Annotated in this window: 56 protein-coding genes, 2 tRNA genes and 2 pseudogenes (2 of these 60 cut by a window edge); 39 read left to right on the plus strand and 21 right to left on the minus strand. The window is 63.9% G+C overall.

The genetic code is table 11. The features are described 5' to 3' along the window. On the minus strand, positions 1–1773 hold the 5' portion of the coding sequence (locus tag LOY42_RS16430; protein WP_258598452.1) for a polyurethanase. Its footprint begins 78 nt before the window's first position; 1773 of the gene's 1851 nt are visible here — the first part of the coding sequence; the start codon lies at positions 1771–1773; its stop codon lies beyond the left edge, outside the window. Between the two features lie 237 nt (positions 1774–2010). Here LOY42_RS16430 and LOY42_RS16435 point away from each other — a divergent pair, with 237 nt between their 5' ends. The 6 genes from LOY42_RS16435 (at position 2011) to LOY42_RS16460 (ending at position 9889) form a co-directional block, all read left to right on the plus strand. Further along, complete coding sequence (locus LOY42_RS16435) at positions 2011–3957, plus strand: DNA topoisomerase III (protein WP_258598454.1); 1947 nt, start codon at positions 2011–2013, stop codon at positions 3955–3957. A gap of 91 nt (positions 3958–4048) precedes the next feature. After that, entirely contained in the window at positions 4049–5338 is a 1290-nt protein-coding gene (locus tag LOY42_RS16440; protein ID WP_139671883.1) for an FAD-binding oxidoreductase, read from the plus strand. Further along, the gene (locus LOY42_RS16445; RefSeq protein ID WP_139671886.1) at positions 5331–5882 is read left to right on the plus strand and encodes a helix-turn-helix domain-containing protein; all 552 of its coding nucleotides are present in this window, start codon (positions 5331–5333) and stop codon (positions 5880–5882) included. Before LOY42_RS16440 ends, LOY42_RS16445 begins: the two co-directional genes overlap by 8 nt. Before the next feature lie 10 nt (positions 5883–5892). Beyond that, on the plus strand, positions 5893–7245 hold the full coding sequence (locus tag LOY42_RS16450; protein WP_139671889.1) for a glutamine synthetase family protein: 1353 nt from the start codon (positions 5893–5895) through the stop codon (positions 7243–7245). 171 nt (positions 7246–7416) lie between these two features. Next, positions 7417–8190 carry a TSUP family transporter gene (locus LOY42_RS16455; protein WP_102685482.1) on the plus strand — a complete coding sequence of 258 codons (774 nt, stop codon included), beginning with the start codon at positions 7417–7419 and terminating at the stop codon, positions 8188–8190. An 844-nt stretch (positions 8191–9034) separates the two neighbouring features. Then, a complete protein-coding gene (locus LOY42_RS16460; protein WP_258598460.1) occupies positions 9035–9889 on the plus strand; it encodes an RHS repeat-associated core domain-containing protein in 855 nt (284 codons plus the stop codon). 167 nt (positions 9890–10056) lie between these two features. On the opposite strand, the gene nudC is transcribed toward LOY42_RS16460, so the two are convergent. Both nudC and LOY42_RS16470 read right to left on the minus strand, forming a co-directional pair. Next, entirely contained in the window at positions 10057–10887 is an 831-nt protein-coding gene (gene nudC / locus LOY42_RS16465; protein WP_258598462.1) for an NAD(+) diphosphatase, read from the minus strand. A 36-nt stretch (positions 10888–10923) separates the two neighbouring features. Beyond that, positions 10924–11736, minus strand: coding sequence for a crotonase/enoyl-CoA hydratase family protein (locus LOY42_RS16470; RefSeq protein WP_258598464.1), 813 nt, complete (start codon positions 11734–11736; stop codon positions 10924–10926). Positions 11737–11887: 151 nt separating this feature from the next. Here LOY42_RS16470 and nhaB point away from each other — a divergent pair, with 151 nt between their 5' ends. The 5 genes from nhaB (at position 11888) to LOY42_RS16495 (ending at position 15918) form a co-directional block, all read left to right on the plus strand. Beyond that, positions 11888–13390, plus strand: coding sequence for a sodium/proton antiporter NhaB (gene nhaB, locus LOY42_RS16475; protein ID WP_139671902.1), 1503 nt, complete (start codon positions 11888–11890; stop codon positions 13388–13390). A 230-nt stretch (positions 13391–13620) separates the two neighbouring features. Further along, entirely contained in the window at positions 13621–14235 is a 615-nt protein-coding gene (locus LOY42_RS16480) for a dihydrofolate reductase family protein (RefSeq protein WP_139671908.1), read from the plus strand. A 100-nt stretch (positions 14236–14335) separates the two neighbouring features. Further along, positions 14336–14809: a GNAT family N-acetyltransferase gene (locus tag LOY42_RS16485; protein ID WP_139671911.1), complete on the plus strand. Its 474-nt coding sequence runs from the start codon at positions 14336–14338 to the stop codon at positions 14807–14809. A 34-nt stretch (positions 14810–14843) separates the two neighbouring features. Beyond that, positions 14844–15545, plus strand: coding sequence for a YoaK family protein (locus LOY42_RS16490; RefSeq protein WP_139671914.1), 702 nt, complete (start codon positions 14844–14846; stop codon positions 15543–15545). A 130-nt stretch (positions 15546–15675) separates the two neighbouring features. Further along, on the plus strand, positions 15676–15918 hold the full coding sequence (locus LOY42_RS16495) for a hypothetical protein (RefSeq protein ID WP_258598468.1): 243 nt from the start codon (positions 15676–15678) through the stop codon (positions 15916–15918). Here LOY42_RS16495 and LOY42_RS16500 read toward each other — a convergent pair. Next, complete coding sequence (locus tag LOY42_RS16500; protein ID WP_258598470.1) at positions 15908–16792, minus strand: alpha/beta fold hydrolase; 885 nt, start codon at positions 16790–16792, stop codon at positions 15908–15910. The two genes, LOY42_RS16495 and LOY42_RS16500, sit on opposite strands and share 11 nt — an antisense overlap. After that, positions 16789–17859 (minus strand): sugar phosphate isomerase/epimerase, encoded by a 1071-nt coding sequence (locus tag LOY42_RS16505; RefSeq protein ID WP_258598472.1) that lies wholly within the window; start codon positions 17857–17859, stop codon positions 16789–16791. The genes LOY42_RS16500 and LOY42_RS16505 overlap by 4 nt, the downstream gene beginning before the upstream one ends. 108 nt (positions 17860–17967) lie before the next feature. Here LOY42_RS16505 and LOY42_RS16510 point away from each other — a divergent pair, with 108 nt between their 5' ends. Both LOY42_RS16510 and LOY42_RS16515 read left to right on the plus strand, forming a co-directional pair. Next, entirely contained in the window at positions 17968–18561 is a 594-nt protein-coding gene (locus tag LOY42_RS16510) for a TetR/AcrR family transcriptional regulator (RefSeq protein ID WP_258598473.1), read from the plus strand. A 61-nt stretch (positions 18562–18622) separates the two neighbouring features. Next, positions 18623–19243, plus strand: a complete 621-nt coding sequence (locus LOY42_RS16515; protein ID WP_110698456.1) for a TetR/AcrR family transcriptional regulator — start codon at positions 18623–18625, stop codon at positions 19241–19243. Positions 19244–19252: 9 nt separating this feature from the next. On the opposite strand, the gene LOY42_RS16520 is transcribed toward LOY42_RS16515, so the two are convergent. Continuing rightward, positions 19253–20155, minus strand: a complete 903-nt coding sequence (locus tag LOY42_RS16520; protein WP_139671925.1) for a LysR family transcriptional regulator — start codon at positions 20153–20155, stop codon at positions 19253–19255. Between the two features lie 90 nt (positions 20156–20245). On the opposite strand from LOY42_RS16520, the gene LOY42_RS16525 reads away from it, so the two are divergent. Both LOY42_RS16525 and LOY42_RS16530 read left to right on the plus strand, forming a co-directional pair. Continuing rightward, complete coding sequence (locus LOY42_RS16525; RefSeq protein ID WP_258598477.1) at positions 20246–21601, plus strand: MFS transporter; 1356 nt, start codon at positions 20246–20248, stop codon at positions 21599–21601. Next, positions 21594–21995 (plus strand): DUF4440 domain-containing protein, encoded by a 402-nt coding sequence (locus tag LOY42_RS16530; RefSeq protein ID WP_139671931.1) that lies wholly within the window; start codon positions 21594–21596, stop codon positions 21993–21995. The genes LOY42_RS16525 and LOY42_RS16530 overlap by 8 nt, the downstream gene beginning before the upstream one ends. A 54-nt stretch (positions 21996–22049) precedes the next feature. Here LOY42_RS16530 and preA read toward each other — a convergent pair whose 3' ends face one another. From preA to hydA, 3 genes are all read right to left on the minus strand, one after another. Next, complete coding sequence (gene preA, locus LOY42_RS16535; RefSeq protein ID WP_139671934.1) at positions 22050–23324, minus strand: NAD-dependent dihydropyrimidine dehydrogenase subunit PreA; 1275 nt, start codon at positions 23322–23324, stop codon at positions 22050–22052. Then, on the minus strand, positions 23325–24692 hold the full coding sequence (locus LOY42_RS16540) for an NAD(P)-dependent oxidoreductase (protein ID WP_258598482.1): 1368 nt from the start codon (positions 24690–24692) through the stop codon (positions 23325–23327). A gap of 222 nt (positions 24693–24914) precedes the next feature. Continuing rightward, a complete protein-coding gene (gene hydA / locus LOY42_RS16545) occupies positions 24915–26354 on the minus strand; it encodes a dihydropyrimidinase (protein WP_139671940.1) in 1440 nt (479 codons plus the stop codon). A 614-nt stretch (positions 26355–26968) separates the two neighbouring features. Between hydA and LOY42_RS16550 the strand changes: the two genes are divergently transcribed. From LOY42_RS16550 to csrA, 7 genes are all read left to right on the plus strand, one after another. Continuing rightward, the gene (locus LOY42_RS16550) at positions 26969–28459 is read left to right on the plus strand and encodes an NCS1 family nucleobase:cation symporter-1 (protein WP_258598484.1); all 1491 of its coding nucleotides are present in this window, start codon (positions 26969–26971) and stop codon (positions 28457–28459) included. 67 nt (positions 28460–28526) lie between these two features. Further along, positions 28527–29813, plus strand: coding sequence for a Zn-dependent hydrolase (locus tag LOY42_RS16555; RefSeq protein WP_139671943.1), 1287 nt, complete (start codon positions 28527–28529; stop codon positions 29811–29813). Between the two features lie 214 nt (positions 29814–30027). Next, positions 30028–30786, plus strand: a complete 759-nt coding sequence (modA, locus tag LOY42_RS16560; RefSeq protein WP_139671946.1) for a molybdate ABC transporter substrate-binding protein — start codon at positions 30028–30030, stop codon at positions 30784–30786. Further along, positions 30786–31466 (plus strand): molybdate ABC transporter permease subunit, encoded by a 681-nt coding sequence (gene modB / locus LOY42_RS16565; RefSeq protein ID WP_102683308.1) that lies wholly within the window; start codon positions 30786–30788, stop codon positions 31464–31466. The genes modA and modB overlap by 1 nt, the downstream gene beginning before the upstream one ends. 1 nt (position 31467) lies before the next feature. Then, a complete protein-coding gene (gene modC, locus LOY42_RS16570; protein ID WP_258598487.1) occupies positions 31468–32559 on the plus strand; it encodes a molybdenum ABC transporter ATP-binding protein in 1092 nt (363 codons plus the stop codon). Between the two features lie 58 nt (positions 32560–32617). After that, positions 32618–33640 carry a DNA topoisomerase IB gene (locus LOY42_RS16575; protein ID WP_102683310.1) on the plus strand — a complete coding sequence of 341 codons (1023 nt, stop codon included), beginning with the start codon at positions 32618–32620 and terminating at the stop codon, positions 33638–33640. Between the two features lie 251 nt (positions 33641–33891). After that, positions 33892–34086 (plus strand): carbon storage regulator CsrA, encoded by a 195-nt coding sequence (gene csrA, locus LOY42_RS16580; protein ID WP_023628788.1) that lies wholly within the window; start codon positions 33892–33894, stop codon positions 34084–34086. Between the two features lie 77 nt (positions 34087–34163). Here csrA and LOY42_RS16585 read toward each other — a convergent pair whose 3' ends face one another. The 4 genes from LOY42_RS16585 to LOY42_RS16600 form a co-directional block, all read right to left on the minus strand. Further along, positions 34164–34523 (minus strand): response regulator, encoded by a 360-nt coding sequence (locus tag LOY42_RS16585; protein ID WP_102683311.1) that lies wholly within the window; start codon positions 34521–34523, stop codon positions 34164–34166. Positions 34524–34527: 4 nt separating this feature from the next. After that, complete coding sequence (locus LOY42_RS16590; protein WP_258598490.1) at positions 34528–35973, minus strand: ATPase domain-containing protein; 1446 nt, start codon at positions 35971–35973, stop codon at positions 34528–34530. Between the two features lie 6 nt (positions 35974–35979). Beyond that, complete coding sequence (locus LOY42_RS16595) at positions 35980–37140, minus strand: nitrogen regulation protein NR(II) (protein WP_139671952.1); 1161 nt, start codon at positions 37138–37140, stop codon at positions 35980–35982. An 80-nt stretch (positions 37141–37220) separates the two neighbouring features. Continuing rightward, positions 37221–37505: a hypothetical protein gene (locus LOY42_RS16600; protein ID WP_177486044.1), complete on the minus strand. Its 285-nt coding sequence runs from the start codon at positions 37503–37505 to the stop codon at positions 37221–37223. Between the two features lie 101 nt (positions 37506–37606). On the opposite strand from LOY42_RS16600, the gene LOY42_RS16605 reads away from it, so the two are divergent. From LOY42_RS16605 to LOY42_RS16615, 3 genes are all read left to right on the plus strand, one after another. After that, positions 37607–37819 (plus strand): hypothetical protein, encoded by a 213-nt coding sequence (locus LOY42_RS16605; RefSeq protein WP_139671955.1) that lies wholly within the window; start codon positions 37607–37609, stop codon positions 37817–37819. Positions 37820–37911: 92 nt separating this feature from the next. Then, positions 37912–37996: transfer RNA gene (locus LOY42_RS16610), tRNA-Leu, on the plus strand. A gap of 105 nt (positions 37997–38101) precedes the next feature. Then, positions 38102–38515, plus strand: a complete 414-nt coding sequence (locus tag LOY42_RS16615; RefSeq protein WP_102683315.1) for a DoxX family protein — start codon at positions 38102–38104, stop codon at positions 38513–38515. A 15-nt stretch (positions 38516–38530) separates the two neighbouring features. Here the strand turns inward: LOY42_RS16615 and LOY42_RS16620 are convergent, their stop codons facing one another. Next, positions 38531–38719, minus strand: a complete 189-nt coding sequence (locus LOY42_RS16620; RefSeq protein WP_046857840.1) for a hypothetical protein — start codon at positions 38717–38719, stop codon at positions 38531–38533. A 241-nt stretch (positions 38720–38960) separates the two neighbouring features. Between LOY42_RS16620 and LOY42_RS16625 the strand changes: the two genes are divergently transcribed. The 4 genes from LOY42_RS16625 to LOY42_RS16640 all read left to right on the plus strand — a co-directional run bounded on the left by LOY42_RS16625 (position 38961) and on the right by LOY42_RS16640 (position 42227). After that, positions 38961–39635, plus strand: coding sequence for a polysaccharide lyase family 7 protein (locus tag LOY42_RS16625; protein WP_139671958.1), 675 nt, complete (start codon positions 38961–38963; stop codon positions 39633–39635). Between the two features lie 141 nt (positions 39636–39776). Next, complete coding sequence (locus LOY42_RS16630; RefSeq protein ID WP_139671961.1) at positions 39777–40205, plus strand: hypothetical protein; 429 nt, start codon at positions 39777–39779, stop codon at positions 40203–40205. A 284-nt stretch (positions 40206–40489) separates the two neighbouring features. Next, a complete protein-coding gene (locus LOY42_RS16635; RefSeq protein WP_258598496.1) occupies positions 40490–41155 on the plus strand; it encodes an SOS response-associated peptidase in 666 nt (221 codons plus the stop codon). A 262-nt stretch (positions 41156–41417) separates the two neighbouring features. Further along, on the plus strand, positions 41418–42227 hold the full coding sequence (locus tag LOY42_RS16640; protein WP_139671967.1) for an META and DUF4377 domain-containing protein: 810 nt from the start codon (positions 41418–41420) through the stop codon (positions 42225–42227). Between the two features lie 66 nt (positions 42228–42293). On the opposite strand, the gene LOY42_RS16645 is transcribed toward LOY42_RS16640, so the two are convergent. Together LOY42_RS16645 and LOY42_RS16650 are read right to left on the minus strand one after the other, a co-directional pair. Then, positions 42294–42686 (minus strand): nuclear transport factor 2 family protein, encoded by a 393-nt coding sequence (locus tag LOY42_RS16645; RefSeq protein WP_102683320.1) that lies wholly within the window; start codon positions 42684–42686, stop codon positions 42294–42296. Continuing rightward, positions 42683–43333 (minus strand): DsbA family protein, encoded by a 651-nt coding sequence (locus LOY42_RS16650; protein ID WP_139671970.1) that lies wholly within the window; start codon positions 43331–43333, stop codon positions 42683–42685. The genes LOY42_RS16645 and LOY42_RS16650 overlap by 4 nt, the downstream gene beginning before the upstream one ends. Positions 43334–43414: 81 nt before the next feature. Between LOY42_RS16650 and LOY42_RS16655 the strand changes: the two genes are divergently transcribed. The 3 genes and pseudogenes from LOY42_RS16655 to LOY42_RS16665 all read left to right on the plus strand — a co-directional run bounded on the left by LOY42_RS16655 (position 43415) and on the right by LOY42_RS16665 (position 45115). Further along, the gene (locus tag LOY42_RS16655) at positions 43415–44338 is read left to right on the plus strand and encodes a LysR family transcriptional regulator (RefSeq protein WP_258598499.1); all 924 of its coding nucleotides are present in this window, start codon (positions 43415–43417) and stop codon (positions 44336–44338) included. 91 nt (positions 44339–44429) lie between these two features. Further along, a pseudogene (locus LOY42_RS16660) lies at positions 44430–44528 on the plus strand (DUF6434 domain-containing protein); the annotation flags it as partial. 215 nt (positions 44529–44743) lie between these two features. Beyond that, positions 44744–45115 (plus strand): hypothetical protein, encoded by a 372-nt coding sequence (locus LOY42_RS16665; protein WP_198755386.1) that lies wholly within the window; start codon positions 44744–44746, stop codon positions 45113–45115. 5 nt (positions 45116–45120) lie between these two features. On the opposite strand, the gene LOY42_RS16670 is transcribed toward LOY42_RS16665, so the two are convergent. Continuing rightward, positions 45121–45477 (minus strand): VOC family protein, encoded by a 357-nt coding sequence (locus LOY42_RS16670; RefSeq protein WP_258598502.1) that lies wholly within the window; start codon positions 45475–45477, stop codon positions 45121–45123. A gap of 807 nt (positions 45478–46284) precedes the next feature. On the opposite strand from LOY42_RS16670, the pseudogene LOY42_RS16675 reads away from it, so the two are divergent. Continuing rightward, positions 46285–46557, plus strand: a pseudogene (locus tag LOY42_RS16675) (integrase); the annotation flags it as partial. 96 nt (positions 46558–46653) lie between these two features. Here the strand turns inward: LOY42_RS16675 and LOY42_RS16680 are convergent. Both LOY42_RS16680 and sohB read right to left on the minus strand, forming a co-directional pair. Next, positions 46654–46727: transfer RNA gene (locus LOY42_RS16680), tRNA-Cys, on the minus strand. 144 nt (positions 46728–46871) lie between these two features. Then, positions 46872–47888 carry a protease SohB gene (gene sohB / locus LOY42_RS16685; RefSeq protein WP_102683324.1) on the minus strand — a complete coding sequence of 339 codons (1017 nt, stop codon included), beginning with the start codon at positions 47886–47888 and terminating at the stop codon, positions 46872–46874. Between the two features lie 199 nt (positions 47889–48087). Between sohB and LOY42_RS16690 the strand changes: the two genes are divergently transcribed. The 4 genes from LOY42_RS16690 to LOY42_RS16705 all read left to right on the plus strand — a co-directional run bounded on the left by LOY42_RS16690 (position 48088) and on the right by LOY42_RS16705 (position 51232). Further along, complete coding sequence (locus LOY42_RS16690; RefSeq protein WP_258598504.1) at positions 48088–48801, plus strand: histidine phosphatase family protein; 714 nt, start codon at positions 48088–48090, stop codon at positions 48799–48801. Positions 48802–48855: 54 nt separating this feature from the next. Continuing rightward, positions 48856–49173, plus strand: coding sequence for an SCP2 sterol-binding domain-containing protein (locus LOY42_RS16695; RefSeq protein ID WP_023381290.1), 318 nt, complete (start codon positions 48856–48858; stop codon positions 49171–49173). Between the two features lie 197 nt (positions 49174–49370). Beyond that, complete coding sequence (locus LOY42_RS16700; RefSeq protein WP_258598507.1) at positions 49371–50438, plus strand: phosphotransferase family protein; 1068 nt, start codon at positions 49371–49373, stop codon at positions 50436–50438. A 26-nt stretch (positions 50439–50464) separates the two neighbouring features. Next, entirely contained in the window at positions 50465–51232 is a 768-nt protein-coding gene (locus LOY42_RS16705; RefSeq protein ID WP_046856224.1) for an SDR family oxidoreductase, read from the plus strand. Between the two features lie 125 nt (positions 51233–51357). On the opposite strand, the gene LOY42_RS16710 is transcribed toward LOY42_RS16705, so the two are convergent. After that, complete coding sequence (locus LOY42_RS16710) at positions 51358–52179, minus strand: bifunctional 2-polyprenyl-6-hydroxyphenol methylase/3-demethylubiquinol 3-O-methyltransferase UbiG (RefSeq protein WP_139671985.1); 822 nt, start codon at positions 52177–52179, stop codon at positions 51358–51360. A 135-nt stretch (positions 52180–52314) separates the two neighbouring features. On the opposite strand from LOY42_RS16710, the gene LOY42_RS16715 reads away from it, so the two are divergent. Next, complete coding sequence (locus tag LOY42_RS16715; protein ID WP_198755389.1) at positions 52315–53355, plus strand: helix-turn-helix transcriptional regulator; 1041 nt, start codon at positions 52315–52317, stop codon at positions 53353–53355. Positions 53356–53395: 40 nt separating this feature from the next. Here the strand turns inward: LOY42_RS16715 and LOY42_RS16720 are convergent, their stop codons facing one another. Next, positions 53396–53965: an SPOR domain-containing protein gene (locus tag LOY42_RS16720; protein ID WP_102683328.1), complete on the minus strand. Its 570-nt coding sequence runs from the start codon at positions 53963–53965 to the stop codon at positions 53396–53398. Positions 53966–54122: 157 nt separating this feature from the next. On the opposite strand from LOY42_RS16720, the gene LOY42_RS16725 reads away from it, so the two are divergent. Further along, positions 54123–55495, plus strand: partial view of a hypothetical protein gene (locus LOY42_RS16725; RefSeq protein WP_258598510.1) — the 5' portion only. The gene runs 685 nt beyond the window's last position; the window shows 1373 of its 2058 coding nt (coding positions 1–1373); its start codon is at positions 54123–54125; its stop codon lies beyond the right edge, outside the window.

Raw genomic sequence — 55495 nt, forward strand, 5'->3', positions numbered from 1 at the left:
CAGCACCAGGTCATCCCCCACCTGGCTGGCATGGGCACGCCAGTCCGGCGCGGCGGTGCCGCCGTCCACGCCAATGAACACCAGTCGATCCTGGCCGGAGAAGTCCAGCACCCGGTCCTGGCCGAAATGGCCGCTGAACAGGAAGGTGTCGCCCCCCCCGCCGCCCATCAGCACATCGTTGCCCGTGCCACCGACCAGCACGTCATTGCCGGCGCCACCCTGCAGCCGGTCGTCACCGCCCAGACCGAACAGCCACTGCCCCTGGTTGCCCGCCACCAGCTGGTCGCCTGCCTGAGTGCCGTTGAGCGAGGACGCGTAGGGGGCGATCTTGCCGCTTTCGAACAGCCCCTGCACCGCCACCCCGTGACTGACTTCCTTGCTGAAGATCAGCAGGCTCGACTCTTTGCTCACCAAGCTCTCGACATTGCGCACCAGGCTGATGCCGCCCTCGGCGTCACGCACGTACAGCGTGCCTTCGCTATCCCGGACGATGCTCAGGTTGGCCAAGGCATCCTGCAGCTTCAGGGTGTCATGGCCGGCGCCACCGTCGATCAGGTTGAAACCGCCGTCATCGCGGAAGGTATCGTTGCCGGCCCGACCTTCGAGGTAGTCGTTGCCGCGCCCGCCATGGATCAGGTCGTCCTTGTCCGAGCCGATGATGAACGTGCTGCCCTTGTGCGGCTCGGCATTGCGGTTGAGATCCTCGACCCAGGTCGAGCCACGGGTCACGTCCGACAGGTTGCTGACCAGGATGGTCGAGTCGCGGCTGGTCCACTGATAGAAGGACGAATCCAGCACACGCCCAAGGCCATCGGTGTAGGCCGTCGGCAGGTGCGACAGCCAGGTGGCGATGTTGCCGATGGAGAACGGCAGCAGGTTCCAGGCGTCGGACGCGTAGTGGTCATTGAAGTTGACGATATTGTTGGTGGCCGAGGCCTTGGCGCCGTCGTGCACGCCCAGGGTGCCCCAGGTCGCCGAGGTGCCATCGAGCGCGCGGAACACCGGGTCGTTCTCGTAGCCGATATTGAGCACCTTGTTGGCGTCGGCAGCCTGGGTCGGTGAGGCGAAGGCGACGTAGCGCGCATCCTGGTAGAAGCCGCCCCAGCGCGAACCGCTCAGGTCGGCCAGGCTGTTGACCGCCAGGCCACCAAGGCTGTGGCCGCTGACGGTGATATCCGCGCCGCTCAGGCCGTTGGCCTTGGCAAAGGCCGCGACATCGGCGAGCAGCTGCCCGAATGCGTTACCGGCGTAATCACGGGCATAGCCTGCCGGGCCGATCGCCGCCAGCAGGTCGTTGATGGCGTCACCGATGGTGTCGCCCAGCAGGTTCTCACGCGGACCGCTGGTGCCGCGAAAAGCGATGCCGATGCCGCTGAGCTGGCCGGCGGCATCGTAGCGGCCGAGGATCTCCACCTGCGCCGAGGTGTAACCCTGCGCTTCGCCATGGAAGGTGCCGCGGGCGTCGGCCTTGCCCTGGTAGCCCAGTTGCGCGGCGCTGATCGGCGACCAGCCGGCGGCCTTCACCTGGGCCAGGGCCCTGGCTTCGGCGTCCGGGTTCCAGGGGATGCCGGGGATCACACCCTGGCTGTCGGTACCGCCGATCAGTGCCTTGACCAGCGTGGCCGGCAGACCTAGACCGAAGCCGTACTTCTGGTAGCCGGCGCCAAAGCCATCGTCGATGCCATGGTAGGCGTAGGTGGCCAGCGCCATGGCGTCCTTGTAAAGCGCAGAGGAGGCAGTGCTGTCGAGCTGTCGGTAATCGAATACGGGCATTGGTTTACATCCCTGTTGTTCTTGTAGGAAGGACACCCCAGCGACATCGTCCGGTGACACGACTGACGGGCGAAAGGCAAAGCTGGCACGCATTTGCCACCTCGTCCAACCCGAAGGGATGACGTCCCTGCCAAAGATGCGGGCAAAAAACCTGTACATACATACAGATAAAACTTGCCTGCGCGCCCTGGCTTGCGCATCCTAGGGGCCAACTTTCACGATGAAGCGTTTTCGGCCATGCGCCTCTTTCTCTGCGAAAAGCCCTCCCAGGCAAAAGACATCGCCAAGGTCCTCGGCGCCCAGCGCCGCGGCGATGGCTGCTGGCAGGGCACCGATGTCTGCGTGACCTGGTGCATCGGCCACCTGCTGGAGACCGCCCCGCCGGACAGCTACGACGAGCGCTACAAACGCTGGACCCTCGAAGACCTGCCGATCATCCCGCAAAAGTGGAAGATGACCGTCAAGCCCAAGACCGCCAGCCAGTACAAGGCAGTCAAGCGTCTGCTGGGCGAAGCCCGGGAACTGGTGATCGCCACCGATGCCGACCGCGAGGGCGAGATGATTGCCCGCGAACTGGTCGAGCACTGCCGTTACGGCGGGCCGATCCAGCGCCTGTGGCTGTCGGCGCTGGACGATGCCTCGATCCGCAAGGCGCTCGGGCGCCTGCTGCCCGGCCAGGAGACCTTCAGCCTCTACCATTCGGCCCTGGGCCGCTCGCGGGCCGACTGGCTGATCGGCATGAACATGAGCCGCCTGTTCACCCTGCTCGGCCGCCAGTCCGGCTACCAGGGCGTACTGCCAGTGGGCCGGGTGCAGACCCCGACACTGCGCCTGGTGGTGGACCGCGACCGCAGCATCGCCGACTTCGTGCCCATGCCGTTCTGGGCCATCGACGTGCAACTGGAAAGCGCGGGCGCCGTGTTCAACGCCCAGTGGCGCGCCCCCGGGGACGCCTGCGACGATCAGGGCCGCTGCCTGAAGCAGGACATGGCGCAACAAGCCGCGGCCGACATGCAGGCCGCAGGTAGCGCCCGGGTGCTGAAGATCGCCACCGAACGGGTTCGCGAGGCCGCGCCGCTGCCCTTCGACCTCGGCACCCTGCAGGAGGTGTGCTCGAAGAAGCTCGGCCTCGGCGCCCAGGAAACCCTGGATATCGCCCAAGCCCTGTACGAGACCCACAAGCTCATCACCTACCCGCGCAGCGACAGCGGTTATCTGCCCCTCAGCCAGCATGGCGAGGCACCTGCCATACTCGCAGCCTTGCATCGCGCCGACAGCAGCCTCGCGCCACTGCGGGATTACCTGGACCCACAGCGCCGTTCGCGGGCGTGGAACGACCAGAAGGTCAGCGCCCACCACGGCATCATCCCCACCGCCGCCGCCAGTGACCCGGCGCGCCTGCCACCCAAGTACAAGGCGGTGTATACCCTGATCCGCGCCCGCTACCTGGCGCAGTTCCTGCCCAACCACGAGTACGACCGCACCCAGGCCGAGTTCGATTGTGCCGGCCATGCGCTACGCGCGGTGGGCAAGCAGATTGTTGAGCCCGGCTGGCGCCGTGCGCTGCCCGAGGCATTGACTCCGGCCAAGGGTCGCGAGGCGCCACCGGCCCAGGTGCTGCCGGCGTTGCGCGAAGGCCAGGACTGCACCGTGCGGGACCTGCAACTGAAAGACCTGTGGACCCAGCCACCCAAGCCTTTCACCGAAGGCGACCTGATCAAGGCGATGAAAAACGTCGCCAAGCTGGTGGACGACCCCAGGCTCAAGCAGAAGCTCAAGGAAACCACCGGCATCGGAACCGAGGCGACTCGCGCCAGCATCATCCAGGGCTTGCTCGACCGTGGCTACCTGGTCAAGAACGGCAAGGCCCTCGCGGCCACACCCGCCGCCTTCAGCCTGATCGACGCCGTGCCCCGGGCCATCGCCGACCCCGGCACCACGGCGATCTGGGAACAGGCGCTGGACATGGTGCAGAGCGGGGAAATGAGCCTGGAGGAGTTCGTCGCCCGGCAATCGGCGTGGATGGGCAAGCTGGTGCAACGTTGCAGCGGCATGCGCCTGACCATCAGCGGGCCGGCGGCGGGCAAGGCTGCGACGCCATGGAAAAAGAAGCGTAAAAGCGCGGCCAAGGGCAAAGCCGCAGCCAGCAAACCCCGGCAGACGCGCCGCAAGGCGGCGACCTAACGCCTCGCGAGGGCATCCCCGACTGGCGCCATGAAAATCCTCTGCTATTTTTTCATGAAAATAATCAGAAAAAATTTCACGAGGCCCCGACATGTTCAAGCAATCCGCCCAGCACGTCGCCAGCTACTACGCCCGCACCTACCCCGCCACTATCCCCTTGCGCCCCACCCTACAGGGCGCCCACGACACCGACGTCCTGATCGTCGGTGCCGGCTTCAGCGGCCTGCATACGGCCTTGCGCCTGGCATTGGCCGGCCAGCGCGTCACCCTGCTGGAAGCCAGCCGGGTGGCCTGGGCCGCCTCGGGCCGCAACGGTGGCCAGGCACTGCCGGGCTGGTCGTGCGACATGCCCCCGTTGGAGCGAGCCCTGGGCCTGGAGCGCAGCCGGCGCCTCTGGGACAGCATGTGCTGGGCCGCCCGCGAGCTGCACGAACTGCCCCAGCGCCATGGCTTCGACGTCGATTATCGCCTGGGAAGCCTGTGGACCGCCGTGTTGCCGCGCCGCGTAAAACTGCTGGAGGAGGCCCGGCGTGAAGCACAGGAGAAGTTCGACTACGACTGCCTGCGCCTGATCGGCCGCGAGGAACTGCCCGAGTGGATCGACAGCCCCCGCTACCAGGCCGCGCTGTACGATCCCAATGGCGCCCACCTCAACCCGCTGAAGCTGGCCCAGGGCCTGGCCGGCGTGATCGAAGCGAACGGCGGGCGGATCTACGAGCAGAGCCAGGTGATCGATTACCAGGAACACGCCGGCGGCTTCGTCGCCCGCACCGATCAGGGCGAGGTGCGCAGCCGCGTAATGGTGCTCGCCTGCAACGCCTACATCGACCGCCTCGACCGCGCGCTCTCGCGTCGCCTGCTGCCGGTGGGCTCCTACCAGGTGGCCACGGCGCCGCTGGACGCCGACTTCGCCGCCTCGCTGCTGCCGCGCAACAGCTGCGTGATCGACAACCAGTTCGTCCCCGACTATTTCCGCCTCACCCCCGACCACCGTCTGCTGTTCGGCGGTGGCTGCACGTACCTCGGTGGTATCCCCAAGGACGTCGCCGGCGCCACCCGGCCGTACCTGGAGCGGGTGTTCCCACAATTGCGAGGGGTAGCCATCGAGCATGCCTGGGGCGGCCACATCGATTGCAGCATCCAGCGCACGCCGGATATCGGTCGCCAAGGCCAACGTTACTGGCTGCAGGGTTTTTCCGGCCACGGCGTACTGCCGACCCTGGCTGGTGCACGCGCGGTCAGCGACGCAATCCTCGGTGACGACGAGCTGCTGAAGCTGTACCAGGCCATCGACAATGGCCGTTTCCCAGGCGGCGACCTGCTGGCCGCGCCGCTGGAAGCGGCTGCGAAGGCCTGGTACAGGATGCGCGATCATGTCTGACGATACCCACGCCCTCGCCCGTCAGGTGCGCGACCTGCGCAAGCACCGCGGCCTGACCCTTGACGAGCTGGCAACTCGGGTCAACCGCTCGCTGGGCTTCCTCTCCCAGGTCGAACGCGGCCTGTCGCGGCCCACGGTGGCTGACCTGACCGCCATCAGCGAAGCGCTGCACGTGCCTACCACCTATTTCTACCAGGCCGTGCCGCCCCGAGAGATCGACTGGGTGACCCGCCCCGACGAGCGGCGCACCCTGTACTACGCCGCCGGGATCACCGACGTGTTGGTCTCGCCGACGCTAAGTGGCCGCTTCGCCATGCTCGAAAGCCACCTGGCGCCCGGCGCCAGCAGTGGCGAGGGGCATCTGGACGACAGCTCGGAACAAGGCGGTTTCGTCCTTGAGGGCGAGCTGACCTTGTGGCTCGAAGGCCAGGACGGCGCCGTCACCCTGATCCCCAACGACAGCTTCCAGCTGCCACCCCACAGCCAGTTCCGCTACGCCAACCTGACCGCCCGAACGACCCGGGTTCTCTGGGTCTTCCGTTGAGAGCATGCCAATGACAAGTACAACAGGCTTCCCCGATCTGCTCAGCGAAGTACGCGCCTTGCGCACCCGACACCCCGACGTGCGCTACGTCGACCTGATCAGCCTGGACATCCCCGGGCATTTCTACGGCAAGCGCTATCCCATCGACATGCTGGAAAAAGTCGCCGCCGGCAGCCCGCTCAAGCTGCCGCAGAACTGCGTACTGCTCGGCGTGCAGGGCGGGCTGTTCCCGATCGGCGACTACTGCTTCAACGACGGCGACCCGGACGCCCCGCGCCGCCTGGTCCCCGGTACGCTCAAGCCGGTGACCTGGGAGCGAGAGCCGCTGGGGCAGATGCTGATCACCTCGGACGGCACTGCGGCGCCCATCGAGTTCGAACCCCGCGAGGTGCTGGCCCGCGTCCTGCAACGCCTCGAATGCCGCGGCATCCGCCCGGTGGTGGCGTTCGAACTGGAGTTCTACCTGTTCGACCAAGCGTTGAAAGAGGGCTTGCCGCAGTTCCCCCGCGACCCGGTCAGTGGCGATGCCGACGACCAGCCGAACATGCATATCGAGCGCCTGTCGCGCTTTGCCGATGTGCTGCGCGAAATGGTCGAGACTGCCAACATCCAGGGGGTGGACGCCAACGTCATTACCGCCGAACTGGGTCCCGGCCAGTTCGAGATCAACTTCGGCCATTGCGACGATGGCCTGCGCGCCGCCGACTGGGCGGCACTGTTCTGCCGCAGCACCCAGGGCGTGGCGCGCAAGCACGGGCTGCGCGCCTCATTCATGAGCAAACCCTATCTGCACGCGCCGGGCAGCGGCATGCATGTGCATGTCAGCCTGTACGACCCGGCGGGCAACAACCTGTTGTCCGCCGATAACCAGCGGCCGCTGCGCCACGCCGTGGCCGGTTGCCTGGCGCTGCTGCCGCATTGCATGCCGATCTTCGCCGCCAACCACAATGCGTTTCGCCGCTACGGGGCCATGGTCAACGCCGCCAGCCGCGCCAGCTGGGGCTTCGAGGATCGCGATGCCTGTATCCGTATCCCCGAGTCGGATGCGCGCAACCTGCGGATCGAGCACCGGCTGGCCGGGGCGGATGCCAATCCGTACCTGGTGCTGGCGGCGATCCTGTGCGGCATGGAGCACGGGCTGGATGCCGCGCAGGAACCCATTGCGCCGCTGAACGAGGACCGTGGCAGCGGGATCGATTTTCCCAAGGACATGCTCGGCGCGGTGGCAGCGATGCGTGGGCATCCGGCGGTCAACGAGGGATTGGGCGCGGAGTTCGTGATGGTCTATTGCGAGAACAAGCGCCAGGACCATCTGGCGTTTCTCAATGAGGTCAGTGCGCGGGAATATCGCTGGTTCCTGTAAGCTTCACCGGACTCATCATTGCCAAGCCCCACAGATGGACCGCGATCCCTGTGGGAGCCGGCTTGCCGACGATGAGGCCAAAACTGGTAACACCGACCACAGGGCATTACCATGCACCACCTCTAGCGCGGCCTTTTGCCGCACCCTCCCGTCCAGCCTGCCCGTGCCCTCATGCCTTTCGAACTCACCGTAGAACCGCTCACGCTGCTGATTCTCGCCCTGGTCGCCTTCGTCGCAGGCTTCATCGATGCCATCGCCGGCGGCGGCGGCCTGCTGACCACCCCGGCGCTGCTCACCGCCGGCATGCCACCGCACCTGGTGCTGGGCACCAACAAGCTCAGCTCGACCTTCGGCGCCGCCACGGCCAGCATCACCTACTACCGGCGCAAGCTGTTCCATCCGGCGCAGTGGCGCCTGGCGATTCTCGGCACGCTGGTGGGCGCGCTGATCGGTGCGGTGGTGGCTCACTACATGCCAGCCGAGTGGCTGAACAAGATGCTGCCGGTGATCGTGTTCGCTTGTGGCGTCTACCTGCTGTTCGGCGGTACACCGAAGGCGCCGGTGGACGCCGATGCGCCGATCAAAAGGAAGTGGCAGTTTCCGCAGGGCTTCACCCTGGGCTTCTACGACGGCGTTGCCGGGCCGGGTACCGGTGCCTTCTGGACCGTGAGCACGTTGCTGCTCTATCCCATCGACCTGGTTCGGGCCAGTGGTGTGGCGCGCAGCATGAACTTTGTCAGCAACATTGCGGCGCTGACGGTGTTTGTCATTTCCGGGCAGGTGGATTACATCGTTGGGTTGTGCATGGGGGTGTCGGTGATGGTCGGGGCGTTTTTCGGGGCTCGGACGGCGATCAGTGGGGGCAGCAAGTTCATTCGGCCGGTGTTTATTACTGTGGTGCTGGCGTTGACTGTTCGGTTGGCTTGGCAGCATTGGTTTGGGTAGGGATCTGGATTTGGCTCTGGATTTGGATTTGGATTTGGCTCTGGCTCTGGCTCTGGCTCTGGCTCTGGCTCTGGCTCTGGCTCTCGCTCGATTGTTTTGATTTTGCATACATATTCTTGAAATATGTCGACATCTAGTCACCTTTTCGCCTTTACGGCGACCTACTTTTGCTCTTGGGCAAAAGTAGGCAAAAACCGCTGGCTCCATTCATACGGCCCCTGCGCTGCGCTCCGGGGTTCCCTCGCTCCGTTCTTGCTCCCGTGGGTACCGCGCTGTACGCCCCATCCTGGGGCGCAGCGCTCGACGGCCATCCATGGCCGTCGCCCCACTACGCAAGAACTCCACTCGGCCTCCTGAAGTCGCAATTGGCGGCGCCTGGACTATTGCGCGCTTAGAAGCAAGAGCAAGAGCAAGAGCAAGAAGTGCGGAGTTAGTTGTTTTAACATTAGTTATGTATTGGCTGTTCCGACCCCTTCTCGGGGCAAGCCCGCTCCTACAGGGTTGTATATAAAGGCGACTATTGCGTGGGAGCGGGCTTGCCCCGCGATGCGATCTAGAGATTAATTAAGTTTAAACTAGCGACAGCTGCGTCAGTGCAGGCGCCGCCCGTAACTTCGCGACTTCAGGAGGCCGAACGCAGGCCTTGCGGAGGGAGGTGACGGGCATGGATGCCCGTCAAGCGCTGGGGCCCAGGATGGGCCCTGCAGCGCGGCCCTCCTGGGAGTAAGGCCGGAGTGAGGGAACCCGAAGCCGACCATGAACCGTACCTAGTAAATTTGCCAGTAGGCTGTTCCCGCAGAATGAGTGAGTCTACTGCTGTTCTTTCAGTGTTCTGGAGGTGGCCATGCGTAGCAGCGAGCAAAAGACCAAGATCGGTGCATGGATGCTGATAGCCGACACCCTGGGCTCGACTGTAGGAGCTCGACATTCCACAACACTCGATGCCCTTGTCTACATGCCCTTCGGCTTCAGTACCAAGGCCATGCGTGTTCAGATCATGCGGGGTTTCACTGGCCAACACCGCGAGGCAGACACCGGCTATTACCTGTTGGGTAATGGTTACAGGGTCTATGATCCCGTGCTGATGCGGTTTTACTCACCGGACAATTTGAGCCCCTTTGCACAAGGGGGAATCAACAGCTACGGCTATTGCGCAGGTGACCCAGTCAACAGCAGTGACCCATCCGGTCATGCCTCTGGCTTGAGGGCATCCTTTGGTATAGAGCCGCAATTCAAGTTGAGTGCCATCAAAGCCACCGACAACGCGCCGGAAACTCGCCAATACGCCGGCTGGCACTTGAATAACGAGGCGACTGGCTGGGACGCGAAGATGGCAATCAAACTACCGAAGCGCCTGATCGACGCAAAATACTATCAACGGGAACTTCAGATGTCTCGCGTAGGCCAGTCAAATATTTCCGGATGGTACGCCAAATACAAACTACGGAAGACCGAAAGAAAAATCAACACGACCCACGAGAGGCTACAACATCTAAAAAATTCTTTACCCGAACAAGCGACTGCGATTTCAAGTATGATTTTTTCAATGTCGACCAGACCACCCACTTATGGACGAGCATTGGAAGATCCGCCCGCCTATGGAGTTGCTGCCCCCGAGGCAAACAATATGCTGCGCTTCCAGAAGCTTATATTAACCGACGCCCCTCCCGCTTACGAGATCAGACGAAGCTCTGTCTAGTGTCCTGTCTCGGAAATAAGCTGTTCTCTTTTGGCGGCGCCTTGGCCGAACACCCAAGCCACTCGCCAAAAGAGAACGTATTTCCGAGGCCGGACAATAGTGCATATCTATTGATATGGGATGCAGACTTTAAACTGATAGATCAAGCCCCGTAGAATGAGCAGCACTCACCTCTGCAGCACAGGCTCAGGCAAGCCCAACCGCCGAGCAACATACAGATCAATCAGATACCGAGCAATCGACCGCCCCGCCGGCAAAGGCGGCAACGCATGCACATCGAACCACCGCGCATCCTCGATCTCATCCGCCTGCATGACAATCTCCCCCCCAGCGTACTCAGCATGAAACCCGAGCATCATCGAATGCGGAAACGGCCAGCACTGGCTGCCGACGTACTGGATGTTCTTCACCTCCACCGCCACCTCCTCACGCACCTCGCGCACCAGGCAATCCTCGGCCGACTCCCCCGGCTCGGCGAAGCCCGCCAGGGTGCTGTAGACCCCACTGACGAAACGCGGCGAACGGGCCAGCAGCACCTCGTCCCCCCGAGTGATCAGCACGATCATGCTCGGTGAAATCCGCGGATAGCTGCGCAGGTCGCACGGCTGGCAATACATCGCCCGCTCCCAGCGGATCTGCGCCATCGGCTGGCCACAGCTGCCGCAAAAACGGTGCTCGCGGGCCCAGGTGCCGATCTGCGCGGCATAACCAAGTACCTTGTACGTATCGAAATCGCCTTCGAGCATGAAGCGGCGCAGCCCCTGCCAGCCACACCCCGGCACTTCGCTGGCGCTGCGTAGCTCCAGCAGGAACACCGGCTCGCCGTCCAGGTGTCCGATGCCATGCTCGCACAACACGTCCAGGTCCTGGCGCTTGAGCCAGTCGCGAGGGAACAACGCGCCGTTGGCGTCCATCAGGAACCCGTCCGGGCTGCGGGCGACGGCCAGTCCGCCGGAAATCTGCGGGTCGAGTACTGCGGTTGTCCAGCGTGCTGACATGGTTTCGGGTCCCTAGATGGCGCCCGCCACTGTCAGTCAGTCGGCGAACGTCGGTTGCTGTTTGCTCATGTGGGCGGCCATGGCCACGCGCAGGTCTTCGGACTGCAGCATGGCGGCGTTCCAGGTGGCGATGTACTCCAGGCCATCGTCGATGCGATGGTCGCGCATGTAGCTGATCATCTCCTTGGTGCCGGCCACGGCGATCGGTGATTTTGCGGCGATCTCGCGGGCGATGGCAAAGACCCCGTAGAGCAGCGCCGCCTGGTCATCATAGACGCGGTTGACCAGGCCGATGCGCAACGCTTCCTGGGCGTCGACCATACGGCCGGTGTAGGCCAGCTCACGCATGATGCCGTCACCGATGATCCGCGGCAAACGTTGCAGGGTGCCGACATCGGCGGCCATGCCCATGTCGATCTCCTTGATCGAGAACTGCGCATCACCGGCGCAGTAGCGCATGTCGCAAGCCGAGACCAGGTCGATGGCGCCACCGATGCAGTAGCCCTGGATCGCCGCCAGCACCGGCTTGCGGCAGTTGTCCACGGCGTTGAACGAGCCCTGCAGGCGCAGGATGGTGCGACGCATCATCCGAGCGTTGCGGCCGACGTCCTTGCCCAGTTGCTGGGCCAGCGCGGCCAGCATCATCAAGTCGATACCGGAGGAGAAATGCTTGCCGGCGCCGCTGAGTACCACCACCCGCACCGCGTCGGTGTCGTCGATCCACTGGAAGATCTGGACCAGCTCCTCCCAGAAGGCGGCGTTCATCGCGTTGATCTTTTCCGGGCGGTTGATCTGCACGTGGGCGATGTGGTCGGTCAGTTCGACCTTGAACGCGGTGTATTCGGTCACGGACGGCACTCCTGTGGGGAAAGGATTCACAACGGCGGATCTTAGCGCACCCGCAAGGCGGTGCATGTGCCAAAAGCCGGACTGGACAACTTGCACCCTGACGCACGATCCGGCACCGTGCGCCACTGCTGAATCAAAAGGATACAAATTCATGTCCCGCTCCCTGACCGGCGCCCTCGCCCACAGCTTCCTGGGCCAGTCGCCGCGTTGGTACAAGGCCGTCATCTGCCTGTTCCTGCTGCTCAATCCCTTGCTACTGGCAACCCTCGGTCCGGTGGTCACCGGCTGGGTGCTGGTGATCCAGTTCATCTTCACCCTGGGCATGGCACTCAAATGCTACCCGTTGATGCCCGGTGGCCTGCTGCTAGTCGAGGCGCTGCTGCTGCGCTTGACCACGCCCGAAGCCCTGTACGAGGAGTTGCAGCACAACTTCCCGGTGATCCTGCTGCTGATGTTCATGGTCGCCGGCATCCATTTCATGAAGGAACTGCTGCTGTACCTGTTTTCGCGGATCCTGCTCGGCGTGCGCTCCAAGGCCGTGCTGAGCCTGCTGTTCTGCGTGTTGTCGGCGTTCCTCTCGGCGTTCCTCGATGCCCTGACCGTGACCGCGGTGATCATCAGCGCCGCTGTAGGCTTCTATGCCGTCTACCACCGGGTCGCCTCGGGTGCCAATCCTCGTGAGGAATCGGCGCTGGACAGCGACCATCAGGTCGAGCAGTTGCACCGCGAAGACCTCGAGCAGTTCCGCGCCTTCCTGCGCAGCCTGCTGATGCATGGCGCGGTGGGCACGGCGCTGGGTGGCGTGTGCACCTTGGTGGGCGAACCGCAGAACCTGCTGATCGGCCATGAAATGGGCTGGCATTTCGCCGACTTCTTCCTCAAGGTCGCGCCGGTGTCGATGCCGGTGCTGGCGGCGGGCCTGGTGACCTGCGTGCTGCTGGAGAAGCTGCGGCTGTTCGGCTACGGCACGCTGATGCCCGAACGCGTGCGCCAGGTGCTGGCCAGCTACGCCGCCGAGGACGATGCCGCCCGCACCCAGGCGCAACGGGTGGCGCTGGTGGTACAGGGCCTGGCCGCGCTGATCCTGATCGTCTGCCTTGGCCTGCACATCGCCGAGGTGGGCCTGATCGGCCTGCTGGTCATCGTGTTGATCACCGCCTTCACCGGCATCACCGACGAGCATCGCCTGGGCCGTGCGTTCCAGGATGCCATGCCGTTCACCTCGCTGCTGGTGGTGTTCTTCGCCGTGGTCGCGGTGATCCACCAGCAGCAACTGTTCAGCCCGCTGATCGCCTGGGTGCTGGCGCTGCCCAGCGAGCAGCAGCCGGGCATGCTGTACCTGGCCAACGGCCTGCTCTCGGCAATCAGCGACAACGTGTTCGTCGCCACCATCTACATCACCGAGGTCAAGCAGGCGTTCGTCAATGGCGCGATGAGCCGCGAGCATTTCGAGACCCTGGCGGTGGCGATCAACACCGGCACCAACCTGCCCAGCGTGGCCACGCCCAATGGCCAGGCGGCGTTCCTGTTCCTGCTGACCTCGGCAATCGCACCGCTGATTCGCCTGTCGTATGGGCGCATGGTGTGGATGGCGCTGCCCTATACCGTGGTCATGGGCGGCCTGGGCTGGTGGGCGGTGACCTACTGGCTGTAATCGGACCATCTGTAGGAGCGGCTTCAGCCGCGATCACCCGCAGAGCGGGTGCCAGATTCCGCGGTGCCTGCATCGCGGCTGAAGCCGCTCCTACGGATGACCGCGTATCCCGCACCTGCTTTCTCTCCTCCCGTGCCCCCATCCGTCGAACCTGACTATCGTTCAGCACTGCTGTCGATTCTCGCCAACCCCGTTCGACTATCCAGCACACACCCGAGGAGGTTCACCCCATGCGCAAGCTCATCGTCGCCGCCTTCGTCACCCTCGACGGCGTCATGCAGGCCCCCGGCGGGCCGGAGGAAGACACCAGCGGCGGCTTCACCTTTGGTGGCTGGATCCCGCCCCTGGCCGACGAGGCCTTCGGCCAAGCCATGCAGACCTTGTTCAGCCAACCGTTCGAACTGCTGCTGGGGCGACGCACCTACGATATCTTCGCCGGGTTCTGGCCAAAGGTCGGGCCCGAGGCGCCGGACCGGCCCTTGGCCGACCTGTTCAATGGCGTGGCCAAGCATGTCGCCACGCACCATCCCGAATCCATCGACTGGCAAAACAGTCACCCGTTGGGCGCTGATGTGACGGGGGCGGTGCGCGCCCTCAAGCTACAGGACGGCCCGACGCTGCTGACCCAAGGCAGCGGCGAACTGGTACGCCAACTGCTGGCGGCCGGCCTGGTGGATGAACTGCGGTTGCTGATCCACCCCTTGCTGCTTGGGCGTGGCAAGCGCCTGTTCGGTGACGATGCCCAGGCCGCGGCCTTCACACTGGTGGAGTCGAGCAGCACGCCCAAGGGCGTATTGCTGGCCCACTACGCACGCAGCGGCGAGGTGCAAACGGGATCGTTCTGACCCACAGTCAGTCGAGCAGGCAGTTGATGGTGCGGGCGAGGCCTGCGTCCGTTTGCCCCGGCGCCCTTGTTATCATCCAGGCTCAACCGGGAGGGAACCCATGCTCGCCATACGCCGCGCCAGCCGTCACGACGCGCTGGACACGTACGCCATCCGCCGCCAGGCGATCCTGTGGCAGTGCACCGAAGCCTACGATGCCACCCTGGCCCAGGCCTGGGCCGACGTACCGTTCACAGAAGGCTACGCGGCCCTGGTCGCCGAGCATTTCCACCTTGCCTGCATCGACGACACGATCGTCGCCACTGGCATGCTCGACCGGCACAGCGGTGAACTGGGTGCCCTGTTCGTACTGCCGGCATTCATGGGCCGTGGCATCGCCCGGGCGATGGTCGAACACCTCGAAGGCATCGCCAGGGCCGAAGGTCTGGAAGATGTCCACCTGGACTCGACCTTGAACGCAGCGGCGTTCTATCGCCGCTGCGGCTACATCGGCGATGCGCTGTCGATCTACCAGTCACCATTCGGCCTCGAACTGTCCTGCATCCCCATGCGCAAGGTGCTGGCCGGGGTATAAGATCAAAGCCCCCTGCGCCCCGGAGACTCGCCCCATGCTACCCACCGCCACCTCCCAGCACAGTGCCCGTCGGGTCCGCTTGCAGGCCCTGCGCGGCCGGGTCGGCCTGGGGCTGGTGGCCGGATTGTCGGTGCTGGCCGGCATGACCGACGCCATCGGCCTGCTGGCGTTGGGCGACTTCGTATCATTCATGAGCGGCAACACCACGCGCCTGGCGGTGGCCATCAGCCAGGCGGACCTGGCGCTGATGCTGCGCCTGGCCCTGGCGATCCTCAGTTTCGTGCTGGGCAACACCCTGGGTGTATTGCTGGCCCGCCGCTTGCGCCGCCGCGCCGCACCCTTGCTGCTGATTACCGCCAGCCTGCTGGCGTTTGCCGCAGCGTGGCCTGCGCCCACCACATTGCCCGCGTTGATCGCGGCCACCTTGGCCATGGGCATGCTCAACGCCGTGGTCGAACAGGTGAACGGCCTGCCGATCGGCCTGACCTACGTAACCGGCGCGCTGTCGCGCTTCGGCCGTGGCCTGGGGCGTTGGTTGCTGGGTGAGCGGCGCCATGGCTGGCGGGTACAACTGGTGCCCTGGAGCGGCATGCTGCTGGGTGCCGCGCTCGGGGCCTGGCTGCAGCAACGGCTGGGCTTGCAGGCGCTGGCGGCCAGTTGCGCCCTGGCCTGCTTGCTGGCGCTGGTGACGGTGTTCATCCCGCGTGCCTGGCAACTGGGCTACATGCCGCGCTGAGGGCCATGAGCATTCCTTAAACGGCAGGCGCGCAGACGTCGATAGTCACTATCGAGCACAGCGATTTCCATCGTGCCACCGTGGCCAATAACCTGGGTTCATCGATCCGACAGCCCACGGTATCATCCCGATGAACACCACCGCCCGCCTCCTCCTCGCCACCCTGGCCATCGCCGTGCTGGGCGGTTGCGCCAGCCATCCTGAGCTACGCCCCTACAGCGCCGAGGAAGCCCGTCAGCTGCAACTCGAGGCATTGCAACGCCAGGGTCTGAGCCAGGAAGAGTACGAGCGCCGCAAACTGACCGTGTTGCGCGCCGATCACCAGCAAGCCGTGACCGACGCCGCCAGGGCCACGACCGCGATCAGCGGTTGACCTCGACCTCGTCCAGGAACGCCAGCAGGTGCTCGTTGAACGACACCGGTGCTTCCTCCATGACGAAGTGCCCGCAACCCGGCAGGATCACCCCGCGCACCGAGTCGGCATGCCCCTGCAGCGTACGCAGCGGCGCATCGCCCGTGGCGTGCTCGGCACCGATCGCCAGCACCGGCATGGGCAGCGGATGCCTGGCCCGTTCGCGGTTCTGCCTGATGGTCTCGGGAATCGCCCGGTAATAGGCGAAGCCCGCCCGCATCCCGCCCGGCGAGGCGTAGGCACGGATATAGACATCCGCCGCCACCGCATGCCGATGGATCGCCCATCGGTCGAACATGAAGTTGAGGTAGCCCTCCTCACGTCCGGCGATCAGGAACTCCGGCAGATCGCGAACCTGGTTGAACAGGAAGTGCCAAAGGAAGATGTTGTCCTGCGGCGCCACGAAGATCGACGGCGCCTCGGCAAGCCCCGGGATCACCGCCTCGGCCACCGTCAGCGAGCGCACCGCCTGTGGCCAATCACTGGCCAGGGCATAGGCCACCCACATCCCCACATCGTGACCGACCAGGTGATAGCGCTCATGCCCCAGCTGGGTCATCGCGGCATGCAGCACAGCGGCGACGCTGCCGGTGTCGTAGCCCTGCTCGGGGCGGTCCGAATCCCCCAGGCCCGGCGGATCGATGGCAATGGCACGGAACCCGCGCGCGGCCAGGATCGGCAGCACATGGCGCCAGGCGTACCAGGTCTGTGGCCAGCCCGGCACCAGTAGCACCGGTTCGCCCGCGCCGGCCACGACACAGTGGATGCGCTGTCCCTGCACCTGCACATAGACATGCTCGAAGGCGTCAGCCAAAGACTCGATGGCCAGGTTCATACCCGAGCCCCCGTGTCGATGCCCAGCATGCGCTGGATCTGATGGGCGTCGATCGGTGCGCCGGCGAAATCGTCGAACACCTGGTCCGTGACCCGGATGATGTGGCGGTTGATGAACTCGACGCCTTCACGGGCGCCGTCCTCCTGATGCTTCAGGCAGCATTCCCATTCCAGGGTTGCCCACCCCGCGAAGTCGTACTGCGCCAGCCGCGAGAAGATGGCCTTGAAGTCCACTTGCCCGTCACCCAGCGATCGGAAGCGCCCGGCACGTTCGGCCCAATCGCTGTAGCCGCCATACACGCCCTGCCGACCGCTCGGGTTGAACTCGGCGTCCTTGACGTGAAACATGCGGATCAGTGGGTGATAGAGGTCCAGATAGGCCAGGTAGTCGAGTTGCTGCAACACGAAATGGCTGGGGTCGAAGAGGATGCGGCAACGCACGTGCTCCCCCACCAGGGCATGGAAACGCTCGAAGCTGGTGCCATCGTGCAGGTCCTCGGCCGGGTGGATCTCGAAGCACAGGTTGACACCCTGTTCGTCACAGCAGTCGAGTATCGGCCGCCAGCGCCGCGCCAGCTCCTCGAAGGCAGCCTCCACCAGGCCCTGGGGACGCTGCGGGAACGGGAACAGGTAGGGCCAGGCCAGCGCGCCGGAAAAGGTCCCCATGTCCTCCAGGCCCAGGTTGCGGCTGGCCCGAGCCGCCAGTGTCATCTGCTCGGTCGCCCAGGCGGTGCGTTCTGCCGGCCGCCCGGCCAGCGCGGCCGGGGCGAAGGCGTCGCACATTGGATCGTAGGCCGGATGGACCGCGACCAACTGGCCGATCATGTGGGTGGTCAGCTCGCTGACCTGCAAGCCGTGCTCGGCCAGCCGCCCCTTGACCTCATCGCAGTAGCCGGTGCTCTGCGCGGCCAGTTCCAGGTCGAACAGCCGGGCGTCCCAGGCCGGGACCTGCAACCCCTTGAAGCCCAACTCTCCCGCCCACTCGGCGATCCTGTCGAGGCTGTCGAACGGTGGCTTGTCGGCGCTGAACTGCGCGAGGTGCAGACTGGGGCCTTTGAGTGTTCGCATGATGTCATCCAATTGTTTGTTGATCGACAAACAATAGGGTCGAATGGCGCTGCCCGTCAATCGCAAATTGGCTAGAATGCGCCTTTCACGTAATCAGGCAGGCGAGCGATGGCAGGGCGACCTCGGGAATTCGACAAGCAACAGGCGCTGCGCAAGGCGATGCGGCTGTTCTGGGAACATGGCTACGAGGGCACCTCGATGTCGGCCCTGGTGTCCGCGCTGGGCATCGCCTCCGCGCGCATCTACGCGGCCTTCGGCAGCAAGCAACAACTGTTCGAGGAAGCCGTGGCCCTGTACGAGTCGGCCGAGGGCGGCTTCGCCGACCGCGCCCTGGCCCTGCCGGATATCCACCAGGCCCTGGCACGGATGCTCGAGGACGCCATCAGCACCTACACCCGCGCCAACGAGCCCAGGGGCTGCCTGGTGGTCAGCGCCGCCAGCGGCGTGGCACCGGACAACCTGGCCGTCCAGCAGTGGTTGTCCGGGCACCGCCGGCAGCGTACCGAGTCGATCATCGAGCGCCTGCGCCAAGCCCGTGACCAGGGGCAGTTGCCGGCCGACACGCAGGCCGAGGCCCTCGGCCACTTCTATGCCACCTTCCTCCACGGTATCTCCGTGCAGGCCCGTGACGGCGTGCCCGGAGAGGACCTGCGCAGCGCCAGCCGCCAGGCACTGACGCTGTTGCCAAGCCGGCAACCTTGACCTTATCGCCGCCCCGGCAAAGCTGTTAGCCTTGCCCTGTTCAGGTCACCACGGACAGCCCATGGCCAACCACAAGATCGAGATCCGCCGGCGCAACGTCGAAAAGATCCTGCAAGCCGCCGAGCAGGTGTTCGCCGACAAGGGCTACGCCGCCACCTCCATGGGCGATATCGCCGAACGGGCGCAACTGCCGCGCTCCAACCTGCACTACTACTTCAGCACCAAGGACGACCTGTACCGCGCCGTGTTGCAGGACCTGCTGGACGTCTGGAAACAGGATGCCCTGTGCTTCGAGCACTTCGACGACCCGCGGGTGGTGCTGACCAGCTACATCCGCGCCAAGATGGGCCATTCGCGCTCGCGGCCGCTGGGCTCGAAGATCTGGGCCGAGGAGATCCTCCACGGCGCCCCGCTGCTGGGCCCCAGCCTGGACGAAATCCTGGTGCCGTGGGCGCAGCTCAAGCAGGCGAAGATCCGCAGTTGGGTCGACGACGGGCGCATCCTGCCGGTGGAACCATCGGCGCTGCTGTACATGATCTGGGCGGCGACCCAGCACTACGCCGACTTCGGTTTCCAGGTCACCCTGCTCAATGACGGTGAGCCGCTGTCGGACATGGCGTTCGAGCAAGCGGTGCAGACCGTGACCGGCGTCATCCTGCGCGGCATCGGCCTGGAGCCGTGAGCGGCGCCCTTAGCGCCCCAGGTGCTCGCACAAAAAATCGATGAACACCCGGGTCTTGTGCGGCACATGGCTGCTGTTGGGGTACACCACGCTGATCGGCTGCCTCGGCAGGCTGTAGTCCGGCAGTACCCGCCGCAGGGTGCCGTCGGCCAGGTCTTGCTCGACCAGCCAAGCCGGCAGCACCGCTACGCCCAGGGCGGCGCAGGCCATCGCCCGGATGGCGTGGGATGCATTGGACTGGTAGGCCGCCCGGCCGACAACGCTTGCACTCCCCGCCTGCGCGCTGTGCAAGGTCCAGGCGGTCGGGCTCTGCAGGTTGCTGTTGGCAATCCAGGGTGTATCCGCCAGTTCCTCGGGCCGTTCAATGGCATGGCGAGCAAGAAAGGCCGGAGCAGCCACCAGCACAATGTCGTACTCGGCCAGCTGGCGACTGCGCAGGTTCGAGTCCGGCAACGCGCCAAGGCGCACCACCAGGTCGAGCCGCTCGGCAATCAGGTCGCTCAGCGACGAGTCGGTATCGTAGCTGAGCGACAACGCCGGGTAGCGCTCGGCGAACAGCGGGATCAGCGGCAGGATGAAACGCTCACCGTACTCCCCGGTGGTGCTGATGCGCAGATTGCCCGATAGGCCGTTGTGCCGGCGCAGTACATTGGCGAAGGCGCCTTCGACATCGCTGACGATCACCTTGAAATCTTCATAGAAACTTTGGCCGGTTTCGGTCGGGGCGATAGCACGGGTGCTGCGCGCCAGCAGCGTCACCCCCAGGGCCTGCTCCAGCGCCTTGACGTGCTGGCTGGCCATGGCTTTGCTGATGCCGAGAAATTCCGCCGCCTTGGTGAAGGAGCCGAAGTCGACCACCGCCAGAAACGTCTGCACCCGGTTGAGCTGGGTGTGGAGGGCCGTGCGCGGCATTGTTCACTTCCATCAAACAGAGTTTCAAGGGTAGCGACATCGACAGGGACAGTCCACGACACCTACTCTGCGCGTCGAAAAGGAGTGGCAATGACGTACCGGTATCGCGTGGCAACGATCTTCCTGATGGGGTTCTTCATCGACTGCATCAACCTGTTCATGCCGACCGTGGCGTTGCCACGGATCGCCGCCGAGTTCGCCATCGGCAACGCCAGCAGCGCGTGGGTTGGCAATGCCTACATGCTCGGGCTGACCCTGGCCGTGCCGGTGAGCACCTGGCTGGCCAATCGCTGGGGCGCGCGGCGGCTGTTGAGCGCCGCCATGCTGGCGTTCAGCGTGGCGGTGTGGGGCTGCGGCGAGGCGCAGAGCTTTGCCGCGTTGATTGCCTGGCGCCTGGTTCAGGGCATGGCCGGTGGCTTGCTGATCCCCGTGGGGCAGGCGCTGACCTTCGAACGCTTCCAGGGCCCGGAGCGCGCCCGTGTGTCCACCCTGGTGATGGCCGTTGCGCTGCTGGCGCCGGCGCTGTCACCTACCCTTGGCGGGTTGATCGTCGACCATGGCCGCTGGCCGTGGGTCTTCCACAGCAACATTCCGCTGGCCCTGCTGACGGCGGCGCTGGCCTGGGCCTGGCTTGACCAGGCACCGGGTCCGACAGCGCCACGCCCGGACTTCAAGGGATTGCTGCTGGTCAGCGCCGCCCTCGCCTGCCTGCTGCTGGGCCTGTCGCTGTATGGTGCCGGCCATGGCGCCCTGCTGGCCATCGCCTGCCTGCTGGCGGGTGTGTCCTGCGCCTTGCTGTACCGCGCCCATTACCAACGCGCTGCGGCAGGCATCGTCGAGCTGAAGCTGCTCGCCATCCCCCGCCTGCGAGTCTCGATGCAGGTCTACCATGCGATCCCCGGGGTGTTCACCGGGGTCAACCTGTTGAACATCTTCTATCTGCAGGATGTGCTGCAACTGAGCGCCCAGGCCACCGGCCTGTTCATGCTGCTCTACGCCGCCGGGGCCTTCGCCGCCATGTTGCTGGCCGGCCGCCTGTACAACCGCGTCGGTGCCGCCCGCCTGTTGCTGCTCGGCATGCTCCTGCACAGCCTGGGTATCTGCCTGCTGGTCATGGTCGATACCCCGACGGACAACGCCGTACTGATGGCGGCCTACGGCCTCATGGGCATCGGCGGCGGCATCGGTGCCAACACCGCCCAGACCACCGCGCTGCTCGACTTCAGCGGCGAGCGGATGCAGCAGGCCAGCGTGCTGTGGAACCTCAATCGACAGATGGCCTTCAGCGTCGGCGCCGCCTTGCTGCTGATGATCTTCAACCTTTTACTGGTGGGCCTGAGTACGCCGGACGCCTATCACCTGACCTTCACTCTGGCCGCGCTGCTCGGGCTGGCGCCACTGATGACACTGCACACACTACCCCCGGAGACCCCTCGCCATGCCTGACCAAGCGATTGCCCGCGCCGAACGCAGCATTCATCACGTTCATGAGCTGATCCACAGAATCTTCACCCGCCCAGCGGCCGAGACCCAGGCAGTGCTCGGTGGACTGATGGCGGTGTTCGCCGATGATTTCAGCATGGTCGGCACGGCGGGCACGGTGGTGACCCGCGCACAGGTGGAGCAACTGTTCAGCCGGGCGGCCGGCGCACGGCCAGGGCTGGAGATCGTCGTCAGCAACGTCCAGGTGGTATGGCAGGCCGGGGTGAACGTAGCAGTGCGCTACAAGGAAACCCATCGGTTGCAGGGTGTGGTGCAGGCACGCTGGTCACTGGCACTGCTGGAGTGCAGCAACCGCGGCGTGGTGTGGCGATGCCTGCACGAGACCGCAATCAGCTAGCGCGGAGCTCGAGCAGGCATCACCGCTGCCGAGGCGTGTTTATCGACGGCCTCCTCAACCCGCCTCACGATAGGGATTGCGCGGATCCTGCGTCCAGTTCATGTACGGCTTGCCGGTGTCCTGCGCCTGCATGTCGATGCAACCTTCCACCGGGCAGGTGATCTGGCACAGGTTGCAACCCACGCACTCGGCCTCGATCACACTGTAGGCGTGAGTGCCGTCAGCCTTCAGGGTGCTGGCGATGGCCTGGTGCGAGGTGTCCTCGCAGGCGATGTGGCAGCGCCCGCAGCCGATGCAGGCGTCCTGGTCGATCTGCGCCACCGACTTGTAGTTGATGTCCAGGTATTTCCAGTCGGTGGTGTGCCCAACGGCCTGGCCACGAAACGCCTCGAGGTTGCGGTGGCCATGTTGGTCCATCCAGCGCGACAGGCCGTCCTGCATGTCGTCGACAATGCGAAAGCCGTGCAGCATCGCCGCCGTGCACACCTGTACCGCGCCGCTACCCAGGGCGATGAACTCGGCGGCGTCGCGCCAGGTGCCGATACCGCCGATGCCGCAGATCGGCAGCCCGCGGGTCTCGGGGTCACGGGCGATCTCGGCGACCATGTTCAGGGCGATCGGCTTGACCGCCGACCCGCAGTAGCCGCCATGGGTGCTCTGGTCGCCGACGATGGGGTGCGCGACCATGCGGTCCAGGTCGACGCTGGTGATCGAGTTGATGGTGTTGATGAGCGACACTGCGTCCGCCCCGCCCCGGTGGGCAGCGCGCGCCGACTGGCGGATGTCGGTGATATTGGGGGTGAGCTTGACGATCACCGGCAGCGTGCAATGGGTCTTGCACCAGCGGGTGACCATTTCCACATATTCGGGCACCTGGCCGACGGCGGCGCCCATGCCGCGCTCGGGCATGCCGTGGGGGCAGCCGAAGTTGAGCTCGATGCCATCGGCGCCGGTGGCTTCCACCAGCGGCAGGATGAACTTCCAGGATTCTTCGACGCACGGCACCATCAGCGACACGATCAGCGCACGGTCGGGCCAGTCCTTCTTCACCTGGGTGATCTCGCGCAGGTTGATCTCCAGCGAGCGGTCGGTGATCAGCTCGATGTTGTTGATGCCCTGCACCTGGCGGTTGGCGCCGTAGTGCGCCGAGTAGCGCGACGACACGTTGACCGCCGCCGGGTCCTCGCCCAGGGTCTTCCACACCACCCCGCCCCAGCCGGCCTCGAAGGCGCGGATTACGTTGTAGGCCTTGTCGGTGGGGGGCGCGGAAGCCAACCAGAATGGATTGGGTGCCTTGATGCCGGCGAATACGATGGACAGGTCGGCCATTTACGCAGCCTCCACGTTGAGCATGAGTTGGGCATGGATGGCTTCGGCGGCCAGCTTGCCATGTTGCACGGCCTGGACGGTGAGGTCCTGGCCCAGCGCGGTACAGTCGCCGCCGGTGTAGATGCCGGGGATGGAGGTACGCATGTGCGCGTCCACCTGTATGCGCTCGCCGTCGCGGGCCAGTTGCGCCGCCAGCGGATCGCCGAGGCTTTGCTCATCGAAGCGCTGGCCGATGGCCTTGAAGATCGCGTCGGCGGCCAGCTCGAAGGTTTCGCCGGTATCGCCCAGGCGTCCGTCGATCAATTGCGTGCGCGCGAAGCGCATGCCACGCACGCGCCCGGCATCATCCAGCAGCACGGCATCGGGCCGTGCCCAGGTGTGCAGGCGCACCTGATTGTGCTTGGCAATTTCCTGCTCATGGCCGGTGGCGCCCATGTCGGCTTCGCCGCGGCGGTACACCAGGTTGACGTCGCGGGCGCCCAGGCGGCTCATCTGCACGGCCATGTCGATGGCGGTGTTGCCGGCGCCGAGCACCAGGCAGCGGTCAGCCAACGGCAGCTGGGTGAGGTCGTCAGCCTGGCGCAGCTCACGGATATAGTCGGTGGCGGCAAGCAGGCCCGGCGCGTCTTCGTCCGCCAGGCCCAGCTGGCGCACGGCCCCCAGGCCCAGGCCGAGGAACACCGCGTCGTACTGGCCGTGGAGCTCGGCCAACGACAGGTTGCCGCCCAGGCGCTGGCCATGGAGGATCTCGATTCCGCCGATGCCCAGCAGGAATTCCACTTCGCGCTGGGCGTAGTCGTCCACCAGCTTGTAGCGGGCGATGCCGTATTCGTTGAGACCACCGGCCCTCTCCCGCGCCTCGAAGATCACCACGTCGTGGCCGTGCATGGCCAGCCGGTGCGCGCACGACAATCCGGCGGGGCCGGCGCCGACCACGGCGATGCGCTTGCCACTGGCCGGTGAGCGCTGGAACGGATGCTCGGTGAAGTCGGCATGGTCCAGGGCGTAGCGCTGCAATTGGCCGATCAGCACCGGGGCGCACTCCTGGGCGTTGTTGCGCACGCAGGCTTGCTGGCAAAGGATCTCCGTGGGGCAAACACGGGCGCAGCTGCCGCCAAGGATGTTGGCCGAGAGAATGCGTTCGGCGGCGCCCTGCAGGTTCTCGTCACTGATGCGGTGGATGAACGAGGGGATGTCGATTTCACTGGGGCACGCATTGACGCACGGCGCGTCGTAGCAGTACAGGCAGCGCGCGCTCTCGACAGCGGCCTGGCGGGCGGTGAGCGGGGGCGCGAGGTCGCTGAAGGCCTCTGCCAGCTGGTCGGCGCCGGCGCGGGGGCGCGGCAAGTGGTTCAGGGCATCGATCACGGTTGTAGCCTCTCGCTTTTTTATGGGTTCAGGCGGCGGTCACTCGCCTGTCCGTTCTGGGGGATGGCAGTCAACAGGAGCATGTGTGTTGTAATCAGGGTGCGCTTTGCGCCCCTATCGCCGGCAAGCCGGCTCCCACAGGTTGTGCATTCAGCAGCCACGACGCGCTGTCTGTGGGAGCCGGCTTGCCGGCGATAGGGCTGCGCAGCAGCCCCAGCTGCTTCAGCGCTGAACCGGCGTCGGTTTCTGCCGTTCGGCACGCCGTTCCAGCACCTCGTACACCGAGGGATAGGCCGGGCGCTCCACATAACGCCCCGCGCCCGGCTCGGCACGCAGGTCGCCATCGGCCCAGAGCACCTTGCCCTGGCTGACGGTGTGGCTGGGGACGCCGCGCACTGTGCGGCCTTCGAAGATGTTGAAATCGACCCGCTGGTGGTGGGTCTGGGCGCTGATGGTACGGGTGCCCTGCGGGTCCCACAGCACCAGGTCGGCATCGGCGCCGACGCGGATCGCGCCCTTGCGCGGGAACAGGTTGAAGATCTTCGCGGTGTTGGTGGAGGTCAGCGCGACGAACTCGTGCATCGACAGGCGCCCGCTGTTCACCCCGGCGTCCCACAGCACCGCCATGCGGTCTTCGATGCCGGCGGTGCCGTTGGGGATCCGGCTGAAGTCGTTGCGGCCCATGGCCTTCTGCTCGGCGCAGAAGCAGCAATGATCAGTGGCCGTGGTGTGCAGGTTGCCCGACTGAAGGCCACCCCACAGCGCCTCCTGGTGCTCGCGCGGGCGGAACGGCGGGCTCATCACGTAGCCGGCGGCGGTGGCCCAGTCCGGATCACGGTAAACGCTGTCGTCGAGCAGCAGATGCCCCGGCAGCACCTCACCGTAAACCGGCTGGCCCTTGGCCCGGGCATAGGTGATCTCATCCAGCGCCTCGCGGCTGGAGACATGCACCAGATACAGCGGCGTGCCCAGGGTTTCGGCGATACGGATGGCGCGGCTGGCGGCCTCCCCTTCGACCTGGGACGGACGCGACAGCGGGTGTGCCTCGGGGCCGGTCAGGCCCTGGGCGAGCAATTTTTGCTGCAGGTGATAGACCAGCTCGCCGTTTTCGGCGTGCACCGTGGGTACCGCGCCCAGTTGCAGGCAGCGTTCGAAGCTGGCCACCAGGGTGTCGTCGGCGGCCATGATCGCATTCTTGTAGGCCATGAAGTGCTTGAAGCTGTTCACTCCATGCTGGGCGACCAGTTCACCCATCTCCTCGGCGACCTGCTCGCTCCACCAGGTGATGGCGACGTGGAAGCCATAGTCGCTGGCACTCTTCTGCGCCCAGCCGCGCCAGGTATGGAAGGCTTCGAGCAGCGACTGCTGCGGGTTGGGGATGACGAAGTCGATGATCGAGGTGGTGCCCCCGGCCAGACCCGCGGCAGTGCCGCTGAAGAAGTCCTCGCTGGCCACCGTGCCCATGAACGGCAGCTGCATGTGGGTGTGCGGGTCGATGCCGCCGGGCATCAGGTACTGGCCACTGCCGTCGAGGATCTCACAGTCGGTGGGGGCTTCGAGGTCTTTGCCGATGGCGCGGATCAGGCCATCGGCACACAGGACATCGGCGGGGTAGCTCTCTTCATGGGTAACCACGGTGGCGCCACGGATCAACAGGGACATGCCGTTTTCCTCGCAGGCTGACCGGTCTTCTGGCCGGTTCTTGGAATTGTGTTGGCCGGGCGCTGGAGGTGATTTCATCAATCCTGTCAGGCCTGACAAGAATCGAGGCTAGTATCTGATCGGATATTCATCAAGAAAAAATATATGCAACCATCAAAAACAATAACTAATTGATTTTTAAAAATTTATTCACCAGCTCACCAAAAAGTGACACCCCTTCACCATTTTGACGCACTTGACAGGAAGCCAAATTGGTCAAGATTTTCTACGCAAAATCAGGTGTTTGTTTACTGGCTGGATGGCGCAGGCCGCGCCGGTGTTTTTCCAGGTTGCACCCGTTTGAACCACGCGGGTGCTGGACCGGCCAGACAGACGGCATGCCCAGGAGCTCCCGCTTCGCCTGCCGCCTTGATGAATGCCTCTGCAGGTCAGTGAGTTACCTCCGGTCGGCGGCGGCCTGCCGGGAAGGCGCGGGCTTTCCCGGCACGTTTGTTGAAAACGCAGGCCACAACCGCCTGGCCGGGCCGGAGGTGCAGTACTGGTGGTGTGTGTACTCCGGCCATCGCGTCAGCCCGATGAGCGACAACTACAAGAAAAAAGACCTGGAGAACCCCATGCAACAGAGCAGATCGCAAGTGGTCGAGCAGCATGGCCTGTACGAGCTCGACGCCGGCAGCGACGTCCTCGACAGCCCCCGCTACAACCACGACATCGCACCGACCAAGGTGCACCAGCGCACCTGGAACAAGTGGCACATCACTGCGTTATGGGTGGGCATGTCCATCTGCGTGCCTACCTACACCCTTGGCGGCGTGCTCACCGCCTACTTCGGCCTGAGCGTGGGCGAGGCGCTGCTGGCGATCCTGCTGGCCAACCTCATCGTGCTTATCCCGCTGACCCTCAACGCCTTCCCCGGGACCAAATACGGCATCCCGTTCCCGGTGCTGCTGCGCGCCTCGTTCGGTATCTTTGGTTCCAACGTGCCGTGCCTGATCCGCGCCGTGGTGGCCTGCGGCTGGTTCGGTATCCAGACGATGTTCGGCGGTCTGGCCATCCACCTGTTCCTGGGTTCGTTGTTCCCCGAGTGGAAGGCACTGGGTGGATCCGGCGAGGTGATCGGCTTCATGCTGTTCTGGTCGCTGAACCTGTGGGTGGTGCTGCGCGGCGCCGAGTCGATCAAATGGCTGGAGACGCTGTCGGCACCGTTGCTGGTGGCGGTCGGTGTCGGCCTGTTGTTCTGGGCGCTGCCGCACATGTCGATGAGCGAGTTGCTGGCGCAGCCGCCCAAACGCCCCGAGGGCGCCAGCGTGGTCGGCTACTTCTGCGCCGGGCTCACCGCCATGGTCGGTTTCTGGACCACGCTGTCGCTGAACATCCCCGATTTCAGCCGTTACGCGAAAAGCCAGAAGGACCAGATTCTCGGGCAGATCTTCGGCCTGCCGCTGACCATGTTCCTGTTCGCTTCGCTGGGCGTGATCATGACCGCTGCCTCCGCCTCGCTGGTGGGTCAGACGGTGTCCGACCCGGTGAGCCTGATCGGCCATATCCAGAGCCCCGGCTGGGTGGCCCTGGCCATGGCGCTGATCATCGTCGCAACGCTGTCGACCAACACCGCGGCCAACATCGTCTCGCCCACCAACGACTTCCAGAACATCGCCCCGCGCCTGATCGGGCGCAGCCGTGCCGTCTGGCTGACCGGCTTCATCGGCCTGGCGCTGATGGGCCACGAGCTGCTCAAGAAGCTCGGCTGGATCGTCTCCGACCTGAGCCTGGAGAGCCTGTACTCCAACTGGCTGCTGGGCTATTCCAGCCTGCTAGGGCCAATCGCCGGGATCATGGTGGTGGACTACTTCCTGGTCCGCCGCCAGCAGCTGGACCTCGCCGGGCTGTACCGCGACGACGTGTACCCGGCGTGGAACTGGGCCGGGTTCATTGCCTTCGGCGTGCCGGTGGCGCTGACCGTGATGGCGATTGGCAACAGCAGTTTCAGCTGGTTCTACGACTACGGCTGGTTCACCGGTTCGCTGCTCGGCGGCGGGCTCTACTACGCCCTCGGCGGTATCGCGGTGCGCGGCCCGGCGCGGCTGGCCAAGCCGATGCCCTGATGCGCCGCATCGCGGGGCAAGCCCGCTCCCACGTGATGGTAAAAATAACAGCCTGAGGAGACACCCCATGACCACCCCCGCCAAGGAAATCCTGCAATCCAGCCAACACCACATAGACAGTAACCGCCTGTGGCAATCGCTGATGGACCTGGCCCGCCTCGGCGCCACGCCAAAGGGCGGCGTATGCCGCCTGGCGCTGACCGATCTCGATCGCCAGGCTCGCGACCTGTTCGTGCAGTGGTGCGAAGCAGCCGGTTGCACGGTGAGCATCGACGCCGTAGGCAACATCTTCGCCCGCCGCCCAGGGCGCAACGCCAAGCTGCCACCCGTGATGACCGGCAGCCATATCGACACCCAGCCCACCGGCGGCAAGTTCGACGGCTGCTTTGGCGTGATGGCCGGGCTGGAGGTGATCCGCACCCTCAATGATCTCGGCGTGGAAACCGAAGCGCCGCTGGAGGTGGTGGTGTGGACCAACGAGGAAGGCTCACGCTTCGCCCCGTGCATGATGGGTTCTGGGGTGTTCGCCAACAAGTTCACCCTCGAGCACACCCTGGCCAAGCGCGATGCCCAGGGCGTGAGCGTCGGCGAGGCATTGAACGCAATCGGCTACGCCGGCAGCCGCACCGTGTCCGGCCACCCGGTCGGCGCCTACTTCGAGGCGCATATCGAGCAGGGCCCGATCCTCGAGGACCAGCACAAGACCATCGGCGTGGTGCTCGGCGCCCTCGGCCAGAAGTGGTTCGACCTGACCCTGCGCGGCGTCGAGGCCCACGCAGGCCCCACGCCGATGCACCTGCGCAAGGACGCCCTGGTCGGTGCCGCCGCCGTGGTCGAGGCGGTCAACCGCACCGCCCTCGCCCACCAGCCACATGCCTGCGGCACGGTCGGTTGCCTGCAGGCCTACCCCGGCTCGCGCAACGTGATCCCCGGCGAAGTGCGCATGACCCTGGATTTTCGCCACCTGGAAGGCCAGCGACTGGAGTCGATGATCGCCGAGGTGCGCCAGGTGATCGAGGCCACCACGGCCAAGCACGGGCTGGACTACGAGCTGGTGCCCACCGCTGACTTCCCGGCCCTGTATTTCGACAAAGGTTGCGTCGAGGCGGTACGTGATTCGGCACGCAACCTGGGCCTGGCGCACATGGACATCGTCAGCGGCGCCGGGCACGACGCGATTTTCCTTGCCGAACTGGGCCCGGCGGGGATGATCTTCGTGCCGTGCGAGGGCGGGATCAGCCACAACGAAATCGAGAACGCCACCCCCGAGGACCTCGCCGCCGGCTGCGCGGTGCTGCTGCGGGCGATGCTGGCGGCGTCGGAGGCAATTGCCAACGGACGATTGGCGGCGTAGCGATGATCTTCTGGAGATCGCCCACCCCTTGGGCTGCGCTGTCGCGCAGGGAATAGCGTTCAAGCATCACCTGCGTGGGAGCGGCCGTGCGCCGCTGCCACGCAGCTCCACAACAAGGCCACAACCGACGGCAAATCACACCAACCCCTTCCCGACAGACGGCTTATCGCTATATATTCCGCACCATAACGATAATCCCTCAGGAGCCGTCTTCATGCGTATTCGCTTGTTCTGTCTGGCCGCCAGCACCCTCGCCAGCCTGATCTGCCTCAACAGTGCCTGGGCCGATGAAGTCCAGGTCGCCGTCGCGGCCAACTTCACAGCGCCCATCCAGGCCATCGCCAGGGATTTCGAGAAGGACACCGGCCACAAGCTGGTCGCTGCCTACGGCGCCACCGGCCAGTTCTACGCACAGATCAAGAACGGCGCGCCATTCGAAGTGTTTCTCGCCGCCGACGACAGCACTCCGGCCAAGCTGGAACAGGAAAAGGAAATCGTTGCAGGCTCGCGCTTCACCTACGCCATCGGCACCCTGGCGCTGTGGTCGGCCAAGCCAGGCTATGTCGACGCCAAGGGTGATGTGCTGAAGAAGAACGAGTACAAGCACCTGTCCATCGCCAATCCCAAGGCCGCGCCCTATGGCCTGGCCGCCACCCAGGTACTGGACAAGCTGAAGCTGACCGAAGCCACCAAGGCGAAGATCGTCGAGGGCCAGAATATCACCCAAGCCTTCCAGTTCGTTTCCACCGGCAACGCCGAGCTGGGCTTCGTCGCGCTGTCGCAGATCTACAAGGATGGCAAGGTCAGCGAAGGCTCCGCCTGGCTCGTGCCCGCCGAACTGCATGACCCGATCCGCCAGGATGCGGTGATCCTCAACAAAGGCAAGGACAACCCGGCCGCCAAGGCCCTGGTCGATTACCTCAAGGGCCCGAAAGCCGCCGCGGTGATCAAGTCCTACGGCTATGAGCTCTGATGCCTCTCGACGCCAGTGACCTGGGCGCCATCTGGCTGACCATCAAGCTGGCCAGCCTGACCACCGCCATCCTCCTGGTGCTGGGCACGCCCATCGCCTGGTGGCTGGCGCGCACCCGTTCCTGGCTGCGCGGGCCGATCGGCGCGGTAGTGGCCCTGCCCCTGGTGCTGCCGCCAACGGTAATCGGCTTCTACCTGCTGCTGGCCCTCGGCCCCCATGGCTGGATCGGCCAGGCCACACAGGCTCTGGGCCTGGGCAGCGTGGTGTTCAGCTTCACCGGGCTGGTGATCGGCTCGGTGGTGTACTCGATGCCCTTCGTGGTGCAGCCATTGCAGAACGCCTTCGGCGCTATTGGCCAGCGCCCGCTGGAGGTGGCAGCGACACTGCGCGCCAGCCCCTGGGACACCTTCGTCCACGTGGTACTGCCCCTGGCTCGCCCCGGTTTCATTACCGCCAGCATCCTCGGCTTCGCCCATACCGTCGGCGAGTTCGGCGTGGTGCTGATGATCGGTGGCAACATTCCCGACAAGACCCGTGTGGTCTCGGTGCAGATCTTCGATCACGTCGAGGCCATGGAATATAGCCAGGCCCACTGGCTGGCCGGGGCCATGCTGGTGTTCTCGTTCCTGGTGCTGCTGATGCTCTATGCCGGCCGCCGTGGCAAGGCAGGCTGGAGCTGAAATGAGCGCATCGATACAGGCGCGCCTGAAACTGGCGCGTGACGACTTCACCCTGGACGTCGACCTTGACCTGCCCGGTCGCGGCATCAGCGCCCTGTTCGGTCACTCCGGCTCAGGCAAGACCTCGTGCCTGCGCTGCCTGGCCGGCCTGGAACGGGCCGCCAGCGCCTACATCGAAATCAATGGCGAGGTGTGGGAAGACAGCGCCCGCGGGCACTTCATCCCACCTCACCGGCGCCCGGTCGGCTACGTGTTCCAGGAGGCCAGCCTGTTCCCGCACCTGTCGGTGCAAGGCAACCTTGAGTTCGGCTGGCGCCGTATCGCACCGCAGGCACGCAAGATCAGCCAGGAACAGGCCTGCCAGCTGCTGGGCATCGGCCACCTGCTGGCGCGCAAGCCGGCGACACTGTCCGGCGGCGAGGCACAACGCGTCGGCATCGCCCGAGCCTTGCTCAGCAGCCCGCGACTGTTGCTGATGGACGAGCCCCTGGCTGCGCTCGACAGCGCGCGCAAGCGTGAAATCCTCCCGTACCTGGAGCGCCTGCACGACGAGCTGGATATCCCGCTGATCTACGTCAGCCATGCCCAGGACGAAGTGGCGCGCCTGGCCGACCACCTGGTTCTGCTCGAACAGGGCAAGGCGGTGGCCAGCGGGCCGATCGGCCAGACCCTGGCCCGCCTCGACCTGTCATTGGCCCAGGGCGAGGATGCCGGGGTGGTGCTCGAAGGCGTGGTGGTGGGCCACGACCCGCATTATGAGCTGTTCGACCTGCGCCTGCCCGGCACGGAGGGGCAATTGCTGCGTATCGCCCACCCCGCCTTGCAGGTGGGCAGCAGCCTGCGCCTGAAGGTCCAGGCCCGGGACGTCAGCCTGGCATTGGCCGCCGACGGCGCGTCGAGCATTCTCAACCGCCTGCCGGTGCGGGTCCGCGAATGCCGCCCGGCGGACAACCCGGCCCATGTGCTGGTCAGCCTGGATGCCGCCGGCAGTGCGCTGCTGGCACGCATCACGCGCTATTCGGCGGACCAGCTCGACGTGCGCGCGGGCCAGTTGCTGTGGGCGCAGATCAAGTCGGTGGCACTGTTGGGCTGAGCAATGACGCGGCGGATGCTGTCCATTGCAGCATGAGTGCCCTCGATGGACTGCGCCGATGCCCGACTGCCCGTTGCCTGCCGCCCTGCATTATGTCGATGACAGCCAGCCCGGCCTGACCCGCCGGCGCTGGCGCGACCGCTTCCACTATTTCGACGCCGGCAACCAGCGGGTACGCGATAAAGAGACCCTGGCACGCATCGCCGCCCTGGTGATCCCGCCGGCCTACACCGACGTGTGGATCTGCGCCGACCCGCAAGGGCACTTGCAGGCCACCGGGCGCGACGCCCGGGGGCGCAAGCAGTACCGCTACCATACGCAATGGCGCGAGCTGCGCGACCAGCACAAGTACGCGCGCATGCTGGCCTTCGCCGAGGTGCTGCCGAAGCTGCGCAAGCAACTGGACACGCACCTGGCTTCCCCCGGACTGGGCCGTGAGAAGGTCATGGCGCTGGTGATCAGCCTGCTCGACACCACGCTGATCCGCATCGGCAACCGCCAGTACCTGCGCGACAACCGCTCCTACGGGCTGACCACCCTCGACACCCGCCATGTGCAGGTCAAGGGCAGCCGTATCCGCTTCCAGTTCCGCGGCAAACGCGGTGTCGAACACAACGTCACCCTGACCGACCGACGCCTGGCCGGCCTGGTCAAGCGCTGCATGGAACTGCCCGGCCAGGCTTTGTTCCAGTACCTGGACGAACAAGGACAGCGCCATGGCATCGGCTCGACCGAGGTCAACCAGTTCCTCCAGCAGCTGACCGGCGCCGACTTCACCGCCAAGGACTACCGCACCTGGGCCGGCAGCAGCCTGGCCCTGAGCCTGCTCAGGCCACAGGCCTGGGAGCCCGACAGCGAGGCGCGCCGGCAGGTCGCCGCCATCGTCCGCCAGGTGGCGACGCGCCTGGGCAACACTCCGGCTGTGTGCCGACGCTGCTACATCCATCCAGCCGTCCTTGAGCACTTCCACCTCGGCCGTCTTTCGGCATTGCCCCGTGTCCGTCCGCGCAAGGGATTGGAAACCGAGGAAGTGGCACTGCTACGTTTCCTGCAGATGTTGGAGCGCCAAGACGATCATTGACGGACACTATTTACTTCATCGAGCAGAGAAATTTCCCATATGGCGCCAAGCACCCTATCCTTGCCACCGAGCACCTTGCCGTGGAGTGGCCTCGCAGCCCTGCCGGCACCTGCAACTAAAGATCGACAACAGAATTTGTCTGTCGGGGAATTACTATCCGCCGAAAGCGTCTTTAATGAGAAGGAAGAGGGACAGGCTCCCACCGCAGAGCACCTGGCTCGGCGGTTTTCTACATCACCAAGGAGAACTACATGCTGATACTCACCCGCAAGGTTGGCGAAAGCATCGTCATCGACGATGACATCAAAGTCACCATTCTGGGCGTCAAGGGGATGCAAGTGAGGATCGGTATCGATGCACCGAAAGATGTCCAGGTGCACCGTGAAGAGATCTACAAGCGGATCCAGGCGGGCAGCCCGGCGCCCGAAAAAAGCAACGACGAGTAACCCGCACGCCAACTGCATCATGCCGCACGGATGCGCCTGATCGATTGCCCGCCCATGCGGGGAGCCTCTCCTGAACCTCAGGTGCCCAGCAGTTCGCGCACCGTGGCGATCATCCGGTCCATGTCGAATGGCTTGTCGAACACCGCCGCGAACCTCCCGGGGCAGGCCCGACCCTGGCTGGCCTGGGCGCCACTCATGAGAATGACCGGCAGGTCCGCCAGTTGCAGCTCTTCACGTATGGCTTGCAGCAGTTCTTCGCCATTGAGCACCGGCATCATGTAGTCGGTGATCACCAGGTCCACGCGCTTTTCCTTCAAAGCCTCCAGGGCCTTGCGCCCGTTGCTCGCCTTTTCAACCAGGTAGCCTTCGTCCTCCAGGGCAAAACCGAGGATATCGGCAATCAGGTACTCGTCGTCGACGATCAGGATGCTGTTCATCCCATCAACGATCTCCAGGCGGTGTCGCCGAGCCACTGAGCACGCCACTGGCACCGTCGAACGCCCGCGCCAGGCTGATGCCATGAGGCCCCAGATTCAGCGCCTGCAAAGCAGGGTCGTGGTCGCTGTCACGCACCTTGATCACCGACAGTGCGCGGTGCAGTTGCGCGTCGAGCTCGGCGAAGCGCATCAGTATCAGGTTGTCGACGATGCTCGACAGGTCGGGGGCCGGCGCGGTGATCTCCGCGCCGAAGATGTCACGCATCTCCCAGGTCAGCAGCACCGTCACGCCACGGGCGCGCAACTCACCGGTCAGCGCGCGGAAGAAGGCATTCAGTCGGGCAGGCTCCAGCGCCAGGCGGCCGAAGGCTCCAAGGCTGTCGATTACCACGCGCCTGGCAGCGAGCGCCTCGACCTGTGCCAACAGCTGGGCGCCAAGTTGATCCAGCAAGCCTTCGCTGGTCGATTGCCAGCTCAGTTGCACGCTACCTTCACGCTCAAGTGCCTGCAGGTCGAAGCCCAGCGCACAGGCCTTCAACCGCAACCGCGCAGGCGTCTCGTAGAAACCGAAATGTAGACCCGGAGCAGCCTGGGTCGAAGCGGCCAGGAACGCGATGCCCAGCGCTGTCTTGCCTACGCCCGATGGCCCCATCAGCAGGGTCACCGACGCCTCGGCCAACCCGCCACCGAGCATGGCATCGAGGTCGGCAACACCCGTGGCGACCCTGCTCAGGGTTTGCGCTCCTGCCTGGCTGGGGCGACTGTACAGCGACTCCAGGCGCGGGTAGACCTGCAACCCGGCCTCCGTGATCAGGCATTCGTGGCGCCCGGACAACGCGCCACTGCCACGCGTCTTGCGCAACTGGACATGGCGCACCGCCGTGCTGCCGACCAGGTGTTCGCCGAGCTCGATCACGCCATCAACCATGGTGTGCTCGGGGCTGCCTTCATCCAATCGCGCACTGGTCAGCAACAACAGTGTGCAGCCGGCGAATGCCGCATGCCCCTGCAGCTCGGAAACGAATTTCTTGGTGTCGAGGCTGGTTTCCGCCCTGGAGCGGGCGTTGAGCAGCCCGTCGACGATCAGCAAGGTGGCCTGCTGCCGGGCAATTTCCTGGCGCAACAGCCTGACCACCGCATCCAGGCCCTCCTGCTCCAGGGTGTCGAATGCGCTGACGAACTGAATGGTGTCGCCCACCAGCGCCGGGTCGAAGAAGTTCAGGGTCGACAGGTACTGGAACAGCCGTTCATGGGACTCGCTGAGCAACGTCGCCACCAGTACCCGACCACCTTCACGCACATGGTTGCACGCCAGCTGGTTGGCCAGGATGGTCTTGCCCGAACCGGGATGCCCTTGAACGATATAGGAGGCGCCAACCACCAACCCCCCTTTGAGCAGCGCATCGAGCCCCGCGATGCCCGTGGCCAGTCGCTTTAGTTGCTCTACCATGGCTGTCTATCCGTCGGTCGAAAGCGAATCGGGGCCCGTCCGGGCTGGTAGGTACAGGCTCATGCAGGTGCCCTCGCCAAGCCGGCTGGACACCTCGATCGCACCATTGCTCTGCCGGGCGAAACCATAGGCCTGACTCAGGCCAAGGCCAGTGCCCTTGCCGAAGGCCTTGGTGGTGAAGAACGGCTCGAAGATCCGTGGCAGCACCTGCGGGTCAATGCCCTGGCCGTCATCACGTACATCGAAGCGCACAAAGCGCCCGCACAGCCCATCCACTTCGCCAGACAACTGCACGCATTCGACCACCATACGGATCTGCCCGGTGGCGACAATGGCATCGCGGGCATTGAACACCAGGTTCAGCAAGACCATCTGCAACTGCCCGGCGTCCACCTCGATCAGCGGCAAGTCAGGCTGTACCTGGGGTAGCAATTCGATTTCCCGGGGCAATGCGTGCTCCGCCAGCCCGCAAATGATATCGATCGCCTCGGCAGGCACGATGCGCGTGATGCTCAGTTGCCGATGCCGGGCAAAGCTCAAAAGTTGCTGGGTCAGCTGGGTGCCGCGCTGGCCAGCATCGAGGATATGCTCGAGCAAGCGCCTCACACGTGCCGGATCCTGGCTGCTGCTGGCCAGCCGGGCTGAGCTGAGGATGATGGTCAGCAGGTTGTTGAAGTCATGGGCCAGGCCTCCGGTGAGTTGCCCCAAGGCCTCGAGCTTTTGCGCTTGGAACAATTGCGCACGCATGGCATCGAGCTGCTGGGCCGACTCGCGACGATCGGTGATGTCGCGGGTGACCTTGGCCAGGCCGATGACCTCGCCTTGCGCGTCGCGAATCACATCCAGCGCGGCGAGCGCCCAGAACTGCGTGCCGTCCTTGCGCACGCGCCAGCCTTCGTCCTGCGCCTTGCCTTCTTCCAGTGCCTGGCGCAGCAAGCGTTGCGGGCGGCCGTCGGCACAATCCTGGGCGTTGAAGAACAGCGAGAAATGCCGGCCGATCACCTCATCGGCAACGTAGCCCTTGATCCGCTGCGCGCCAGCGTTCCAGGACACCACATGGCCGGTTGGGTCGAGCATATAGATGGCGTAGTCCACCACCGCCTGGACCAACTGCTCGTAGCGTGCCTCGGGCATCACCGAATGGGTGGGGCGGTCTGTCGAAACCATGTGAGCTCCACAAGCACCGCGAAAGGACATATTGAGCGTAGTCAAAAGTCCAGCATGCACTGCACCTTATGCGACGATCGTCAGCGCTCGCGCTCCACCACGGTCGGCACCAGCCTGCGCGGCATCGCCACCTTGAGCAGCCATACCCCCACCAGCAGGATCAGCGCTGCGCCTGCGAAGGCGAGCAAGCGCCTGGGCTGCGTAGCCTCCTGGTCGAAGCCGAGCATCAGCAGGTAACCACCCAGGCTGATGAAGCCTGCGTAAAGAAACGCCGCCAGCAGGCAGACCAGAAGGAACAACAAGCGCCAGAACAACTTTGGGCGAACACGCCGCGTTGCGTCCGGGCCAGGGGGAAGCGATGACATGGCGACAGGCCTAGTTGGATCCAATGCGCGACAGTGGCGCAATGGCGGCATCCTGTCAATTGAACTATAGTGCCCGTGCCCCGGATCCCACAGGAACCATCATGACCTCCAACCTTCGCATGCAAGGGCTGCAGGACGACCTGATGCGCAGCGCCAGCGAACTCGATGAACTGAGCCAGGCGCTGGACGGCCATGTCCGTTACCTGCGTCATTCGATTCATCAGGCAGATGCGCACACAATGGGCGGGCACGTTGATGACCTGCGCCATAGTGCCCGCGAGATGCGCGATATCGCGCGTGCTATCGAATCCTGAACATTAGGCTGGTTGACGCTTCTATAACAATGGGTTATAAAGCGCGCCTGATTGTCTGGCCCAGGCTGCCCTGCGGCGCGCCAGCCAATCGTGCGAGTGTGGTGGAATTGGTATACACAGCAGACTTAAAATCTGTCGGCGTGAGCCTTGCGGGTTCGAGTCCCGCCACTCGCACCATCTTCTGTCGATGAAGGCGCCCTTGCGGCGCCTTTTTCATACCCGCCGGAAATCCGCCGCGCAGCTGCTAGAGTGGAACCTGTCCCTGTTCACTGGAGCGCCGCCATGCGCTATAGCCTGCTCGATGGTCAACGCGACTTCATTCTGCTGCTCGCCCGCATCCTGTTGATGATCCTCTTCGTGCTCTCCGGCTGGAGCAAGCTGACCGGGTTCGAAGGCACGGTCGGCTACATGACCTCCCTGGGCGCCCCCGCCCCGATGCTGGCTGCGGCCATCGCCGTGATCATGGAACTGCTGGTCGGCATCCTGTTGATCCTGGGGTTCTACACCCGCCCCCTGGCCTTGCTGTTCGCCCTGTTTGTGCTGGGTACCGCGCTGATCGGGCATCCGTTCTGGAACATGGTCGAACCCGAGCGCAGCGCCAACATGACCCAGTTCCTGAAAAACCTCAGCATCATTGGCGGCTTGCTGCTGCTGGCCGTCAGCGGTGCCGGGCGGTTCTCCCTCGACCGCCGCTGAGCACCCGCGTCGACATCAGTCGTCGCAGTCGTCGTGCCAGGCCGGATGGTCCTCTTCGTCATCGAAGTCGTCGAGCGACTCTTCGTCCTCCTCGACTTCGTCAAGGGCCCCGTATGCATCCGCCTCGGGGTCGTAGCCCTCGTGGAATTCAGGGTCGAGCAGATGGTCGTGCTCAGGTTCGTGCAGATCGTCTTCGTCGTGCATCACAGGCTCCGGTAACAACGGCAGGCCTATATAGGCGCATCGACGCACAGGGTCAATCCTCATGGCGCTTAACCCCGGCTTAACCGACCAGGCGCACAGTGCAGGCTCTCCCTTCAAAAACGCTCTTTGCCCGCCGCCCTGGCGGGCTTTTTTTGCCTGGACCTCCCTTGCCCGATGAACCGAGCGCCCTTTCAAGGCTCGCATGCGGTGCAGGATCTTTATCATCAAGGAGGTATCCACCATGACCGTGAACATCGACAACCTGATCATCACCACCCCAGTGGCAAAGTCGTCCAGCAACCCAGTGGCGCTGGAATTGACCGGCGCCCAGGCCCTCGCCACCCTGCCCCAGGTTGTCAGCCGCCTGGACGATGGTGCCGTGCGCATGACCGCCCCAACCAAAGGGGCGGCGAGCAAGAGCACCCACCGCACCCGCTGTGAGTGGAAGGAAGCGGTCTACTGGACGCTGGCCAGCGCCGGCCGGCATGTCAATCACCAACGCATGGTGCTGGAGCGGGTCAACTCGGCACAGAAGGTGGTGATCGCGCAGATGCATGTGAAAGATGACGACAGCCCGGTCATCAAGGTGTTCTGGAACAAAGGGAAGGTCACCCTTGGTTTTCGCCAGGACTTCAACCAGGGGATACCGACCAGTAGCACCATCCTGGCCGAGGTGCCGCTGGGCGCGCCTTTCGACATTACCATCGAGGTCACTGCGGCGGGCGCCGCCACGGTGTCGGCCGTTTGCGCCGGCCGCACCGGCAGCAGCGCAATGCTGAACATGACGTCAAGCTGGAATGGCCATACGTTCAACTTCCACGGCGGGGTTTACAACCAGTTGGATTTCAGCTCGACCACCCCGGCCTCGGATGGCTCGATATGCGTGATCAGCCAACTGGAACTCCTGCATGGCTGAGGGGCACGGCTGCACTGAAATCGCCATTTCGGACGTCTTTGAGCAAATAGGATGACAGCAATATGGCCAGCATCAGCGCAGCATGTGATCACCTCGCGTCCTACCTTGCGCGAGTAACTGCCTCGCAAGAAAGGATACACAATGTATTACCGCCCCCTACTCATTGCCGCACTCCTCATGCTGACCAGCGGCTGCGCCTCCGGCCTGAACTCCATTCAGCAGGCCGAACTCGACCATTACCGTGCCAACAACCTGGCAGCCGAAGAAAAGAGCCCCACAGCCGCAATGCTATTAGGGCTGTTACCGGGTGGCGGATCGTTCTACGGACGAGCGTATGTTCCTGGTACGGTCAACCTGTTGCTCTGGCCAGTGTCTGTTCTATGGGACCCATTCAGTGGCTACAACGCAGCAGAGTCGATCAATTATCAGGTTACCCGGGCGCATGTCGCACGCCTGAAAAGAAACGAGATGGAGGAACTCGACAGCCAGTTACTGTTGAATGCCATCGATCAAAAGCACTACGCGGTCAAACGCCGCATGGTCAATGAAAAATTCAGTAACGGTTACTGAGCGCCTGCCAGAATGACATTCACGAAATTCTGACATTCTACAAGGCAGACTGGCCTGGCTTCGATACGTTCTGTTCAACCCGCCGATCTGGCGGGTTTTCTTTTTTCTGGGCTTTCCTTCCTGCGCAAGCCTCGGTCGTTGACAACATTTTCACGTCTGCTGTGGCAAGTTGACGACTCATCCGTGAAACACTTGGCCCGCCCTCCCCAGCGGGCCTTTCTTTGCCTGCAGCACAAGACCTCGCGCGATCTATGCTTCACCTGCGTACGCAGGAGAGGCTTACGATGTGCGGAAGGCTCAGCCAGTACCGTGGAATCCATGAATTCGTCAAAACGCTCAGCATGCCGGATGCCTGGCGTAACGCCGTGGGTGACCGGGCATTGCTGCGCTACAACGTCGCCCCCGGCACGCCCGTGGCTGTACTGCGCCGGGAGGCTGCCGGCAGCAGGGCCGATCTGGTGAAATGGGGCTGGCGCCCACATTGGGCCACCGCCCCTGTCACGCCGGTCAATGCCAGGGCCGAGAAGGTCGCCCATGGGCCCTACTTTCGCTCGATCTGGCCCCTCCGCGCCGTCGTGCCCGTGGATGGCTGGTTCGAATGGGTCGATGAGGGCGCGGCGAAGAAACAGCCGTATTTCATCCGCCGCCGCGATGGCCACCCTGCCCTCTGCGCGGCCATCGGCCAATTTTCCGACAATGAACGCGACGGCTTCGTCATCATCACCGCCGACGCTCAAGGCGGCCTGGTCGATGTCCACGACCGCAGGCCAGTGGTGCTGTCAGCGCAGCTGGCCGTGGCTTGGATGGCGCCCGACCTGCCCAGCGAAGCTGCCGAGCAGATGGCCCTAGGCCTGGGCGAGCCGGCCGAGCGCTTCGAGTGGTATCGGGTCGGCATGGCAGTGGGTAATGCACGCAACCAGGGCGCCGAGCTCATCCAGCCGCTACCATGAACGACTTACCCGCGGGCTCGGGGAGCAAGACATCCGCTCGAAAACCGCCAGCGTAGTGTGCAAAATTTCGTAACACTTACCCATCACCCATTCCATGAAACCGAACGGGATCAATGCTGTCCGATTGCCATCGGTAGCTGCAGAGGTCACCTCGAGTTGTCGCCGGACAACCCGATACATCCTCGACAAAACCGGCTTACCGGCGCGCGCACCCCACCTGCGAGGATGCCGCCCTTATTTTTCAAGGCTGAAAGAGCGAACCATGAAACAGAATATTCTCCTCGTCGCCGTCTGTGCCGCCCTGCTTCAGGCCTGCACCCCGGCTTCCACCTCCCATGAAGGATCGCCTTCCATGCCGGCCACCACCGCGTCTGCCGCAGCCCAGCCTCTGCTCTCGGCCTACTACTGGAACCTGGCATCGGCCAGCGATGCAGCCGGCAAGCCCAACGCAGCCCTGGCCTCAGGCATCGAGCGCAAGTTGCGCCTGAATTTCGGTGACCAGCGCCTGAACATCAGCGGTGGCTGCAACAACCAGTTCGGTGGCTACAGCTATCAGAACGGTGTCCTGAAGGTGCAGCAACTGGCTTCGACCATGATGGCCTGCGACAAGCGCCTGATGGACCTGGATGCCGAGATCGGACGCCTGTTGAAAGGTGATCTGCGCGCGGCCTTCAGCGGCGAAACCCACGCACCCATGCTGCAATTGACCACCCAGGACGGTTCGGTGCTGAAGTTTCAGGGCGAAGCCACTCCAGAAACCCGCTACGGCAGCAAGGGTGAGACCAAGTTCCTGGAAGTTGCCGCCAACACAGTCAAGTGCAGCCATCCGCTGATCCCCAACTACCAGTGCCTGCAAGTGCGCGAGCGCCGTTATGACGACGCTGGTCTGCAACTGCCGACCGAGGACAACTGGCACCCGCTGTACCAGTCCATCGAGGGCTACGAGCACCATGACGGCGTGCGTACCGTGGTGCGGGTAAAGCAGTACGAATGGAAGAACCCGCCAGCCGACGCCCCGTCGCAAGTCTATGTGCTGGACCTGGTGGTCGAGCAGGATGCTTCGGGCAAGTAATTGCCAGTCGACGCAGGCCGCCCTGCAGCGGCCTGCGCCTGGAACCGACGCCGATCGTGAAACGGCTCAGGTAAGCGCCGCGTTGACCTGCGCACTGTCGACGTACTGCTCCATGCTGACGATCTTGCCGTTGTTCAGCCGGTACAGATGGGCAAAGGTAGCAGTCATCGCTTTCCCGGTCTTGCGATAGGTGCCCGAGTAGACGCCAAAGGCGGCAACCCGGTCGTCCTCGGCCACATAGGTATGCACCTTGGCCTGGTAGCCATCCCATTCGGTGGCCAGGCGATGGAACACACCCTCCATGATCGCCTGCGGGCCGACATAGGTACCGGCATAAGGGAAGCCAGCCGCCTCGGTCCAGGTCACGTCCGCAGCCAGCGCCGCCAGCAGATTCCGGCCATTCTGTTCGGCTGAGCCTTCGTACGAGGCTCGGATGATGTCCAGGTTGCTCCTGCTCATGGTTTTACCCCCACGTTCAGCTCGCGAATGAAGGCCTGAGGATCTGAAAAGATAGCGCTGGCAGGTAACAACTGCATGGCGTCGTCCGCTTGTTGCAGAACGAATGTCGGCACGCCTTGACCGCCCACGCGACGCAACAAGGCGCGCCCCTGCCCCACACGATCATCGTTGGCCTGCAGCAAGGCCAAATCCGGACGCGTCAGCCGCTGCGCGGCGGCATCCAGACCCAGGTCCGCCAGCACTGCTGTCAACGTCTCCAGTCGAGTCACGTCCAGGCCATCGACATAGCGCGCTGCCTGAATCGCCTTGAGCGCTTCGAACTCGTGCTCTGGCGAAGTCAGGTTCACTGCGCTGAGCGCCAGGGTAGACGGACCACTGTCGAACCCCTGAAGACGGTCGGCGAGTACCTGGTCACGATAGCGTTCACTGAAGACCTGCCCGGTCAGGCGCTCGATACGCTGGTCGTTGCTCCAGGCGTAGGCCGCAAAGTCATCATCCATGGCGCGAGCACCGCTGCCGGAAAACAGCCCCGTCGGTATCAGTCGCAACGCAAGGCCCGTGGATTGGAGAACGCGGGGCAGCAGTCCGCCTGCACCGTAGCACCAGCCACAGAGTGGATCGAAGAGGTAAACCAGGGTCTTGCTCATAGTGGATCGCCTTGAATGAAATGCCTCGAATCTTATAGATCAAGCATTGACATTTAAACGCGCACAAAATAAACGAACTGTATGTTATTGGCATACATTAAGGACATATCAATAACCGGCGCTTCCAGCCTGAACAGGCTTGCGTACTTCACCGCGGTGGTCGAAACCGGCTCCTTCACCGCCGCTGCCGAGCGCCTCGGCATCACCAAGGCCGTGGTCAGCCAGCAGGTAGCGCGACTGGAAAGCGACTGTCGCACCACACTGCTGGTTCGCAGCACGCGAAAAGTCCGCACCACCGAGGCGGGCCAACAGTTCTATCACCGCTGTACATTGATCCTCAAAGAGGCTGAAGAGGCTTTCGAGGAATTGTCCGAAGCCGCCAGCGAGCCGACGGGCACCCTCCGCCTGACCGCCCCTTTCGATTACGGCATCGGTGTCGTGGTGCCGGCCATCACCGCATTCTCGCAGCGATATCCGCAGTGCAAGGTCGAAGCACACTTCAGCGACCAGACCCTGGATCTGGGCGCCAACGATCTGGACCTTTCCATTCGCGTTGGCTGGATAACCGAGCAACATCTGCAGGCCCGGCGAATCGGCGAGTTTGCGCAACGATTGGTGGCCGGCCCTCAGTGGCAAGCGCGAGTGGACAAACTGCAGACCCCGGCGGATCTGGCCGAGTTGCCGATCGTGGCGAACCTGGCGCTGCGAGAACCGACCCGTTGGCTATTTGCCAAGGGTGCCTCGCAGCGCGAAACAGTGGAGATGAAAGCCAGCCTGTCGCTCAACGCCACCTTGGCAGTGCGCGAAGCCACGCTACTCGGGGCCGGGCTATCGGTCCTTCCGGACTATGTGGCTGAGCCTGACCTGCAAGCAGGCCGGCTGATCGAGGTGCTGCCGCAATGGTCGCTACCCCGAGGCGAGATCCATGCAGTCTTTCCAACGGCTCGCTTTCGACCGGTCAAAGTGCGGGCGTTTGTCGAGCTTCTGGCAAGCCGCCTGGCTTAATTAGACGGCGCAGACCATCAGGTCAGGGCGCGTCCGCGCAGCCGCCGACAATACTACGCTCCTGGGATCACAGCCATCCAAGGGAATGAAGATGAGCTTCGACTGGCACGCTGGACCGATCACCCGCGCCACCCAGCTGGACAGGCACTACCGGAACACGCAGAAGGTCCGGCGGTTCTTGGTCGGTGAAAACTGTGCGGACTCCGGATCCTTCAAGTGATAGGCGGCAGCCTTACGCGCCCGATCGATATCGCTAGCCCCGCATCCCGCCAGGACGATTCCGGCCAAGGCCCCCAGTGCCATTCGCTAAGTCGTGATTAACCCCAAGCCGGGCCAAGCGCCGCTCATTCTTTAACCCACGATTTTTCGCGGGCTCGTCAATCTCAACTCGCAAGGACGCGAACAATGCCCTCACTCAAGAAGTATCTGGTCAGCAGCCTTCTGGCCTTATCCACTGCAGTCGGAGGCGCGCTACTAGAAGCCTCCACCGACCTTCTCAAGAAGAATTTCGAGCCAGCCCTGATCAGCACCAGGAACACGTTTGAAGACTGGCTCTCACCGCTACCAGCCAAAGCGCTGATAGGCATCAACCTGATGTTCTACATGCCATCTGCATATGGTGATGAGACTCGTTCAGAAGGGTTTTCAGCGACCATCCCAGCCAAGATCTGCCGCCAGACTGATAGGCACGACATCGTGCGTTTAGGACCACAATCTACCACAGCCAGGCAGCCGCAGACGCAAGCCGGAGTATGCCCAGCAAGTCACTGGGCTTAACTGGTTCAGTCCGTTTCGGTCCAGACAGCCAACTCATACCCATCAGGATCAGTGAAGTGGAATCGCTTCCCGCCTGGGAACGAAAATACCTCTCGGCTGATTTTCCCTCCCGCAGCCAACACTCTGACCTGGGCGTCGACGAGGTCGTCCGAATACAAGATGACCAGCGGGCCACCGGGCCTGACAGGCTCACCCGTGGTGAAGCCGCCAGCAAGCCGGCTGTCGCTGAACTCGGTGTATGTGGGGCCGTAATCGACGAAGGTCCAACCGAACACAGCGCCGTAGAAAGCCTTGCTGCGGCTGATATCGCTAACGTTGAACTCGATGTTGTCGATCTGACGATCTGTTCCTCTGCTGCTCATTGGCACCTCCCTGTTGGAGGTCGGAATCTATCACAGCCAGTCATAGGTCCGCCGACAAGCGCCACCCGCCCACGTCCATTTGTTCTACCCTTACCCTCCCCAACCACTCACATGAAGGGTGCGAAGATGCCCGACGATGAGAAGCGGAGATTTGCCGAGGCGCTGGAGCACTGGGCGGAGGCTGTGGATGCGATCCGCACCAGGGATCGGGCCGAGGCCATTGCCCAGGTCGAAGAGCTACGGAGCATGCGCCTTATGCGGCTTTCCACACCAGCGCGCTATGGGAGTACGATGCGTGGAAGCGCCGGGGCCTGGGGTGAGCCCAGATGCAAAAAGCCCAGCTCGGGGGCTGGGCTTCTAGCCAGTAGTGCTCGCCTTGAATCAGTGAGCCTTTAGACTTGGCAATTATTCCAGTGGGCGCTCGTGATGGCTATAGCGCTCGGCGTTGGATGCCCGCGATGGGTCCGGCGGACCTTGTCTCTGCCCGCCTCGAAAGGGCCGGTTTTCGATGTAATCGTCGCGATCCTCTGGGCGGGCCCTCTTGGCATCCTCGTCTCGACCGGCTGGCCAGCTACCATTACCGGCTGACTTGCCACCCTGTCCGTTATCCCTATCTCTGGTCATACGCACCTCTCAATGCTCAGAAGTTTCTGAGCTACATCGAGTGTGCTCCGACAACGACAAGAGAAGTTTTATATCAGACCGATGGTTGCAAGCGAAAACATCAATTACTCACAGCTGTCCACCCTGGACGGAAAGCCAGTAACCAATGATGGCGGGGCAGTAGTAGCCTCCAGATTCCAATCAGCCAAGGAGCACGGGAAGCGCATGAGCTGGGGGATGCTTTGCAACCGATAGGCCGAAGCCAGAGAGGCAGCCAGAAAGAAGGCTGAACTGGAGAAAAAAACCGACCTGGCCAACCGGATAGCGCACTTCCAGTTCAGGGACATCCGACCGAAGGCGGCGTCGGAAATCAACGATCTGAGCGATGCAAGCGTGCTGTTGGGCCACTCGAAAGAAGGAATCACCGAGCGCGTTTACCGTCGAGTCGGAGCGATCGCCAAGCCTTCAAAAGGCTGAGGTTTCGGAACTCCATACCTTTTGTTTCGGAACTCTTGGCATTTTCTGCACGCAAAGAAAAACCCCGCAGACCTAGATCTGCGGGGTTTCGAATAGTGGAGGCCGAGGTCGGAATCGAACCGGCGTAGACGGATTTGCAATCCGGAGCATAACCACTTTGCTACTCGGCCTCAAAGTCGGAGTCAGCTTTCGCTATCTCCTTGAAACCGCTGGGCTTTTTCAAGCCAGCTGCGTTTCGATGGACGCCATTATGTCGGCATTCGATGCACCTTGCAACCCCCTTGAAGAAAAAAATCTTCAAGGGGTTCAAGGTGTTAGCGCAGACGCCCGAGTTTGCTCCACAAGCCTACCAGGGTATTCTCCACCGCCCCGCTGGCGGCCATGCCGATGCGCTCCTGCAGGCTCTTGCGCTCGGCGAAACGCAGATGGAACACGTTGGCCTCGCGTGCGCTGCGGCTCAGGTACTCGTCGCTGGTGCCCAGTTCGTCGACCAGTTGGCGATTGAGCGCAGCGATGCCGAGCCAGACCTCGCCGGTCGCCACTTCGTCTATATGAAGCTGCGGGCGGTAGCGGGCGACGAAATCCTTGAACAGCTGGTGGGTGATGTCCAGGTCTTCCTGAAACTTCTCCCGACCCTTCTCGGTGTTCTCGCCGAACACGGTCAGGGTGCGCTTGTATTCGCCGGCGGTGAGCACTTCGAAATCGATGTCATGCTTCTTCAACAGGCGATTGAGGTTGGGCATCTGCGCCACCACGCCAATCGAACCGAGCACGGCAAACGGTGCGCTGACGATCTTCTCGCCGATACAGGCCATCATGTAGCCGCCGCTGGCGGCGACCTTGTCGATGCAGATGGTCAGCGGGATGCCGGCCTCGCGGATGCGCGCCAGCTGCGAGGCCGCCAGGCCATAGCTGTGCACCAGGCCACCGCCGCTCTCCAGGCGCAGCACCACCTCGTCACGCGGGGTGGCCAGGGTCAGCAGCGCGGTGATCTCGTTGCGCAGGCTCTCGGTGGCCGAGGCCTTGATGTCGCCGTCGAAATCAAGGACGAACACCCGGCGCTTGTCCTCAGGCTTTTTCTTCTGCTGTTTTTCCGCCTTGGCCTGCTGCTTGCGCACGGCCTTGAGCTGGGCCTTGTCGAGCAGGCCCGACTCCAGGCGCTCGCGCAGTTCCTTGTAGAACTCGTTGAGGCGGGTGACCTGCAGTTGCCCGCCCGGCTTGCGCCGCCCTTTGCCACGCAGGCCGGCGATGGCCGACAGCACCACCAGGATGGCGATCACCAGGGTGGCGGTTTTGGCGAGAAAGCTTGCGTATTCGGCAAGAAACTCCACATTGACTCCTTGATAAACCAGCGCCGCAAGGACGCGAACTGGATGCAAGCATACCGGGGCGCCATAGCCTCTGCCAGCGGGTGAAAATGCTGGCAACACAGTTCAAACGACCTTTTCAAACGCTTGTATGTTTTTTCGTTGACAGCCCGCCTGGGGCAACCTAACCTCGCAGCAACCTCCAACCGGGCCGGACTTCAACGTGGGCAATCTCTACCTGATCCGACATGGCCAAGCCTCCTTTGGTGCCGCCGACTACGACGTCCTGTCGCCTGTGGGCGAGCGTCAGAGCCAGGCACTGGGTGAACACCTGGCCCAACTGGGCCTGCGCCTGGACCGCTGCGTGGCCGGCACCTTGCGCCGCCAGCAGGACACCGCCCGCCTGGCCCTGGACGCATTGCATGCCCATGGCAACCCGACCCCGGCCATTGAGACCGACCCGGCCTTCAACGAGTTCGACGCCGATGGCGTTATTCGCGCCCTGCTCCCGCGCCTGCTGCCTGAAGAGCCTGAAGCCCTGCATGTACTGCGCAACGGTGCCCAGCACCGCAGCGAGTTCCAGCGTCTGTTCGCCCTGATGGTGCAGCGCTGGCACGACGGCGACCACGACCACGACGATCGCCTGGAAACCTGGCAGTCTTTCAGCGGCCGGGTCGGCGATGGCCTGGGGCGCCTGCTAGACAGCGCTGCCAGCGGAGACAACATTGCCCTGTTCACTTCCGGCGGCACCATTGCCGCCCTGCTCCACCTGGTGAGCGGAATCACGCCGGCTCAGGCATTTACCCTGAACTGGCAGATCATCAACACGTCGCTAAGCCACCTGAAATTCCGGGGCCGCGACGTCACCCTGGCTTCCTTCAACAGCCAAGCCCATGTGCGGCTGTTGCGGTTGCCGGAGCTCGTCACCTACCGATGAGCCCGGTCTGTTGTGTCCTTGCGGACGCGAATATCACTTAACAAGGAATACACCATGAGCGATGTAGCTAAAGCCGTCGAGGCGATGAAGGCAAAATTCAACCCTGCAGCTGCCGCCGGCCTGGATCTGGTGTTCGGCTTCAACATCACCGACGAAGACAAGCACTACGCCCTGCTGGTCAAGGACGGCACCTGCGAGATCCAGGAAGGCGAGAACGCCGACGCCAACTGCACCCTGGTACTGGACAGCGAAACCCTCAAGGGTATCGTCAGCGGTGACACCGACGGCATGCAGGCCTTCATGAGCGGCAAGCTGCGCGTCGAAGGCGACATGATGCTGTCGATGAAGCTCAGCGAGCTGTTCCCGGCCTGATCGGCGCGGTAGATCGCGAATGAAAAAGACCGAAGCCTGATGCGCTTCGGTTTTTTTTCGCCCGCGCAAAGCCCGCCCATCAGGGCCATTGATCGGCCGGCAACACCCAGGCCAATAAGCGCCTGGCACGCTTGTACCAGTTTCGACAGGAAATTAGATTAGCCAATAGTCCTTGCTATCGATCATAAGGAAATCGCATGACGCTCACCGACCAGTCCACCCAGGTACGCCCCGGCGAAGAACTCGACGCGGCCGTCATCGATCCGTACCTCAAGGGTCATATCGCCGGGCTGCAGGGTAGCCCGATCATCAGCCAGTTTCCGGGGGGCGCCTCGAACCTGACCTACCTGGTGGCCTACCCAGGCAAGGAATTCGTCCTGCGACGCCCGCCATTCGGCCACAAGGCCAAGTCGGCCCACGACATGGGCCGCGAGTTCCGCATCCTCAACCAGCTCAATGCCGGTTTCCCCTATTGCCCCAAGGCCTACGTGCACTGCACCGAGGAAGCACTCATCGGCGGCGAGTTCTATGTGATGGAGCGAGTCAACGGCATCATCCTGCGCTCCAACATCCCCGCCGGACTCGACCTGGACGCCGACCGAACCGAGGCGCTGTGCAAAAGCTTCATCGATCGCCTGGTCGAGCTGCACCAGGTGGACTACCAGGCGTGCGGCCTGGCCGACCTGGGCAAACCGGAAGGTTACGTGCAGCGCCAGATCGAAGGCTGGGCCAGCCGCTATGAAAAAGCCCTGACCCCCGACGCACCTCGCTGGGAGCAGGTGATCGCCTGGCTGCGCGAGAAGATGCCCACCGACCACCCGCGCCCGGGCATCGTGCATAACGACTACCGTTTCGACAATGTCATCCTCGACAGCGCCAACCCGATGCGCATCATCGGCGTACTGGACTGGGAAATGGCCACCATCGGCGACCCGCTGATGGACCTGGGCAACAGCCTGGCCTACTGGATCGAGGCCGGCGACCCGGCGCCGGTGCAACTGATGCGCCGCCAACCGAGCAACGCACCGGGGATGCTGACCCGCAAGCAGTTTGTCGACTACTACGCCGAGCGCGCCGGCATTCGCATCGACAATTTCGACTTCTATTACTGCTATGGCCTGTTCCGCCTGGCAGGTATCGTCCAGCAGATCTACTACCGCTTCTTCCACGGCCAGACCCAGGACAAACGCTTCGCCCAGTTCATCCACATGAACAAGCTGCTGGAGCACATGAGCCTGCAACTGATCGGCAAATCCAGCCTGTAACCCGGCATACAACAAGGAATACCCGAATGTCCAAGACCCACCTGTTCGACCTCGACGGCAAGATCGCCTTCGTTTCCGGTGCCAGCCGTGGCATCGGTGAAGCCATTGCCCACCTGCTGGCCCAGCAGGGCGCCCATGTGATCGTCTCCAGCCGCAAACTCGACGGCTGCCAGCAGGTCGCCGAGGCGATCGTCGCCGCCGGCGGCAAGGCCACCGCGGTGGCCTGCCATATCGGCGAGATGGAGCAGATCCAGCAGGTGTTCGCCGGCATCCGCGAGCAGTTCGGGCGCCTCGACATCCTGGTCAATAACGCCGCCACCAACCCGCAGTTCTGCAACGTGCTGGACACTGACCTGGGCGCATTCCAGAAGACCGTCGACGTCAATATCCGCGGTTACTTCTTCATGTCGGTGGAAGCCGGCAAGCTGATGCGCGAGCACGGCGGTGGCAGCATCATCAATGTGGCCTCGATCAACGGAGTGTCACCGGGGCTGTTCCAGGGCATCTACTCGGTGACCAAGGCGGCCGTGATCAACATGACCAAGGTGTTTGCCAAGGAGTGCGCGCAGTTCGGTATCCGCTGCAACGCCCTGCTGCCCGGCCTGACCGACACCAAGTTCGCCTCGGCGCTGGTGAAGAACGACAGCATCCGCAATGCCGCGTTGCAGCAGATCCCGCTCAAGCGCGTGGCCGACCCGAGCGAAATGGCCGGGGCGGTGCTGTACCTGGCCAGCGACGCCTCCAGCTATACCACCGGCACCGCGCTCAATGTGGACGGCGGGTTCCTGTCCTGAGCACACAGGTCCCTGACTGAAATGGCGCGGATTTCGTGGGAGCGGGCTTGACCCGCGACTGCAATCGCGAACCTGTCGCGGGGCAAGCCCGCTCCCACGGCTCGCGTACACGCCAAGCCTTTGACCTACCCTTTGACCGCCTGCAGCGTATAGCTCAGCGGCAATCTCCAGGGCGCCTCGACCAGGCGCCACTCGCCGTCATCACCTAACGCCATCTGCCCAGGCAAGGCCTCCCAGGGAATGCTCTGGTGCTCCTCCAGGGCGGTGATGCGCAGGCCGCTACTCAACAGCGCGGTGATCACCTCGCCGAGGCCATGGTTCCACTCATGGGTTTCGGTCTGCGTCAGGGCCTGGTCGGTATCGACGTAGGTCTGGTCGCTGATCCACACGGTCGGTGCCTCGCACTCGAAGTACGGATACTCCAGTTGCAAACGGTCCTCATGGTCTTCGTTGACCGCCATCAGCATCGGGTGGCCATCGCGCAGGAACAGGCGTCCGCCCGGCTTGAGCAATGCCGCCACCGCCTGCGCCCAGCGCTCGATGCTCGGCAGCCAGCACAACGCGCCGATACCGGTGTAGACCAGATCGAAACCAGCGGCCGGTAGTACCTGAGCAGCCTGGTAGACGTCCGCCTCGACATAGGCAATGCCAGCGCCGCAACGTTCGGCCAGGTCACGCGCCTGGGCCAGCGAGGCGGCAGAGAAGTCCAGGCCACAGATATCCGCACCCAGGCGCGCCAGCGACAAGGTGTCGGTACCGATATGGCATTGCAGGTGCACCGTGCGCAGGCCATGGATATCGCCCAGGCGTGGCAGGTCGAAACGCACCACTTCGGACAGGTGGCCGGCTTCGGCGACAAAGCGTTCGACCTCGTAGTCCTTTGAAGCGGCGTGCAGCGGCGCCCGTTCATTCCAACTGGCGCGGTTGAGTTCCAATGATCGGCTCATGCGGTGCATCCCTGTCCTTTATAAGTCAGGCGCCACGTTAACCGGCGCCGCCGGGCGCGGCAACCGAGCTGTCAACCTCAAGTTGACAGCTCAGGTATACTGGCTGCCTCGCCCACGCCCAAGGATCCAGCACCCATGACGGAAAACAGCTTCGCCTTTCGCCTCAAGGAACTGCTCGAACACCACAAGCTGACCCTGCAGGCGGTGGGCACGGCCTTGGGGATCTCGCGCACGGCGGTGCACAAGTGGACCCGCGGCGGCGAGATCGACTACGCCAATCTGCGCAAGCTGGCCGACCTGCTCAAGGTCAACTGGATCTGGCTGCGCTATGGCGAAGAGGCCCTGCACAGCGTGCAGCAGGCCGAGGTGGTCGAGCTGCCGATGACCGACGTGCGTCGTCGCTACACCGCCGAGATAATGGAGAGCGAGACGCGCATGAAGCTGGCCCAGGAAGGTGCGCGCATCGTCACCTGGGAATGGAACCTGGTCACCGACGAAGTGACCTACTCGCCCAACGTCGAGGCAGTATATGGCTGGCCACTACGGCGCAATGAGGACTTCTGGGAGCACATCCATCCCGAGGACGCCAGCCACATGCAGGGCATGTATGCCCAGGCCGTGGCTGACGGCACCGGTTGCGAGTGCGACTTTCGCATCACCCGCCCCGACGGCGACCAACGCTGGATCGCCTCGCGCGCCACGGTGCTGAGCGACAGTGCCGGGCGCCCGGTAAAGATGGTCGGCATCAGCATGGACAACACCGAGCGCAAGGTGGCCGAAGAGGAATTGCGCCAGAGCGAGGCGCGCTTTCGCACCATCTTCGAACTGGCCTGGGGCGCGCTGGCCTACATCGACCCGGATGGTAGTTGGCAGCGGGTCAACGGCAGCCTCTGCGAATTGCTGGGTTACCGTGAGGACGAGCTGTACGGCACGACGTTCCAGCAGCTCACCCATCCCGACGATCTGCCGGACAACCTGGCACTGCTGCGGCGTATGCTGGCCGGCGAGATCGAGCGATACGAAGTGCAGAAGCGTGTGCGCCACAAGGACGGGCACTACCTCTGGGTGCGGGCACGCACCTCGCTGGAGCGCCGCGCCGACGGGCAGCCGGAGCATCTGATCAGCGTGTTCGAGGACATCGGCACCGAACGCGAGGCAAGCCCGCGTTCAATCTGATACCTGCCCAGCGTCCAAGCCTGGCAGGTACGGGTGAACGTCAGCGCTGGACGCCGTGCTGGATGACGATCGAGTCGGTGCCCAGCTTGGCCATCACTTCGGCCTTGCGCGCATCGGCCTCGACCTTGGCCGGGAACGGCCCCATCAGCACCACCGGCTTGCCGTCGCGGTATTCGACCCAGGACGGGATGCCCTTTTCGATCAGGCGTGCGGTCATGTCAGTCAGGGCGCCCATGTTCGGCCCCTGGATCACCTCCACGTCCCAGCCTTCCGGTGCCGGCTGGTCGGCCAGCGCCTCGGCGCGGCGCTGCAGGTCGGCGCCACCGCAGACTTCACGGATACGCAGGTTGTTGCCGGTCTCGTCGATGAGGATCTCGTACTGACCGTCGTGCTTGATCGCCACGTAGCTGCGATAAGGCTCGTACTGACCGGCGTCATCCTTGCCGCGCACCTGGCCACAGATGGAACCCTGGGTGTCGAAGCGCACGTTGGCGAACTTGGCCGTCTTGGGGTTGTTCAGGTGTTCGGCCACCTGCTTGTGCACGCCTTCGACCTCGTTGTTACAGCCCGCCAGGGCCAACACCGCCATTACCACCGCCAGTTTGCGCACGCCTGTACCTCCAGATTCGAAGGGGCGGATTCTAGCATGGCCCGGAACATCCCCTCATGGCACTTCTGTCGCAGGCTTTGTCTGTTGCCTTCGGTAATCGACCTGGCCGAAGATGTTGCCGCACCACAATGGACAGACAGCGATACAAGGACTCAGGTTGGAACCTTCAAACGCCACAGTCACCACCGCAAGCATGCCCGAACTGCCGCAGGAGTGGCCCTCGCACCTGCAACCCGAAGCCAGCATCACCCCCGACACGCGCATCTACCCGCGCACGACCTTCGTGCTTGATTTCGCGATGCCGGCGCAATCCTTCGAACAGCTGTGCTGGTGGCTGCTGAGCAAGGAACAACCGCTTGGCGGCTGCCACCGCCTCGGGAAAAGCGGCACCCGGCAAGGCGGCATCGACCTGTTCGCCCAGGACGAGGAGAGCCCCGACCAGCTGAACGTCTTCGAATGCAAGGCCTGGAAGGACTTCACCGGCACCGAGCTGACGGGAGCAATCGATGCCTTCCTGAATGGCCCCTGGCCTTCGCTCACGCGCTCGTTCACCCTGATCCTCGCGCAGCGCGAGATCGGCACGCTGGCCAGTCGCTGGATCGGCGAGAAACAACGCCTGAAAGCGGCAGGTATCGAAGGGCAGCTGTGGACCGCCCACGACCTGACGCAGAGACTGCAGCAGCATCCCGACGTGCTGTCGAAGTTCTTCCCTGGCGCGCATATCGAGACGTTTGGCAACCTGTGGATGGAACGCGTAGGGTTCACCGAGCTGGTTGCCAAATCCATCTTCGACCCACGCCCCTACGTGGCACGCAAAGCCAGGGCATTCGTAGAACGCCCAGGCAGGCTGAGCGACCACCTGGCCGCCGCCAGGCATGCGCCCGACAGCGCCTGCAGCCCCGATGCCTTCACCCGCATCGGCCATCACGGCCGTCACTGGTACTACCGCGGGCCTTGGTTTTCGCTGAGCGTGTTCCTGCCGGACCTTACCGCGTCCCGCGCCACCGCCGCCTTCGACTTCCACCAGCACGACCTGCGCGGCGTGACGATCACCGTCAGCCACGAATGGCTGCTCGAGCGCTTTCTGTTTGCCAGCGGCGCGCCACTGGACAGCCAGTCGCGCCCGTTCATCGTCGGGCTGATGCCAGGCGACAAGGACCGTTACCTGATCGACCTGCCCAGCAGCCGGCTGATACTCGAAGAACCCGTGGTGCAGGCACTTGCCGATGTCGCCGACGCGCTCACCGTGGTGATGCGCGACACCTTGCAGGCACTGGAGCGCAGCCTGTCCGCCAGCGGATTTCCGTTTATCGCCCACGGTGGCTCGCACCGGGTGAAAATCGGCTCGCTGCGCAAGCGTGCCTGGAGCTACATCGCCCGCTTCTGCGAGGCGCACGACTACGCCGCAGGCACAAGCCCCTGGCACATGTTCGACGCCCACCCAAGCATGCTCAAGCCCTGCCACGCACAGGCAACCGACCGTCACGACAGCGGCTACCACGCGGTGATCACCACCCATGCGTCGACCGA

This window comes from Pseudomonas sp. B21-023 (genome assembly GCF_024749165.1).
Lineage (GTDB): Bacteria > Pseudomonadota > Gammaproteobacteria > Pseudomonadales > Pseudomonadaceae > Aquipseudomonas.

Bases quoted from the DNA above. Each gene is read 5' to 3' on its own strand.
- LOY42_RS16485 (WP_139671911.1), top strand. From the start codon at position 14,336: ATGCTCGCCATACGCCGCGCCAGCCGTCACGACGCGCTGGACACGTAC.
- modB (WP_102683308.1), top strand. From the start codon at position 30,786: ATGCCTCTCGACGCCAGTGACCTGGGCGCCATCTGGCTGACCATCAAG.
- LOY42_RS16705 (WP_046856224.1), top strand. From the start codon at position 50,465: ATGTCCAAGACCCACCTGTTCGACCTCGACGGCAAGATCGCCTTCGTT.
- LOY42_RS16635 (WP_258598496.1), top strand. From the start codon at position 40,490: ATGTGCGGAAGGCTCAGCCAGTACCGTGGAATCCATGAATTCGTCAAA.
- LOY42_RS16655 (WP_258598499.1), top strand. From the start codon at position 43,415: ATGTTATTGGCATACATTAAGGACATATCAATAACCGGCGCTTCCAGC.
- LOY42_RS16590 (WP_258598490.1), bottom strand. From the start codon at position 35,973: ATGGTAGAGCAACTAAAGCGACTGGCCACGGGCATCGCGGGGCTCGAT.
- LOY42_RS16555 (WP_139671943.1), top strand. From the start codon at position 28,527: ATGACCACCCCCGCCAAGGAAATCCTGCAATCCAGCCAACACCACATA.
- LOY42_RS16620 (WP_046857840.1), bottom strand. From the start codon at position 38,719: ATGCACGACGAAGACGATCTGCACGAACCTGAGCACGACCATCTGCTC.
- LOY42_RS16495 (WP_258598468.1), top strand. From the start codon at position 15,676: ATGAACACCACCGCCCGCCTCCTCCTCGCCACCCTGGCCATCGCCGTG.
- LOY42_RS16525 (WP_258598477.1), top strand. From the start codon at position 20,246: ATGACGTACCGGTATCGCGTGGCAACGATCTTCCTGATGGGGTTCTTC.
- LOY42_RS16450 (WP_139671889.1), top strand. From the start codon at position 5,893: ATGACAAGTACAACAGGCTTCCCCGATCTGCTCAGCGAAGTACGCGCC.
- LOY42_RS16585 (WP_102683311.1), bottom strand. From the start codon at position 34,523: ATGAACAGCATCCTGATCGTCGACGACGAGTACCTGATTGCCGATATC.
- csrA (WP_023628788.1), top strand. From the start codon at position 33,892: ATGCTGATACTCACCCGCAAGGTTGGCGAAAGCATCGTCATCGACGAT.
- LOY42_RS16615 (WP_102683315.1), top strand. From the start codon at position 38,102: ATGCGCTATAGCCTGCTCGATGGTCAACGCGACTTCATTCTGCTGCTC.
- LOY42_RS16650 (WP_139671970.1), bottom strand. From the start codon at position 43,333: ATGAGCAAGACCCTGGTTTACCTCTTCGATCCACTCTGTGGCTGGTGC.
- nhaB (WP_139671902.1), top strand. From the start codon at position 11,888: ATGTCCCGCTCCCTGACCGGCGCCCTCGCCCACAGCTTCCTGGGCCAG.
- LOY42_RS16505 (WP_258598472.1), bottom strand. From the start codon at position 17,859: ATGCGAACACTCAAAGGCCCCAGTCTGCACCTCGCGCAGTTCAGCGCC.
- LOY42_RS16445 (WP_139671886.1), top strand. From the start codon at position 5,331: ATGTCTGACGATACCCACGCCCTCGCCCGTCAGGTGCGCGACCTGCGC.
- LOY42_RS16695 (WP_023381290.1), top strand. From the start codon at position 48,856: ATGAGCGATGTAGCTAAAGCCGTCGAGGCGATGAAGGCAAAATTCAAC.
- LOY42_RS16600 (WP_177486044.1), bottom strand. From the start codon at position 37,505: ATGTCATCGCTTCCCCCTGGCCCGGACGCAACGCGGCGTGTTCGCCCA.
- LOY42_RS16715 (WP_198755389.1), top strand. From the start codon at position 52,315: ATGACGGAAAACAGCTTCGCCTTTCGCCTCAAGGAACTGCTCGAACAC.
- LOY42_RS16670 (WP_258598502.1), bottom strand. From the start codon at position 45,477: ATGAGCAGCAGAGGAACAGATCGTCAGATCGACAACATCGAGTTCAAC.
- nudC (WP_258598462.1), bottom strand. From the start codon at position 10,887: ATGTCAGCACGCTGGACAACCGCAGTACTCGACCCGCAGATTTCCGGC.
- LOY42_RS16625 (WP_139671958.1), top strand. From the start codon at position 38,961: ATGACCGTGAACATCGACAACCTGATCATCACCACCCCAGTGGCAAAG.
- LOY42_RS16510 (WP_258598473.1), top strand. From the start codon at position 17,968: ATGGCAGGGCGACCTCGGGAATTCGACAAGCAACAGGCGCTGCGCAAG.
- LOY42_RS16455 (WP_102685482.1), top strand. From the start codon at position 7,417: ATGCCTTTCGAACTCACCGTAGAACCGCTCACGCTGCTGATTCTCGCC.
- LOY42_RS16500 (WP_258598470.1), bottom strand. From the start codon at position 16,792: ATGAACCTGGCCATCGAGTCTTTGGCTGACGCCTTCGAGCATGTCTAT.
- LOY42_RS16550 (WP_258598484.1), top strand. From the start codon at position 26,969: ATGCAACAGAGCAGATCGCAAGTGGTCGAGCAGCATGGCCTGTACGAG.
- LOY42_RS16480 (WP_139671908.1), top strand. From the start codon at position 13,621: ATGCGCAAGCTCATCGTCGCCGCCTTCGTCACCCTCGACGGCGTCATG.
- LOY42_RS16530 (WP_139671931.1), top strand. From the start codon at position 21,594: ATGCCTGACCAAGCGATTGCCCGCGCCGAACGCAGCATTCATCACGTT.
- modC (WP_258598487.1), top strand. From the start codon at position 31,468: ATGAGCGCATCGATACAGGCGCGCCTGAAACTGGCGCGTGACGACTTC.
- LOY42_RS16515 (WP_110698456.1), top strand. From the start codon at position 18,623: ATGGCCAACCACAAGATCGAGATCCGCCGGCGCAACGTCGAAAAGATC.
- LOY42_RS16605 (WP_139671955.1), top strand. From the start codon at position 37,607: ATGACCTCCAACCTTCGCATGCAAGGGCTGCAGGACGACCTGATGCGC.
- LOY42_RS16700 (WP_258598507.1), top strand. From the start codon at position 49,371: ATGACGCTCACCGACCAGTCCACCCAGGTACGCCCCGGCGAAGAACTC.
- LOY42_RS16575 (WP_102683310.1), top strand. From the start codon at position 32,618: ATGCCCGACTGCCCGTTGCCTGCCGCCCTGCATTATGTCGATGACAGC.
- LOY42_RS16520 (WP_139671925.1), bottom strand. From the start codon at position 20,155: ATGCCGCGCACGGCCCTCCACACCCAGCTCAACCGGGTGCAGACGTTT.
- LOY42_RS16440 (WP_139671883.1), top strand. From the start codon at position 4,049: ATGTTCAAGCAATCCGCCCAGCACGTCGCCAGCTACTACGCCCGCACC.
- LOY42_RS16665 (WP_198755386.1), top strand. From the start codon at position 44,744: ATGCCCTCACTCAAGAAGTATCTGGTCAGCAGCCTTCTGGCCTTATCC.
- modA (WP_139671946.1), top strand. From the start codon at position 30,028: ATGCGTATTCGCTTGTTCTGTCTGGCCGCCAGCACCCTCGCCAGCCTG.
- LOY42_RS16460 (WP_258598460.1), top strand. From the start codon at position 9,035: ATGCGTAGCAGCGAGCAAAAGACCAAGATCGGTGCATGGATGCTGATA.
- hydA (WP_139671940.1), bottom strand. From the start codon at position 26,354: ATGTCCCTGTTGATCCGTGGCGCCACCGTGGTTACCCATGAAGAGAGC.
- LOY42_RS16435 (WP_258598454.1), top strand. From the start codon at position 2,011: ATGCGCCTCTTTCTCTGCGAAAAGCCCTCCCAGGCAAAAGACATCGCC.
- preA (WP_139671934.1), bottom strand. From the start codon at position 23,324: ATGGCCGACCTGTCCATCGTATTCGCCGGCATCAAGGCACCCAATCCA.
- LOY42_RS16630 (WP_139671961.1), top strand. From the start codon at position 39,777: ATGTATTACCGCCCCCTACTCATTGCCGCACTCCTCATGCTGACCAGC.
- LOY42_RS16490 (WP_139671914.1), top strand. From the start codon at position 14,844: ATGCTACCCACCGCCACCTCCCAGCACAGTGCCCGTCGGGTCCGCTTG.
- LOY42_RS16640 (WP_139671967.1), top strand. From the start codon at position 41,418: ATGAAACAGAATATTCTCCTCGTCGCCGTCTGTGCCGCCCTGCTTCAG.
- LOY42_RS16710 (WP_139671985.1), bottom strand. From the start codon at position 52,179: ATGAGCCGATCATTGGAACTCAACCGCGCCAGTTGGAATGAACGGGCG.
- LOY42_RS16645 (WP_102683320.1), bottom strand. From the start codon at position 42,686: ATGAGCAGGAGCAACCTGGACATCATCCGAGCCTCGTACGAAGGCTCA.
- LOY42_RS16595 (WP_139671952.1), bottom strand. From the start codon at position 37,140: ATGGTTTCGACAGACCGCCCCACCCATTCGGTGATGCCCGAGGCACGC.